General features: G+C 61.7%; 52 protein-coding genes and 1 pseudogene (2 of these 53 running past the window's edge). 25 read left to right on the plus strand and 28 right to left on the minus strand.

The features are described 5' to 3' along the window. The 4 genes from uraD to HZ993_RS08835 all read left to right on the plus strand — a co-directional run. Window positions 1-198, plus strand: partial view of a 2-oxo-4-hydroxy-4-carboxy-5-ureidoimidazoline decarboxylase gene (gene uraD / locus HZ993_RS08820; protein ID WP_209397159.1) — the 3' portion only. It extends 1,614 nt beyond the left edge of the window; 198 of the gene's 1,812 nt are visible here — the last part of the coding sequence; its start codon lies beyond the left edge, outside the window; the stop codon is at window positions 196-198. Window positions 199-230: 32 nt separating this feature from the next. After that, on the plus strand, window positions 231-1,454 hold the full coding sequence (locus tag HZ993_RS08825) for an ArgE/DapE family deacylase (RefSeq protein ID WP_209397161.1): 1,224 nt from the start codon (window positions 231-233) through the stop codon (window positions 1,452-1,454). 60 nt (window positions 1,455-1,514) lie between these two features. Beyond that, window positions 1,515-2,345 carry an urease accessory protein UreD gene (locus HZ993_RS08830; RefSeq protein ID WP_209397163.1) on the plus strand — a complete coding sequence of 277 codons (831 nt, stop codon included), beginning with the start codon at window positions 1,515-1,517 and terminating at the stop codon, window positions 2,343-2,345. Between the two features lie 84 nt (window positions 2,346-2,429). Continuing rightward, window positions 2,430-4,085, plus strand: a complete 1,656-nt coding sequence (locus HZ993_RS08835; RefSeq protein ID WP_209397165.1) for a response regulator — start codon at window positions 2,430-2,432, stop codon at window positions 4,083-4,085. On the opposite strand, the gene urtE is transcribed toward HZ993_RS08835, so the two are convergent. The 6 genes from urtE to HZ993_RS08865 all read right to left on the minus strand — a co-directional run bounded on the left by urtE (window position 4,082) and on the right by HZ993_RS08865 (window position 11,205). Beyond that, window positions 4,082-4,774: an urea ABC transporter ATP-binding subunit UrtE gene (gene urtE / locus HZ993_RS08840; RefSeq protein ID WP_209397167.1), complete on the minus strand. Its 693-nt coding sequence runs from the start codon at window positions 4,772-4,774 to the stop codon at window positions 4,082-4,084. The genes HZ993_RS08835 and urtE overlap by 4 nt on opposite strands. Before the next feature lie 2 nt (window positions 4,775-4,776). Then, window positions 4,777-5,658, minus strand: a complete 882-nt coding sequence (urtD, locus tag HZ993_RS08845) for an urea ABC transporter ATP-binding protein UrtD (protein WP_209397169.1) — start codon at window positions 5,656-5,658, stop codon at window positions 4,777-4,779. After that, window positions 5,655-6,788 (minus strand): urea ABC transporter permease subunit UrtC, encoded by a 1,134-nt coding sequence (gene urtC, locus HZ993_RS08850; protein WP_209397171.1) that lies wholly within the window; start codon window positions 6,786-6,788, stop codon window positions 5,655-5,657. Before urtC ends, urtD begins: the two co-directional genes overlap by 4 nt. Continuing rightward, on the minus strand, window positions 6,785-8,365 hold the full coding sequence (gene urtB / locus HZ993_RS08855) for an urea ABC transporter permease subunit UrtB (RefSeq protein WP_209397173.1): 1,581 nt from the start codon (window positions 8,363-8,365) through the stop codon (window positions 6,785-6,787). The genes urtC and urtB overlap by 4 nt, the downstream gene beginning before the upstream one ends. 99 nt (window positions 8,366-8,464) lie before the next feature. Further along, complete coding sequence (urtA, locus tag HZ993_RS08860; protein WP_209397175.1) at window positions 8,465-9,736, minus strand: urea ABC transporter substrate-binding protein; 1,272 nt, start codon at window positions 9,734-9,736, stop codon at window positions 8,465-8,467. Window positions 9,737-9,972: 236 nt separating this feature from the next. Then, window positions 9,973-11,205, minus strand: a complete 1,233-nt coding sequence (locus HZ993_RS08865; protein ID WP_209397177.1) for a glycerophosphodiester phosphodiesterase family protein — start codon at window positions 11,203-11,205, stop codon at window positions 9,973-9,975. Between the two features lie 260 nt (window positions 11,206-11,465). On the opposite strand from HZ993_RS08865, the gene HZ993_RS08870 reads away from it, so the two are divergent. Then, complete coding sequence (locus HZ993_RS08870; protein ID WP_209397179.1) at window positions 11,466-11,906, plus strand: hypothetical protein; 441 nt, start codon at window positions 11,466-11,468, stop codon at window positions 11,904-11,906. Between the two features lie 12 nt (window positions 11,907-11,918). Here the strand turns inward: HZ993_RS08870 and HZ993_RS08875 are convergent, their stop codons facing one another. Beyond that, window positions 11,919-12,680 (minus strand): SDR family oxidoreductase, encoded by a 762-nt coding sequence (locus tag HZ993_RS08875; RefSeq protein WP_209397181.1) that lies wholly within the window; start codon window positions 12,678-12,680, stop codon window positions 11,919-11,921. 13 nt (window positions 12,681-12,693) lie between these two features. Next, complete coding sequence (locus HZ993_RS08880; RefSeq protein WP_209397183.1) at window positions 12,694-13,926, minus strand: acyl-CoA dehydrogenase family protein; 1,233 nt, start codon at window positions 13,924-13,926, stop codon at window positions 12,694-12,696. A 142-nt stretch (window positions 13,927-14,068) separates the two neighbouring features. Between HZ993_RS08880 and HZ993_RS08885 the strand changes: the two genes are divergently transcribed. Together HZ993_RS08885 and HZ993_RS08890 are read left to right on the plus strand one after the other, a co-directional pair. Next, window positions 14,069-15,034, plus strand: a complete 966-nt coding sequence (locus HZ993_RS08885; RefSeq protein WP_371816975.1) for a LysR family transcriptional regulator — start codon at window positions 14,069-14,071, stop codon at window positions 15,032-15,034. 55 nt (window positions 15,035-15,089) lie between these two features. After that, window positions 15,090-15,698, plus strand: coding sequence for a bifunctional 2-polyprenyl-6-hydroxyphenol methylase/3-demethylubiquinol 3-O-methyltransferase UbiG (locus HZ993_RS08890; protein WP_245213882.1), 609 nt, complete (start codon window positions 15,090-15,092; stop codon window positions 15,696-15,698). Here HZ993_RS08890 and HZ993_RS08895 read toward each other — a convergent pair. Beyond that, a complete protein-coding gene (locus tag HZ993_RS08895) occupies window positions 15,695-17,305 on the minus strand; it encodes a DUF342 domain-containing protein (protein ID WP_209397187.1) in 1,611 nt (536 codons plus the stop codon). The two genes, HZ993_RS08890 and HZ993_RS08895, sit on opposite strands and share 4 nt — an antisense overlap. A gap of 310 nt (window positions 17,306-17,615) precedes the next feature. Between HZ993_RS08895 and HZ993_RS08900 the strand changes: the two genes are divergently transcribed. After that, on the plus strand, window positions 17,616-18,866 hold the full coding sequence (locus HZ993_RS08900; RefSeq protein WP_245213883.1) for an integrase: 1,251 nt from the start codon (window positions 17,616-17,618) through the stop codon (window positions 18,864-18,866). Between the two features lie 194 nt (window positions 18,867-19,060). On the opposite strand, the gene HZ993_RS08905 is transcribed toward HZ993_RS08900, so the two are convergent. The 3 genes from HZ993_RS08905 to HZ993_RS08915 are packed head-to-tail and all read right to left on the minus strand — an operon-like array spanning window position 19,061 to window position 20,651. After that, a complete protein-coding gene (locus HZ993_RS08905) occupies window positions 19,061-19,528 on the minus strand; it encodes a GNAT family N-acetyltransferase (RefSeq protein WP_209397191.1) in 468 nt (155 codons plus the stop codon). Beyond that, window positions 19,525-20,166 (minus strand): FMN-binding negative transcriptional regulator, encoded by a 642-nt coding sequence (locus HZ993_RS08910; protein ID WP_209397193.1) that lies wholly within the window; start codon window positions 20,164-20,166, stop codon window positions 19,525-19,527. The genes HZ993_RS08905 and HZ993_RS08910 overlap by 4 nt, the downstream gene beginning before the upstream one ends. 17 nt (window positions 20,167-20,183) lie before the next feature. Next, window positions 20,184-20,651 carry an OsmC family protein gene (locus tag HZ993_RS08915; protein WP_209397195.1) on the minus strand — a complete coding sequence of 156 codons (468 nt, stop codon included), beginning with the start codon at window positions 20,649-20,651 and terminating at the stop codon, window positions 20,184-20,186. Window positions 20,652-20,728: 77 nt separating this feature from the next. Here HZ993_RS08915 and HZ993_RS08920 point away from each other — a divergent pair, with 77 nt between their 5' ends. Continuing rightward, complete coding sequence (locus HZ993_RS08920; RefSeq protein WP_209397197.1) at window positions 20,729-22,189, plus strand: PLP-dependent aminotransferase family protein; 1,461 nt, start codon at window positions 20,729-20,731, stop codon at window positions 22,187-22,189. Window positions 22,190-22,285: 96 nt separating this feature from the next. Next, a complete protein-coding gene (locus tag HZ993_RS24345; RefSeq protein WP_245213884.1) occupies window positions 22,286-22,993 on the plus strand; it encodes a PEP-CTERM sorting domain-containing protein in 708 nt (235 codons plus the stop codon). Window positions 22,994-23,155: 162 nt separating this feature from the next. On the opposite strand, the gene HZ993_RS08930 is transcribed toward HZ993_RS24345, so the two are convergent. After that, window positions 23,156-23,635, minus strand: a complete 480-nt coding sequence (locus HZ993_RS08930; protein WP_209397206.1) for a pilin — start codon at window positions 23,633-23,635, stop codon at window positions 23,156-23,158. Between the two features lie 169 nt (window positions 23,636-23,804). On the opposite strand from HZ993_RS08930, the gene HZ993_RS08935 reads away from it, so the two are divergent. Together HZ993_RS08935 and HZ993_RS08940 are read left to right on the plus strand one after the other, a co-directional pair. After that, window positions 23,805-24,359, plus strand: a complete 555-nt coding sequence (locus tag HZ993_RS08935; protein WP_209397208.1) for a DUF3617 family protein — start codon at window positions 23,805-23,807, stop codon at window positions 24,357-24,359. A gap of 9 nt (window positions 24,360-24,368) precedes the next feature. Further along, on the plus strand, window positions 24,369-25,586 hold the full coding sequence (locus HZ993_RS08940) for a hypothetical protein (protein ID WP_209397219.1): 1,218 nt from the start codon (window positions 24,369-24,371) through the stop codon (window positions 25,584-25,586). 11 nt (window positions 25,587-25,597) lie between these two features. Here the strand turns inward: HZ993_RS08940 and HZ993_RS08945 are convergent, their stop codons facing one another. Beyond that, window positions 25,598-26,536: a GlxA family transcriptional regulator gene (locus HZ993_RS08945; RefSeq protein ID WP_209397221.1), complete on the minus strand. Its 939-nt coding sequence runs from the start codon at window positions 26,534-26,536 to the stop codon at window positions 25,598-25,600. A gap of 185 nt (window positions 26,537-26,721) precedes the next feature. Between HZ993_RS08945 and HZ993_RS08950 the strand changes: the two genes are divergently transcribed. From HZ993_RS08950 to HZ993_RS08960, 3 genes are all read left to right on the plus strand, one after another. Then, window positions 26,722-27,498, plus strand: a complete 777-nt coding sequence (locus HZ993_RS08950) for an MBL fold metallo-hydrolase (RefSeq protein ID WP_209397223.1) — start codon at window positions 26,722-26,724, stop codon at window positions 27,496-27,498. Window positions 27,499-27,560: 62 nt separating this feature from the next. Beyond that, window positions 27,561-29,675, plus strand: a complete 2,115-nt coding sequence (locus HZ993_RS08955; RefSeq protein ID WP_209397225.1) for a TylF/MycF/NovP-related O-methyltransferase — start codon at window positions 27,561-27,563, stop codon at window positions 29,673-29,675. Between the two features lie 25 nt (window positions 29,676-29,700). Further along, the gene (locus tag HZ993_RS08960; RefSeq protein ID WP_209397227.1) at window positions 29,701-31,563 is read left to right on the plus strand and encodes a M48 family metallopeptidase; all 1,863 of its coding nucleotides are present in this window, start codon (window positions 29,701-29,703) and stop codon (window positions 31,561-31,563) included. A gap of 26 nt (window positions 31,564-31,589) precedes the next feature. Here the strand turns inward: HZ993_RS08960 and HZ993_RS08965 are convergent, their stop codons facing one another. From HZ993_RS08965 to HZ993_RS08975, 3 genes are all read right to left on the minus strand, one after another. After that, a complete protein-coding gene (locus tag HZ993_RS08965) occupies window positions 31,590-32,291 on the minus strand; it encodes a type IV pili methyl-accepting chemotaxis transducer N-terminal domain-containing protein (protein ID WP_209397229.1) in 702 nt (233 codons plus the stop codon). Between the two features lie 16 nt (window positions 32,292-32,307). Continuing rightward, a complete protein-coding gene (locus HZ993_RS08970) occupies window positions 32,308-34,599 on the minus strand; it encodes an EAL domain-containing protein (RefSeq protein ID WP_209397231.1) in 2,292 nt (763 codons plus the stop codon). 151 nt (window positions 34,600-34,750) lie between these two features. Next, window positions 34,751-35,170, minus strand: coding sequence for a BLUF domain-containing protein (locus HZ993_RS08975; RefSeq protein WP_209397233.1), 420 nt, complete (start codon window positions 35,168-35,170; stop codon window positions 34,751-34,753). A gap of 239 nt (window positions 35,171-35,409) precedes the next feature. Between HZ993_RS08975 and HZ993_RS08980 the strand changes: the two genes are divergently transcribed. After that, window positions 35,410-36,993, plus strand: coding sequence for a cryptochrome/photolyase family protein (locus HZ993_RS08980; RefSeq protein WP_245213885.1), 1,584 nt, complete (start codon window positions 35,410-35,412; stop codon window positions 36,991-36,993). Here the strand turns inward: HZ993_RS08980 and HZ993_RS08985 are convergent. From HZ993_RS08985 to HZ993_RS09010, 6 genes are all read right to left on the minus strand, one after another. After that, entirely contained in the window at window positions 36,972-37,583 is a 612-nt protein-coding gene (locus HZ993_RS08985; protein WP_245213886.1) for a histidine phosphatase family protein, read from the minus strand. The two genes, HZ993_RS08980 and HZ993_RS08985, sit on opposite strands and share 22 nt — an antisense overlap. Beyond that, on the minus strand, window positions 37,577-38,293 hold the full coding sequence (locus HZ993_RS08990) for an SDR family NAD(P)-dependent oxidoreductase (protein WP_245213887.1): 717 nt from the start codon (window positions 38,291-38,293) through the stop codon (window positions 37,577-37,579). Before HZ993_RS08990 ends, HZ993_RS08985 begins: the two co-directional genes overlap by 7 nt. Window positions 38,294-38,425: 132 nt before the next feature. Continuing rightward, complete coding sequence (locus HZ993_RS08995; protein WP_209397235.1) at window positions 38,426-38,911, minus strand: hypothetical protein; 486 nt, start codon at window positions 38,909-38,911, stop codon at window positions 38,426-38,428. A 4-nt stretch (window positions 38,912-38,915) separates the two neighbouring features. Continuing rightward, entirely contained in the window at window positions 38,916-39,698 is a 783-nt protein-coding gene (locus HZ993_RS09000) for a 3-hydroxybutyrate dehydrogenase (RefSeq protein WP_209397237.1), read from the minus strand. A gap of 2 nt (window positions 39,699-39,700) precedes the next feature. Further along, window positions 39,701-41,224, minus strand: coding sequence for a class I adenylate-forming enzyme family protein (locus tag HZ993_RS09005; protein WP_209397239.1), 1,524 nt, complete (start codon window positions 41,222-41,224; stop codon window positions 39,701-39,703). After that, window positions 41,221-42,387 carry an acetyl-CoA acetyltransferase gene (locus HZ993_RS09010; protein WP_209397241.1) on the minus strand — a complete coding sequence of 389 codons (1,167 nt, stop codon included), beginning with the start codon at window positions 42,385-42,387 and terminating at the stop codon, window positions 41,221-41,223. Before HZ993_RS09010 ends, HZ993_RS09005 begins: the two co-directional genes overlap by 4 nt. 77 nt (window positions 42,388-42,464) lie before the next feature. On the opposite strand from HZ993_RS09010, the gene HZ993_RS09015 reads away from it, so the two are divergent. Next, a complete protein-coding gene (locus HZ993_RS09015; RefSeq protein WP_209397243.1) occupies window positions 42,465-43,070 on the plus strand; it encodes a PAS and helix-turn-helix domain-containing protein in 606 nt (201 codons plus the stop codon). Window positions 43,071-43,105: 35 nt separating this feature from the next. On the opposite strand, the pseudogene HZ993_RS09020 reads toward HZ993_RS09015, so the two are convergent. From HZ993_RS09020 to HZ993_RS09035, 4 genes and pseudogenes are all read right to left on the minus strand, one after another. Continuing rightward, window positions 43,106-43,303: pseudogene (locus HZ993_RS09020) on the minus strand (helix-turn-helix transcriptional regulator); the annotation flags it as partial. A gap of 146 nt (window positions 43,304-43,449) precedes the next feature. Next, window positions 43,450-45,615 (minus strand): DUF5916 domain-containing protein, encoded by a 2,166-nt coding sequence (locus tag HZ993_RS09025; protein ID WP_209397245.1) that lies wholly within the window; start codon window positions 45,613-45,615, stop codon window positions 43,450-43,452. 540 nt (window positions 45,616-46,155) lie between these two features. Next, window positions 46,156-47,178 carry a response regulator gene (locus HZ993_RS09030; RefSeq protein ID WP_209397247.1) on the minus strand — a complete coding sequence of 341 codons (1,023 nt, stop codon included), beginning with the start codon at window positions 47,176-47,178 and terminating at the stop codon, window positions 46,156-46,158. Then, window positions 47,165-50,671, minus strand: a complete 3,507-nt coding sequence (locus HZ993_RS09035) for an ATP-binding protein (RefSeq protein ID WP_209398366.1) — start codon at window positions 50,669-50,671, stop codon at window positions 47,165-47,167. The genes HZ993_RS09030 and HZ993_RS09035 overlap by 14 nt, the downstream gene beginning before the upstream one ends. 498 nt (window positions 50,672-51,169) lie before the next feature. On the opposite strand from HZ993_RS09035, the gene HZ993_RS09040 reads away from it, so the two are divergent. Genes HZ993_RS09040 through ureC form a run of 4 tightly spaced genes read left to right on the plus strand, consistent with a single transcriptional unit; the run spans window position 51,170 to window position 53,739 of the window. Beyond that, window positions 51,170-51,472, plus strand: coding sequence for an urease subunit gamma (locus tag HZ993_RS09040; RefSeq protein WP_209397249.1), 303 nt, complete (start codon window positions 51,170-51,172; stop codon window positions 51,470-51,472). Window positions 51,473-51,504: 32 nt separating this feature from the next. After that, a complete protein-coding gene (locus HZ993_RS09045; RefSeq protein WP_209397251.1) occupies window positions 51,505-51,699 on the plus strand; it encodes a hypothetical protein in 195 nt (64 codons plus the stop codon). 7 nt (window positions 51,700-51,706) lie between these two features. After that, window positions 51,707-52,018 carry an urease subunit beta gene (locus HZ993_RS09050; RefSeq protein WP_209397253.1) on the plus strand — a complete coding sequence of 104 codons (312 nt, stop codon included), beginning with the start codon at window positions 51,707-51,709 and terminating at the stop codon, window positions 52,016-52,018. Between the two features lie 2 nt (window positions 52,019-52,020). Next, window positions 52,021-53,739: an urease subunit alpha gene (gene ureC, locus HZ993_RS09055; RefSeq protein ID WP_209397255.1), complete on the plus strand. Its 1,719-nt coding sequence runs from the start codon at window positions 52,021-52,023 to the stop codon at window positions 53,737-53,739. Window positions 53,740-53,761: 22 nt separating this feature from the next. Here the strand turns inward: ureC and HZ993_RS09060 are convergent, their stop codons facing one another. Then, on the minus strand, window positions 53,762-53,941 hold the full coding sequence (locus HZ993_RS09060) for a hypothetical protein (protein WP_209397256.1): 180 nt from the start codon (window positions 53,939-53,941) through the stop codon (window positions 53,762-53,764). A 97-nt stretch (window positions 53,942-54,038) separates the two neighbouring features. Between HZ993_RS09060 and ureE the strand changes: the two genes are divergently transcribed. The 4 genes in view from ureE to HZ993_RS09080 are tightly spaced (at most 44 nt apart) and all read left to right on the plus strand, a layout consistent with a single transcriptional unit that may run on beyond the window. After that, window positions 54,039-54,674, plus strand: coding sequence for an urease accessory protein UreE (ureE, locus tag HZ993_RS09065; protein ID WP_209397258.1), 636 nt, complete (start codon window positions 54,039-54,041; stop codon window positions 54,672-54,674). Window positions 54,675-54,692: 18 nt separating this feature from the next. After that, window positions 54,693-55,370, plus strand: coding sequence for an urease accessory protein UreF (locus HZ993_RS09070; protein ID WP_209397260.1), 678 nt, complete (start codon window positions 54,693-54,695; stop codon window positions 55,368-55,370). Between the two features lie 44 nt (window positions 55,371-55,414). Then, window positions 55,415-56,068: an urease accessory protein UreG gene (gene ureG / locus HZ993_RS09075; protein WP_209397262.1), complete on the plus strand. Its 654-nt coding sequence runs from the start codon at window positions 55,415-55,417 to the stop codon at window positions 56,066-56,068. A 3-nt stretch (window positions 56,069-56,071) separates the two neighbouring features. Beyond that, window positions 56,072-57,092: the 5' portion of a serine hydrolase gene (locus tag HZ993_RS09080; RefSeq protein ID WP_209397264.1), read on the plus strand. It continues 227 nt past the right edge of the window; the window shows 1,021 of its 1,248 coding nt (coding positions 1-1,021); the start codon lies at window positions 56,072-56,074; its stop codon lies off the right edge, out of view.

Raw genomic sequence — 57,092 nt, forward strand, 5'->3', positions numbered from 1 at the left:
CACCACATGCCCAGCGGGGCAGGACACGACGCGATGAAGCTGCATGAAATCCTGCCCCAGGCCATGTTGTTTGTGCGTGGGTTGAACTCTGGCATCAGCCACAACCCGCTGGAGTCCACCACCAACGACGACATGCAACTGGCCATCGACGCCTTTGCACATTTGCTGGCCGACATGGCCCAATCGCCTGCGGACTGATCCGCGTACTACCACTCCCATCCGACATTCCAATGAACACCTACGAACAACTCGACGCCTGGATCGACGCCCACTTTGACGAACAGGTGCACTTCTTGCAGGAACTGATCCGCGTCCCTACCGACACGCCGCCGGGCAACAACACACCCCACGCCGAACGCACCGCCGAGCTGCTGCACGGCTTTGGCTTTGATGCCGAAAAACACGCCGTGCCCGAAGCCGAGGTACGCACCGCCGGGCTGGAGACCATCACCAATCTGGTGGTGCGCCGCAAATATGGCGAAGGCACCACGGTGCTGCTCAATGCCCATGGCGACGTGGTACCCCCCGGCGAGGGCTGGACCAAGAATCCCTACGGTGGCGAGATTGAAGACGGCAAAATTTATGGCCGCGCGGCAGCCGTCAGCAAGTGTGATTTTTCCACTTACACATTCGCAGTGCGTGCGCTGGAAGCAGTAGCCAAACCAACCCACGGCAGCGTGGAGTTGTTATTCACCTACGACGAAGAGTTTGGTGGTGAGGTCGGCCCGGCCTGGCTGCTCCAACACAAGATCATCAAGCCCGACCTGATGGTGGCCGCCGGCTTCAGCTACCAGGTCATCACGGCGCACAACGGCTGCCTGCAGATGGAAGTCACCGTGCACGGCAAGATGGCGCATGCGGCCATACCAGCATCCGGCGTCGATGCGCTGCAGGCCGCCAACCACATCCTGACTGCGCTCTATGCGCAGAACACGCTGTACCAGAGCATCACGTCCAAGGTCGAAGGCATCACCCACCCTTACCTGAACATTGGCACGATTGAAGGGGGAACCAACACCAATGTCGTGCCCGGGCGCGTCAGCTTCAAGCTGGACCGCCGCATGATCCCCGAAGAGAATCCCACCGAAGTCGAAGCCACATTGCGCCAACTGATCCAGGACACGGCCGCGGCATTGCCCGGTATCACGGTGGATATCAAACGTATCCTGCTGGCGCGCGCATTACAACCCCTGCCCGGCAACCGTCCGCTGGTGGACGCGATCCAGAAACATGGCGAGCAAGTGTTCGGAGAACCCATCCCCGCTTTGGGCACACCGCTGTACACCGATGTGCGCCTGTTCTGCGAGGCGGGCATCCCCGGTGTGATCTACGGCGCAGGGCCGCGCACCGTGCTGGAGTCCCATGCCAAGCGGGCGGACGAACGCCTGGACCTGGAAGACCTGCGCCGTGCGACCAAGGTCATGGCGCGCACACTCAGCGATTTGTTAATCTGAAACTTTGCGGGACAGACCGCAGCCGCGAAGCGGCAAGCTCTGTCCTCAACACTTCACACCATGCCCTGGCACGCTCAGCTACAACTGGACTACACCCTGGAAGCCGGCCGCACCGTGGCCCGCCACAGCCACAGCGGCCCGCTGCGCATTCTGCAAAGCCTCTACCCCGAGGGCGACAGCATTTGCCACAACGTGCTGGTGCACCCGCCCGGCGGTCTGGTCGGTGGCGACACGCTGGAGATCAACGTGCACGCCCAGGCCGGCAGCCACGCGCTGATCACCACGCCAGGCGCCAGCCGCTTTTACCGGTCCGACGGCCTGACCGCTTTGCAGAAAACCCATTTGCGGGTGGAAGCCGATGCGCGCCTGGAATGGCTGCCGCTGGAGGCGATCTGTTACAGCGCCTGCCTGGCCGAAAACCGTCTGACCATGGAACTGGCGCCGGGCGCCGAACTGATGGGCTGGGATATCACCGCGCTGGGCCTGCCGCTGGCCAACCTGCCTTTTGTGGCTGGCCATTTCCGCCAACATATCGAGGTGCCTGGTGTCTGGCTGGAGCGCGGCGCAATAGAAGCCAGCGACAGCCGCCTGCTGGACAGCCCGGCGGGCATGGCCGGTCACAAATGCGTGGCATCGTTTTTCTTTATCACCGGTCAGCCCATCCCCCGCGAGCGCCGTGAACGCGCGCTGGACAGCGCCCGCGCCGTGATCGCACAACACGCGCTGGCAGGTACGGCGGGCGCCACCAGCCCCCACCCGCAGGTGCTGGTGGTGCGTGTGCTGGCACCGGTGGTGGAGCCTGCCATGGCGCTGCTGCGCACCCTGCGCAACACCTGGCGCCAGGAGCTTTGGGCCAAATCGGCCTCTAGCCCCCGTATTTGGTCCATGTAGTGCTATCCTTTTGATACTGAACTGCAAAAGCCTTCTCGGACCGCTGCACGCCACGTTATTTTTGGAGCACACTGTGCCAATCTGATGGTCACCCAGGAAGACGACTTCTCAAACTGCTCCGCCCTGGTGGTGGACGGTAATCCAACGTCCCGCTCCATCCTGGTCTCACAGCTGCGGGAGTTTGGTGTCGGCGCCGTGGTGCAGTGCGCCCGCGCAGTCGATGCGCGCCGCCAGCTGGAGTTTCGCGCCTTTGATTTTGTGCTGTGCGAGCTGCATTTCGCCGACGAGAACAGCTCTGGCCAGGACCTGCTGGACGACCTGCGGCGCAACCAGTTGCTGCCCTACTCCACCATCTTCATCATGGTCACCGGCGAGGCCACCTACGCCCGCGTGGCCGAGGCGGCCGAGTCCGCGCTGGACGGTTACCTGCTCAAGCCGCACCGGGCCATAGACCTGGGCGAACGCCTGGTGCAGGCCCGCGTGCGCAAGGTCTCGCTGCAGGACATCTTTACCGCGATCGAAAACGAAGCATTCGAAGAAGCGGCCGCGCTGTGCATGGAGCGCTTTGAAAGCAAGGGCAAGTTCTGGCTCTACGCGGCACGTGTCGGCGCCGAGCTGCTGCTGCGCGTGGGGCGACCAAACGACGCGCAAAAGGTCTACCGCGCCGTGGTCGAGGCCAAGACCCTGCCCTGGGCGCGCCTGGGCGTGGCCCGGGCCCAGCTGGACGCCGGCCAGATCAGCCAGGCCACCAGCACGCTGGAGAACCTGATCAGCGCCGAGCCCAGCTTTGTCGATGCCTACGACGTGATGGGCCGTGCCCAGTTTGAGTTGGGCCGGCTGGACAAGGCGCTGGAAACCTACAAGATGGCCGCCACGCTGACGCCGGCGTCCATCACCCGGCTGCAGAACCTGGCCATGATGACCTACTACGCGGGCGACCATGTGGAGGCCGAGAAGCTGCTGGACCGCACAGCGCGCCTGGGCCTGGAATCCAAGATGTTTGACGCCCAGTGTCTGGTACTGCTGGCCTTCGCCCGGCTGGAGAACGGCGACCGCAAAGGGCTGCAGCGCTGCCTGGACGACTTCAACCGCCTGATGGAAAAGAGCCCGGACAGCCCGCGCCTCAAGCGCCTGGCAGATATTGTGGTGGTGCTGAGCCTGATACAGCAACACCAGTTTGCGCAGTCTGTCGAGGCAGTGCGTGGCCTGGCCAAAACCGTGCGCAACAGCGAGTTCGATTTCGAGTCCGCCAGCAACGTGCTGGCCCTGGTCGCCCAGCTGGCCAACAAGGCCATACAGCTCAACGAGGTGGAATCCATCGTGGAGTCCATTGGTCTGCGTTTTTGCAGCAACCGTTCACAAACCGAGCTGCTGGCCGCCTGCGCCCGGGCCCACCCGCCCTATGCGGAGCGCATGCAGGTGTGCCAGGCCCAGGTGCTGGCAATCGCCGAAAACGCCATGGCGTTGAGCCTGTCGGGCGATCCGGCGGCGGCGGTCGGCGCGCTGGTCGAGCATGGCCGGACCACACTCAACGCCCGCCTGATCGACAACGCCCACCAGGTGCTGTTGAAACACGCCGGAAAGATCACCGACGCGGGTGGGCTGTCGGCCGATCTGCAGGAACTGCGGGCCAAGTTCGGCATACAAAGTGTCAAGGCGGCGATGGGTGAACAACGGCGCCAGTCCGGTGGGCTGGTGCTGCGCACCGGTGGGCCTAAACCGGCAGAGCCACCGATCTAGATCGCCACGAGTTTGCGCACGCCGTTGGCTTCCATGTCTTTGCCCAAGCCGCTAGCCACCACGGCTCCACGTTCCATCACCACATAGTGGTCGGCCAGTTCCTGCGCAAAGTCGTAGTACTGCTCCACCAACAATATCGCCATGTCGCCGCGGTCAGCCAGCATGCGGATCACGCGGCCAATGTCCTTGATGATGCTGGGCTGTATGCCCTCGGTAGGCTCGTCCAGAATCAGCACCTTGGGCTTGGCGGCCAGCGCACGGGCGATGGCGAGTTGTTGTTGTTGCCCGCCCGACAAATCACCGCCGCGGCGTCCCAGCATCTGTTTCAGCACGGGGAACAGTTCATACAGCTCCGGCGGTATCGGTGTGCTGGCGCTTTTGTAGGCCAGGCCCATCTGCAAATTTTCTTCCACCGTCAGGCGGCCAAATATCTCGCGGCCTTGGGGAACAAAACCAATGCCGGCACGTGCCCGCTCATAAGGCGTGGCCTTGTGGATGGCTTTACCGCCCAGCTCGATAGAACCGGTCTTGATCGGCACCAGACCCATCAGCGACTTGAGTAGCGTGGTCTTGCCTACGCCGTTGCGGCCCAGGATGACCGTGACCTTGCCGAGCTGGGCTTCGATGCTGACGTCGCGCAGGATATGCGAGCCGCCGTAGTACTGGTTGATGTTTTTTGCGTTCAACATAGTCAGCGCCCCAAATAGACTTCAATCACGCGCTCATCCGCCTGCACCTGGTCCAGTGTGCCCTGGGCCAGCACTGAGCCATCACACAGCACGGTCACGATGTCGCTGATAGTGCGGATAAAACTCATATCGTGCTCCACCACCATCAGTGAGTGTTTGCCCTTGAGTGTCAAAAACAACTCGGCGGTGCGTTCGGTTTCTTCATCCGTCATGCCGGCCACCGGTTCGTCCAGCAACAGCAGCTTGGGCTCCTGCATCAGCAGCATGCCGATCTCCAGCCACTGCTTCTGGCCGTGGCTCAGGTTGCCGGCCTGGCGCCCTACGCTATCCGCCAGGTGGATGGTGTGCAGCACTTCGGCCAGCCGGTCGCCCTGGGCCGAGTCCAGGCGGAAGAACATCGACGACTTGACGCCTTTGTTGGTGTGCAGCGCCAGCTCCAGGTTCTCGAACACGGTGAGTTGTTCAAACACCGTGGGCTTCTGGAACTTGCGACCAATGCCCAGTTGCGCAATCTCGGGCTCGGTGTAGCGCAGCAGGTCTATCGTGCTGCCAAAGAACACCGTACCGCTGTTGGGTCGCGTCTTGCCAGTGATGATGTCCATCATCGTGGTCTTGCCAGCCCCATTGGGGCCGATGATGCAACGCAGTTCACCCGGCGCAATGTCCAGCGACAGGCCGTTGATGGCCTTGAAGCCATCAAAGCTGACGTGTACATCTTCCAGGTACAGGATGCGGCCATGGGTGATGTCGACCTCGCGGTCCTTCACCACGCGCCCAATGCCTGCCGAGCGGCCACCGGATTCGGTTTGCCCGGCGCGCGCCGCCAACGCAGCGGCACGGGCCTCTGCGCGCTTGGCGCCTTGTTCCAACAGTTCGGGCGTCATTTGACTACCCCCTTCATTCCCTTGAGCTTTTTCACCAGGCCCACGACCCCGTCTGGCAAATACAGCGTGACGCCAATGAACAGCGCACCCAGAAAGTACAGCCAGAACTCGGGGTAGGTCACGGTCAACCAGCTCTTGGCACCGTTGACGATAAAGGCACCGACGATAGGCCCGATCAGCGTGGCGCGCCCACCCACCGCCGCCCAGATCGCGATCTCAATCGAATTGGCCGGGCTCATCTCGCTGGGGTTGATGATGCCGACCTGCGGCACATACAAGGCTCCCGCCACACCACACATCATGGCCGAGATGGTCCAGATGGTGAGCTTGTAGCCAATGGGGTTGTAGCCCGAGAACATGACCCGTGTTTCAGCATCACGCACGGCCTGCAACACACGGCCAAACTTGGCATTGACCAGCCAGCGCCCCAGCAGGAAAAAGGACAGCAACGTGAGCGACGTCAACACAAACAGCACCATGCGCATGTTTGGCGTGGCGATGGGGATGTCCAGGATGCGCTTGAAATCAGTGAACCCGTTGTTGCCACCAAAACCGGTCTCGTTGCGAAAGAACAGCAGCATGGCCGCAAAAGTCATGGCCTGGGTAATGATGGAGAAGTACACCCCCTTGATGCGCGAGCGGAAGGCAAAATAACCAAACACAAAGGCCACCAGCCCCGGCACCGCCACCACCAGGAACAGCGTGGCAGCAAAACTATCGCTAAACGTCCAGTGCCAGGGCAGCTCTTTCCAGTCCAGGAACACCATGAAGTCGGGCAGGTTGCTTTTGTAGTTGCCATCGGTACCAATCTGGCGCATCAGGTACATGCCCATGGCATAACCGCCCAACGCAAAGAACAGGCCATGGCCCAGGCTCAGGATGCCGGTGTAGCCCCAGATCAGGTCCATGGCCAGCGCGCAGATGGCATAACACATGATCTTGGCCGCCAGCCCCACGGCAAAGTCACTCAGGTGGAAGACGCTGGTGGCAGGCACCACCAGGTTCAGCACCGGCACCAGCGCACACAAGACGATCAGTGCGACCAGCCACGCGCCCCAGCCGGAGCGCGTCAACAACGGCGCTCGGGACGGCAAAACCAAAGTAGAAGTAGTTGTCGTTGTGGTGCTCATGCTTCTGCACTCCGGCCCTTCATGGCGAAGATGCCTTGTGGACGTTTCTGGATAAAGATGATGATGAAGACCAGCACGGCAATCTTGGCCAGCACCGCACCGGTCCAGCCTTCCAGAAATTTGTTCAGGATGCCCAGGCCCAGCGCCGCATACACAGTGCCCGCCAGTTGGCCCACACCGCCCAGCACCACCACCATGAAGGAATCCACGATGTAGCCCTGGCCCAGGTCCGGCCCCACATTGCCAACCTGGCTCAGCGCACAACCCGCCAGACCGGCGATGCCAGAACCCAGTGCAAAGGCATAGGTGTCGATGCGGGCGGTGTTGACGCCCATGCAGCTGGCAATGGGGCGGTTTTGCGTGACGCCGCGCACAAACAGGCCCAACCGTGTTTTCTCGATCAAAAACCACACACCGGCCAGCACCGCAATCGCAAAGCCCACGATGACCAGCCGGTTGTAGGGAAGGGAGAGGTTGCCCATCAACTGCACACCGCCACTCATCCAGCTCGGGTTTTCCACACCCACGTTTTGCGCGCCAAAGATCGTGCGCACCAGCTGCATCAGCATCAGGCTGATGCCCCAGGTGGCCAGCAGCGTCTCCAACGGGCGGCCGTACAGGAAGCGGATCACGCTGCGCTCCAGCGCCGCGCCCACCAGTGCCGACGCCAGAAAGGCCACCGGCACCGATGCCAGCAGGTACCAGTCAAAGGCGCCGGGCAAATACTTCTGGAACAGGCCTTGCACCACGTAGGTGGCGTAGGCGCCAATCATCATCAGCTCGCCGTGGGCCATGTTGATGACACCCATCAGCCCGTAGGTAATGGCCAGGCCCAGCGCGACCAGCAGCAAGATGGACCCGAGACTGATGCCGCTGAAAATGGCGCCCAGGCGGTCGCCCCACGCCAGGCGTGACTCCACCTTCCCCAGGCTCATCTGCAGAGCGCCTTTAACGCCTGCGTCGGTCTCCACCTGCAGGCGTTCAATCAATAGGGTTTTGATTGCGGCCTGCGAACTGTCGGCCAGCAGCTTGGCCGCCTCCAGGCGTTTGGCCGTATCCGCGCTGCTCAGCAACGCAGCGGCGCGTAACAGGCCCAGGCGTTCTTTCAGCTCCGGCACCGTCTCTTGTGCGAATGCCTTGTCCAGCATGGGCAGCTTGCTTTCGTCCACCTCGCCCTGCAGGGTCTTGATGGCGGCGGTGCGCACCGCCACATCGGGCGACAGCAGCTTGAGTGTCGCCAGTGCGCTGTCAATTTCGCCGCGCATGCGGTTGTTGTTCATCACATCTTCGGCAGTGTCCGGCAGTGCCGACTCTGTCCCAGTTACAGGGTCTACCGCCTTGTCGTCCTTGACGACGACTGGCTTGCCCGCCACCACCTTGACCGCGTCGTCGGATAGGGCCTGGATAAATTGCACGGTCTTCTCATCGGCACCGGCTACCGCTGCGCGCAAGGCTTCGACACGGGTGTCGCTTTCTCCGACGGCAATGGCTTTTGCGGTCTCGGCCGTTAGGGAATATGCATGGCCAGCTATAAAAATAGCAGCAGCTGCAAGCAATCTGGATAGTCGATATGGCATGGCTGAACCTGTTACGTCAAAGGCCATCTCCCTCGAAGTGAGGTGATGGCCGTAGCGAGCGGTCCGATGTGTGATCGGACCGCGCAGAAGGCTAGCGCCTTACTTTGCTACCGGCTCGTCAGGCTTCTTGTCGTTGCCTTCGATGAACGGAGACCATGGCTTGGCTTTCACAGGGCCGGGTGTCTTCCACACCACGTTGAACTGGCCATCAGCCTTGATTTCGCCGATGAACACGCTCTTGTGCAAGTGGTGGTTTTTCTCATCCATCTTGCTCACGATGCCGCTGGGTGCCTTGAAGGTCTGACCAGCCATGGCTGCGATGACCTTGTCGGTATCGGTGGACTTGGCTTTTTCAACAGCCTGTTTCCACATGTTGATACCGATGTAGGTGGCTTCCATCGGGTCATTGGTCAAAGGCTTGTCGGAGCCAGGCAGCTTCTTGGCCTTGGCGTAGTCAGACCACTTCTTGATGAAGGCCGTGTTGTCTGGGTTCTTGATGGACTGGAAGTAGTTCCAGGCTGCCAGGTGGCCGACCAGCGGCTTGGTGTCCACGCCGCGCAGCTCTTCTTCACCCACCGAGAATGCGACCACGGGCACGTCCTTGGCCTTCAGGCCGGCATTGCCCAGCTCTTTGTAGAAGGGAACATTGGAGTCACCGTTGATGGTGGACACCACGGCCGTCTTGCCACCGGCAGCGAATTTCTTCACGTCAGCCACGATGGTCTGGTAATCGGAGTGGCCAAACGGTGTGTATTTTTCGTCGATGTCAGACTCTTTGACACCCTTGGACTTCAGGTAGGCGCGCAGGATCTTGTTGGTGGTGCGGGGGTACACATAGTCGGTACCCAGCAGCACCCAGCGCTTGGCGCCGCCGCCTTCTTTACTCATCAGGTAATCCACCGCGGGGATGGCTTGCTGGTTAGGGGCCGCACCGGTGTAGAACACGTTCTTGGACAACTCTTCACCTTCGTACTGCACGGGGTAAAACAGCAGGCCGTTCATTTCTTCAACGACTGGCAGAACCGACTTGCGCGACACCGATGTCCAGCAACCGAAGATCACGGACACCTTGTCCTGGCCCAGCAACTGCTTGGTCTTTTCGGCGAACAGGGGCCAGTTGGAGGCTGGGTCCACGATCACGGGTTCGAGCTTCTTGCCCAACACACCGCCCTTGGCGTTGATTTCGTCAATCGCCATCAGCACGGTGTCTTTCAACACGGTTTCCGAGATGGCCATGGTGCCCGAAAGGCTGTGCAAAATGCCGACCTTGATGGTGTCAGCGGCAAAGGCTGGCACTGCGGTCAGTGTGGTGAGGGCAACGGCAGCCGTAAGCGCCTTCAGGGTAAACCGGCGTGAGTTCGTAGATTGCATGGGTGTGACCTTCCGAAGTTAAAGAGAAACCAGCTTCGCTGCGCTCGGGCTGTGGCAATAACAGTCCTTGCTCAACGATGGGTTCACTGTAGGGAAGGTCGGGGGAACGCGAAATACGCCGAGTGGCGTATGAACATAGCCCCCACGCTCCACCGCTTCGCGGGTCGCTGCCCCCCGAGGGGGCTAAATCCGCTTGGGGCGGCCCGGCGCGGATTTGCTGCCCCCAGGGGGTCGCCTTATTTCAAGCCCACGCAGTTCGCGTAGTAGGTCACGGTGGCCGGCCAGTCTGAAAAAATGCCGAGGATGCCGACGTCCTTGGCCAACACATCCAATGCCTGCAGGATGTCGCCTTCTCGGTGTATGGCCTGGTTGACCGTCTGGTAGTACCAGCCGCCCTTGCCGGTGGCCATGACACCGGATCGCTCCAGGCTCCAGGTGATGATGCCCAGGCCCGCTTGTTTGGCGTTCTTCGCATAGGTCGATGCCACCAGCTTGCCGTCCTTGGTATCCAGCAAGGCAAAGATCGGTGGCGCCACGATTTGGATGCCGTCCTTCTTGTAGCTGATCAGCTTCTCCAGGTCGGGCAAGTCCGCGGCCTTTTCCGCGCTGTCCAGAAAGACGGCCTGCTTGCCAAAGGCAGGTTCGGCCTTGATCCAGTACAACACATCGTTCTTGTTGAAGGACTGCGCAAAAACCTGGCTCGGTGGCACGTTGGCAGCCTTGTATTCGTCCAGCATTTTTTGCGCGTAGGCCTCTTGGCTGAAACCGTCAAACGGCATCGCCACGCTGGCGGACTTGAGCTCAGGTGTCATCTTCACGCCCATTTTCTTGAACAGGGCGATGCTCTCCTGGTGCGTCATCAACGTACCGCTGGTCGGGCCGCTGTACAAATCGGTGCGCCAGTTGGCCGTACCACCCATGAACTCCTGCACGGTTTTGGCCATGGGGTTGAAGGCGTCCATCTTGCCGCGCAGGGTCTTGAACTCGGCCAGTGTGATGTCGCTGGTGCGGCACTCGGCGCTGGCTGGTATCTTCTTCTCGGCGTCATAGGGTGTGAACGCCTTGGTGCATTTGGCGGCCAGCGGTGTGGCCAGGATATTGGTCGTGGTGTGCAGGTCGTTCTGGGCGTGGCGGCAGACCAGCTCCTTGTCCTTGGTAAAGGTGACGTCGCATTCCACAATGCCGGCACCCATGCGCACAGCAGCTTCATACGATTCCTTGGTGTGCTCGGGGAACTGCATGGCTGCTCCACGGTGGCCTATGGAAAAGTTGGTCTTCTCAAACGGTCCATTGGCACAACTCTGCAGCTTGGCCTTGAGCGGGCTCTCGGCCATGTCCGACACCAGGAAGTAAGGGCGTGGCCCGAGCTGGATATTGGTGATAGCGGCGGGGCTTTGGGCCAGTGCCGAGAACGTGCAGCCCAGAAGCGCCAGGGCAAACGGGAGACGGGTGGAGCGCAGCAGATGCATGGTCATTTCCTCAAGTTCCCCAACATTGGGCAAACGCCCATAGTAATTAACTAGCGTGACCAATCAGTGACGCGGCAAATTCAATTGGAAAACCCTGTGTTTACAAAAGCTTGCATTTCATGCACGGGCCGCACACACAAGCTGGCCTTTTTTGGTTTAACCTCGCCGCTCCATGTGACGTCACGAACCTGCGTGCGCATTTGCGAACCACACGCACTCTCACCTGACCACATGGTGGTTTTCCAAAGGAGAGAAAGAACATGAACCCCGTCCCTACACCCGCCACACCCCCCTTGGCCACGGCCAACTGCACCGCATCGGAAGCCGAGATTGCGCAGCTGGTGGGCCAGGTGTATGCGATTGCACCCCCCACCGTGCGCACACGCTTGCTGGAGCATCTGCTCAAGCCCCTGGGTGTGCTCTCTCTGGTGGCCATTGCCAATGGCATCTTTGCCACGATACGGTTTCGCAGCGGCTCGTCCGACCTCCACGTGCGGGTGGAGGATGCGCAAAACGTGCAGCCTGGTGACGTCATCACACTGGTCAGCCACGTGCAGCAGGTCAGCATCCACGCCGTCGACGGCCTGGCCGACATGCTGGCCACGTCGCCGGTGATGACCGGCTCGGCAGCCGCTGCCTTATTGATGACGCTGCTGATGCAGCGCGCCCGCAACCGCCGCGCAGAGGATCGCGAGGTCTGATTTTTCTTCGGCTTACAGCGCGGTCACACCACCATCCACCGGCAGCGCAACACCCGTCGTAAAGCCCGCCGCATCGCTGCACAGATACAGCACAGCAGCGGCAATTTCTTCTGCCTGGCCGATGCGCCCAATGGGGTGCATGGCCCGTGCAAAGGCGCCCTTCTTGGGGTCTGTGGCCTCGGCGCGGCGGAACATCTCGGTGTCAATCACCGCAGGGCACACCGCATTGACGCGGATGTTTTTCTTGCCATACTCCACCGCGGCCGACTTGGTCAGGCCGATCACCGCATGTTTGGTGGCGCAGTAGATGCCCATCTTGGGCGCTGCAATCAGGCCCGCTATTGAGGCCGTGTTGACAATGGCGCCGCCACCCTGTGCCAACATGATCGGGATCTGGTGCTTCAGGCATAGCCATACACCTTTGACATTGACGTTCATCAGCGCGTCGAACTCCGCCTCGGTGCTGTCGGCCAGCCGGCCTTGTTCAATGTCGATGCCGGCGTTGTTGAAGGCATAGTCGAGGCGGCCATAGGTGGCGACGGTGGCATCCACCAAGGCCTTGACCTCGGCATCACGCGTTACATCGCAGCGCACAAAGCTGGCCGTGCCACCCGCGTCGCGGATCTGGGCCACGGTGCCCTCACCGCCATTGGCGTCCACATCCGACACCACAACCTTGATGCCCTGTGCGGCAAAGGCCAGCGCAGTGGCGCGACCGATGCCGTTGCCGGCGCCCGTGACCAGGGCGACCTGGCCGGAGAATGTTTTGCTCATAAACGTGTTTCTTTCATTTGGCCAAAGCGGCGGGATAGGGTGCGAGTTCTTGCTTGGCAATCGCGTTGTTGTGGACTTCGTCCGGGCCGTCTGCGGTACGCAGGTGGCGGGCGTAGGCGTAATAAGAGGTCAGCAAAAAATCCTGGCTGAAGCCGCCCGCACCATGGGCCTGGATGGCCCAGTCAATCACCTTGCAGCAGTTGTTGGGGGCGGCCACCTTGATCATTGCAATCTCCTTGGCCGCCACTTTATTGCCAACCGTGTCCATACGGTGTGCCGCATGTAACACCAGCAGCCGCGTCTGGTCGATCAGCGTACGGGATTTGGCAATACGCTCGCGCCACACACTCTGGTCCGACAGCGGCTTGTGGAAGGCCACACGCGACACGACACGTTTGCACATCAGCTCCAACGCGGCCTCGGCCATGCCGACCACCCGCATGCAATGGTGGATGCGTCCGGGGCCGAGGCGGCCTTGGGCGATCTCAAAACCGCGGCCTTCGCCCAACAACAGGTTGCTGGCCGGCACACGCACGTTTTCAAACAAGACCTCGGGGTGCCCGGCCGGGGGGTCCATAAAGCCGTACAAGGCCATGTCGCGCACGATGGTCACGCCCGGCGTGTCCTTGGGTACCAGGATCATGGACTGCTGGCGGTGCCGGTTGGAGTTGTCGGGGTCGGTCTTGCCCATCAGGACAAAGACCTTGCAGGCCTCGGCCGCCGCACCGGTGATGTACCACTTGCGGCCATTGATGACGTAGTCGTCGCCATCGCGCGTGATGCGGCATTCGATGTTGGTGGCATCCGACGAGGCCACTGCCGGTTCGGTCATCGCAAACGCGGAACGGATCTCGCCGGCCAGCAGGGGCTTGAGCCAGCGCTCCTTTTGTGCCTCGGTGCCGTAGCGCTCCAGCACCTCCATATTGCCGGTGTCGGGCGCCGAGCAATTGAACACCTCGGCCGACCAGTACTGGTGGCCCATCATTTCGGCGATGGGTGCGTATTCCAGGTTGCTCAAGCCAAAGCCGTGGGCGGATGCGGGCAGGAACAGGTTCCACAACCCCTGGGCCTTGGCCTTGGCTTTGAGTTCCTCCATCAGCGGGTAGTTGACGTAGGCGTTGCCGGCCTTGGCATTGGCGGCGATTTCTTCCTCGCGGCGCTGCCATTGCGGGAAAACCTCGGCGTGCAGGAAGGCCTTGACCTGGGTGTGCAGGTCCCTGACCTTGGGTGAAAAGTCGGTGTACATGGGGATGTCCTTGTGGCGGTGTGGGTGTGTAGGTGTGTCGATCTATGGGCTTGAGATTAGCGGCCCAGCCCCCTGCTGACCAATGCTTTGTTTTCAGCAAAACTATTCATTTGGTGCATGGTCCGGCTATAGTGACCCCGCCATGATCCATATCAGCCGCATCGACCTGAACCTGTTTGTCGTGTTCGACGCCATCTACACCGAAGGCGGCATCACCCGCGCCAGCGAGATCCTGAAACTGACACAACCGGCGGTCAGCCACGCGCTGGCGCGCCTGCGCACACTGGTGGACGACCCGCTGTTTGTGCGCCAGGGTCATACCATGTCACCCACACCCGTGGCGCATGAGCTGATTGGGCCGGTGCGCCGCGCCATTGCAGAAATCGAGGGGTCGCTGAGCCAGTTGTCACGTTTTGACCCACAAACCTCGCAGCGTGAATTCAAGATCGGCATGCATGCCATCGTGGAGCTGGCGACCATTCCGGCGCTGATGGAGCTGATAGGCGCGGCGGCGCCCGGCATACAGATTTCGTCCGTGGTCCATAACCGCAGCGATTTCCAGACCCAGCTAACCAGCGGAAAACTGGCCGCCGCCATCGACGTGCTGGTGCCGGTCACCCACAACATCCACAAACAACGCCTGGCCGGCGGCAAGATGGTGGTGGTCGCCCGCAAGGACCACCCGGTGGTCCAGGGCCGCATCAGCCTGGAGACCTATCTGGCGCACGAGCATGTGTTGTCCAGCACCCGCATGGAAGGCCCGGGCATGGAGGATGTGGAGCTGTCCCGACTGGGCTGGACGCGGCGCATCAAACTGCGCTGCCAGAACTACTGGACGGCCTGCAAAATCGTCAGCACCACCGACCTGCTGCTGACCATGCCTGAGCGTTACGCACGCGCTGCCAATGCACCGCTGGACAACCAGTTGCTGTCCTTCCCCATCCCCATGAACGCACGCGACATTTACCTGTACTGGCACGCCAGCGTAGAAAGCGACCAGGCCAATCGCTGGCTGCGGGACAACCTGATTGCTTCGTTTGATGCGCCCGCAGCAGAGTTGGGGCAAACGCCGACGTTCGTGTCCTCCGCCCTGCGGGCTCCCCCTTGACCTCACTTTGGCGCTTACCCCAACCCTGCTGCTCGTGATATCTATGCCGAAACCTATGAACACCGCAAGCCAACGCACGCTGGCCCATTACAACGAACATGCCCAGGACTTTTTTGCCGGCACGCGCGACCACGACGTGCGACAGAACATGGACGCCCTGCTGCAACACATCGAAGGCACAGCGCCGTTCACGATTCTGGACTTTGGCTGCGGCCCGGGCCGGGATCTGAAAGCCTTCAGCGCGCTGGGCCATACAGCGGTGGGCCTGGAGGGTGCCGAGCGTTTTGCGGAGATGGCACGTGCCTACAGCGGCTGCACGGTGTGGCACCAGGACTTTTTGGCGCTGGACCTGCCAGCCGAACACTTTGATGGCGTGTTTGCCAACGCGTCACTGTTCCATGTGCCCAGTGCGGTGCTACCGCGGGTGCTGCGGGAGGTACATGCCACGCTGAAACCCCGCGGCATTTTGTTCAGCTCCAACCCACGGGGCAACAACGAGGAAGGGTTTAACGGTGAACGGTATGGCGCCTACCACGACATCGCCGCCTGGCGCGCCTATGTGACCGCGGCAGGCTTTGTCGAACTGATGCACTACTACCGGCCACCGGGTTTGCCAATCGAGCAGCAGCCCTGGCTGGCCAGTGTGTGGCGCAAGACCTCTTAGCGGATCGGCTTCACACGCCCCGCGGGGTCGGTCCACACCACACCGGTCTCAGGGTCCAAGGAAAAAACACCCTGGCTGTATTCGGTCCGCAAGTGTGCCGTGGTACTGACCACCGTGAGGTCCACCGGCCCAGCCACACCGCCCGCGCCGACCTGTACTTTGGCCCTCTGCATGACCGCCAATTGTTTTTCCAACTCCGTCCGCTCGGCCAGTGACCGGGACCACACCTGTACCGCCTGTTGCCAAGACGCTTTGACCCGTTCGAGCATACCCTTGGGGTCGCCAGTGGCGGTCAGTTGTTTGGTCAACTTGCTCAGGTTTTCTTCATGGGTCTTTTCGGTTTCCAGGCGCTGTAGCAAGGCCTGCATCTGCGCTTCCAGCTCAGCATTGGCGCCCACGGTCACACGGGTCAACCCGCCTTTGTCGGAACCCAAGAGCGGGCACCGGACCAGCATCATGGCCTTGGCACTGCCGCCCACCAAACGCCCGCGCTTGGGTGCTTTTTCACCAACGATGATCTGGTTGCCGGACTCCAGCGCGCAGTCCAGCGCCATGTCTTCCAGCATGATGGTGGTGCCCGCGTGGATGCTGCAGTTCTCGGCAAAACGGGCAGAGACAGCACCCTCCGCCTGGACCTGGGCCTGCGCAATGATGCCGCCGGCCACACGGATATCGCCACCGGCGTCCAGCAGACCGCCATCCACCGTGCCCCCCACCACAATGTCGCCCTTGGCCTGCACTTTCATGCCGTGGGAGACTTCGCCGTCGATCTGTACCGTGCCGTCAAAGTAGATGTTTCCCACGGCCAGGTTGACCCCGGCCAAGCGCAGTACCGGCTCCACCATCACCCCATGGGTCACCAAAACAGGCTGACCACCCAACGTGGCCTTCAACAGATTGGAGTCTTCCAGGGCGGCCTGCGCACCGACGAGTGACGGTGCAAAGGGCGCATCCCGTCCGGCACGCGCCGGCAGCTCCCGCCCCAGCACGGTGTGGCCCGCAACACCGGGTGTGGGCGGAATGCGGCGCATCAGGGGCTCACCGACCTGGACCACGGTGATGCCGCCGTGCTCGCGGTAATCGATCAATCCATTGGCATCGACTTTGGGTGCACGGTCAGCGGTTTCGGGTATCAGCGCCTGGAAGACGGTGTCGTGGCCGTGTTCGGGTGGGATTGCAAACGCCACTTCCACATGGTCTGCCTGGCCTAGTGCACAGGCTTGCTCCACTGCGGCGGTGTCAATGCCAAATGCCACACTGGCCTCGACCAGGGCCCGCAAGACATCGGCAGCCGTGGCCGGTTTGCCACCCTGTGGCGCTACCAGGCTGATCTGCGCGGTCATCTCATCGGCGGCCATGTGTACCTGCACTTGTGCATCGCGCCGCTCGGCGACCTGGACCACAAACGATACCGGATGGGTGTTGCAGTCGCTCGCGGCCTGGGCAATGGCCGTAACGTCTTTGGCGCACTGCTCGAACCCAGCCTGTGCCAGCGCTGCGGTAAGCATGCTGGGGTCAACTGCAGGACGTCCTGCTACCGGCAGGTTGTGCAAGAACACCTGCCCGTTGACCTCTGTAAAGGAGATGCCCGGCAAGTCCACGTCCATCAGCCCGTCCTTTCTGTGGCCGAACCATGCAAAAAGTGTAGGAGCTCTATACGCAGACGCAAGGGACTATTTTGTAAGCACAGGGCACAGGCCGCTGGTCCACGCAATTAGCTATAGTATTAATAGCATACTCTATTTATTGCACGGGGGCTAGAGGCCAGTTTCTTATAAACCCTCTAGTCTTATCCAATGAGGTTTGATCCTGAACGGCTTTTTTGATTCCAACGAGGTTTGATCCTCAGGCGATTCAGTAAATTGGAACCGGCGGCAGGTGAGCAAGCCAGTCGATCATCAATGAATGGTGATTGACATGAACCTACTGAAGCTCAAGACGATGGCGCAGTTGCGCCAGTTTTTGGACAGTACACAGGCTTTGGAGTTCGCAAGCCTGGCCGACACCACAGCGTGTTATGCCCATGTCGCGCAGACCATCCAACGCTTCGCCCACGCCAGCCTGTGTCGCTCGGATCGTTCCGTGGTGCTGCGCTACCTGGAACGCACCAGCGGCTACTCCAGCGCACAGGTCAAACGCCTGGTATCGCGTGCTCTGGACGGGGAAGTTCTACAGCGTCGCTACGTGGCACCCAACACGGCCTACGCACGACGCTTTACGGACCAGGACATTGCCCTGCTGGCCCAGACCGACCGCGCCTTTGACACCCTCTCCGGGGCGGCCACAACCCATGTGCTGTGGCGCCAGTGGCATGTGTATGGGGACGCCCGCTTCGAGCGCCTGAGTGCTATCAGCGTTTCGCACCTGTACAACCTCAGAAACAGCGTTCGCTACGAGCGCGAGCGTGTGTACCGCAGCAAGACCACCGCGTCGCCGCGCTGCACCCAGATCGGCGAGCGACGAGCGCCAACACCGCAAGGCCATGCTGGTCACATCCGCATCGACAGCGTGCACCAGGGCGACCTTGACGGTCTCAAAGGGGTCTACCACATCAATGCAGTTGATATCGTCACCCAATGGCAGGTGGTGGTGTGCACGGAGTACATCAGCCACAGCTTTATGAGCATCGTCGTTGAGCTGCTGATCGAGCAATTCCCCTTCCAGCTACGCGGCATTCACGCCGACAACGGCGTGGAGTACATCAATGAACGCATGCTGGAGCTGATGGAGAAAGCCCGTATCGAGCTAACCAAATCACGCCCCCGGCGCAGTACCGACAACGCGCTGGTCGAAGGCAAGAATGGCGCGGTGGTGCGCAAGATGTTTGGCTTCAAACACATCGCGCGCAGCAAAGCGGGGCTGATCAATGACTTCAACCGAGAGCACTTCAACCCGCTGAACAATTTGCACAGGCCCAGCCTGTTTGCAAGCCTGAAGGATGACCCCAAGAAGCCTGGTCGCACCCTGAAGCGCTACTACGCCCGGGATGCCCAAACTCCGCTGGAGAAGTTGGCCAGTTTGCCAGCACGCCTGCGTCACCTCAAGGCGGGGGTAACGATCAAAGATTTGTTGGCGCAGGCGAACAAGCAAAGTGACTTGCAAGCCGCTCAGGCTCGTAACGCCGCCTGGGAGGAACTGGCTCCAAAGCTATATGGCAAATGCGCTTGAACGCGGTGTGGCAAGTCTGCAAGAGGGGGGCGGCGCAAGCGCCGCGAGCATCCGATTAAAAGATCAAAGAAGTCAAAAACCAGGCAGTTTCGGTGATCCCGTAAACTGCCCGTACCTTAACCAATCGACTGGACCTGAACACAGCCGCTATGCCCACTGTTCAGGATCAAACCTGATTTGGAAAAGACTCCTCTCTAGCCCAAGGCATAGTCATACCGGATAAAGCCGTGGTGCATGGCAACCCGGTCGTACAGCCCCCGGGCGCGGGTATTGTCGCGGTGGGTCAGCCAGTACAGCTTGGGGGCGCCGCGTGCCCTGGCGGCATTGGCCACCTGTTCAATCAGCGCCTGGGCCAGGCCCTGGCCACGGGCGGCCTCGTCCACAAACAAATCCTGCAGGTAACACACATCGGCCGACCAGATGCTGGGCTGGAACAGGTAGTGGGTGATGCCCAGCAGCTGTCCGTCGACCCGCGCCGCCAAGCCGTGGATGCCGTCGCCCTGCATCAGGCGCTGCCAAGTGCGCGCGTAGGTTGCCTGCGGAAACTCCCGCTCGTAAAAGCGGTTGTAACCCGCGCCCAGGCGTTGCCAGGCAGCGTAGTCGGAAGGCTGCAGCGCGTCGATGGTGACGGCTGCCTTGGGGCTTGTGGTGCGTGTGTTCATGCCTTGATCCTTTGCTGCACCAGCGCAGCCATTTGTGCGGCGGCATCACCGGGCTGTCCGGCCAGGCCGGCAGCCACGCCCTGCTGGTCAGACGCCGGGCGGTTCTGGCTGACCTTCCATTTGCCGACCCAGCGCTGCACGGGTATCTCTATACCCACGATGACACGCAGCAGCTTGTGGATGAAGTCGGCCGGTGCGTCGGACACCTGCCAGGGCAGGGCCTGGTTGGCTTCGTGTACCTGGGTCAGCCGTGTCACCACATCGAGGATGCGCTCGGCATCTTCAAAGGCCTGGGGTACGCCGTGGGCGTGTACGGTGGCGTAGTTCCAGGTGGGCACGGCCATGCCATTGGCGTGTTTGCTGGGGTACCAGTTGGGCGACACATAGGCCTGTGGCCCGGTGAACACTGCCACCGACTGGGCACCCGCTGCCAGCGCCTGCCATACCGGGTTGGCACGCGCCACGTGGCCCACCAGCGTGCCATGTTCACCCCGGTGGGTATCCAGCAGCATGGGGATGTGGTTGACCAGCAGTTCGCCTTCATGCTGCACCACCCAGGTGGCCAGCGGATGGCTGCGCACCAGGGCATGCAGCGTGGCGGTGTCGGTCTCGGCAAAGTGCGGGGGCGAATAGGTCATGGTCGTCGGGGCCTTACTTAGAGAACGGGCTCACACACCACCTCGGTCTTCACCGAGTTGGCAATAAAACAGGAAGCATGGGCGCGGTGGTGCAGGTCCTGCAGCGCCTGTGCCGTGGGGCACTGGCCCGGCGCAAACTGCACGGCCGGGCGCAGCACCACACGTGTCATGGCCTGCTGGCCTTCGGCGTTACGGGCCAGCGTTCCGATCGCCTCGTCACGGTAGCTGTCCACTACCCAGCCGGCGCGCGCGGTGATGTCCAGAAACCACAACATGTGGCAGCTGGACAGGGATGCGACAAAGGCTTCCTCCGGGTCCACCGCCGCCGCGTCGGAATAGGGCAAGGGCACCACGTGTGGTGACGAGGAACCGGGCACCACCGCGCCCCCATCAAAACGCCATGTATGGCGGCGGCTGTAACGGTGGTCGGTGAAGGCGGCGTTGTCGTCCCGCTGCCAGAGGATGGTGCTGCTGTGTTGGGCCATGGTGTGTAGGGAAGGTGAATGCTAAAGTGGCTCTTTAGTTTAAGAATAAATTTCATCTATCAAGGGGCCAATTTTCCATGACCCAAAGAACCAATCCCACCCGCCCTAAGCACCGTGGGGAAACCGTGCGCCAGCAGGTTTACCTGGAGCTGCGCCGTGCCATCGAGCAAGGCACGTTCAAGCCCGGCACACGCTTGCCCGCATCGCGCGAGCAGGCGGTCACGCTGGGTGTGTCACGCAACAGCGTGTTGTGGGCGCTGGAGCGGCTGCAGTCTGAGGGCTATGTGGTGGCGCGTGTGGGTGATGGCAGTTATGTGGCCGACAACCTGGGGGCCTTGGTTTCCTCCAGTCTGGCCACCAAGGGCCTGCGCCCTGCGGTTACCGCAGGCCTGTCACAGCGCGGGCAACTGGTGGCCGACACGGTATCGCGCTGGAACCCGCCACTGGTGGCGGCCCACCCCTTTCGTATTGGCGCGCCGGAGATCGGCACGTTCCCGTTTGCGGTGTGGGACCGGCTGGCGCGCCAAGCCTCCAAAGAGCAGCGCATGGCCCAGGCCCAGTACCTGGACCCTGCCGGTGCACCCGCGCTGCGCGATGCGATTGCACAGTGGTTGTGGGTGTCGCGCGGCATACGCTGCGAGGCGGCGCAGGTAGTGGTGTGCTCGGGTTCGCAGCAGGGCATAGACCTGGTGGGTCGGCTGCTGCTGGACGTGGGTGACGAGGCCTGGGTCGAAGACCCGGGTTACCCCGGCATACGCGCCAGCCTGGTCGGCCACGGTGTAACTGTGCGGCCGGTGCCAGTGGACAGCGAAGGCCTGGTGGTGGACCAGGCCGCAGCACTGTGGCCCGCAGCCCGGCTGGCCGTGGTGACACCCACCTCGCAGTTCCCCACCGGCGTGCGCATGAGCCTGCAGCGCCGCTTGGCCCTGTTGGACTGGGCCAATGCCCAACGCGCCTGGATTGTGGAAGACGACTACGACGGCGAGTTCCAGTACGGCACCCATCGCCTGCCCGCGCTGTGCAGCCTGCCCCATGCACAGCGGGTGCTGTATGTGGGCACCTTTTCCAAAACGCTGCACCCCGGGTTGCGCCTGGGTTTTATCGTGCTGCCCCATGCACTGGCAGGAGCCTTTGCGATGGCCCGCGCACTGACCGACCGCCACGCGCCCGGCGATACGCAGGACGTGCTGGCCCGCTTCATCACCGAAGGCCATTTGCTGCGCCACCTGCGCCGCATGCGTGAGCTGTACCCGCAGCGCCAACAGGTCCTGATTGAGGCTATGGCCAAGGCCAGCCAGGGCCAACTGGTGTTGCAGTCCAGTGAACAGGGCATGCACCTGCTGCACGAACTGCCCGCGGGCCAGGACGACCAGACGCTGTCCGCGCGCGCCCAACAGGCAGGCCTGTTGTTAGCACCGCTGTCGCGCTACACCATTGCGTCCAGGCGGCGGGGGTGGTTGTTTGGGTATGCGGGGTATGACACGGCTGCGCTGCGCAAGGCGGCAACCGTTTTGGGGAAACTGCTGCGCAATGTATAGCGCACAGCCCTCGCAGTTAGTCCATTTGGACTATTGAGGTTTCGCCAGCAAAAGGCAGAATGCACTGCGACATTTTTTTACCTACTGGAGAACACATTGAGATTCAAGACTGCTTTTTCGGCTTCGGCCATTGTTGTAGCCAGTTTGTTTGGCATGACCCAATCTGCCAATGCTGCAGATAGTTACATTTTCGGTTACAGCAATCTGAACGCTGGCAATCGTTTGAATGTCAATGGATCCACTTTCTTGTCGACGATTGATTCGGGCTGGTACAACAACAGTGGTGCCCACGATCCATCCAACACCAACTACATTGTTGGTGCCTGCTGTGGTGCTTCAGAGTTCCGCAATTGGTTTGTGTTTGACATCAGCGGACTCACATCGCCTGTGTCGTCATTGTCTTTTGACTTGTATTCTTACAGCGTGACCCTGACTTCTGGCAACTACTACGTCAACGACGTGAGCACATCTATCTCCAGCCTGGTGGGTGGCACAGGGGGTTTGTCGGCTTTCAACGATTTGGGAACCGGATCTAACTACGGGTTCAACTTCTACCAGAGCGGCACAGACTCCAACCAGTTCCACACCATCAGCCTCAACAGTGCTGCTGTTTCCAGCTTGAATACGTCTATCGCTTCAAATGCTGGCACGTGGGCACTCGGCGGCGCATTTGCTGCTGGCAATGTGCCAGTGCCTCCCATCAGCCCAGTGCCAGAGACTGAAACCTATGCCATGCTGATTGCAGGTTTGGGTTTGATGGGCGCTATTGCCCGTCGCCGCAAACTGAAACGCGCCGCCGTTTAATTTCTACGGTTTGATCGAACAAAACGGGAGCCTAGGCTCCCGTTTTGCATGGTGACGAGCTATGCGTACATCGTTACCGATAGGTGCAAGCGGCGCAAGACGATCACCATTTTCAAAAAACTGCTACGTAATCAATAGCACACCAGGCAATATAAACGGGGGCTAACGGCAGTTTAGAGGCAGATACTCTTTGGAAATGCTGGTCTTGTTCTCACCCATAACCGTCATATTGTCGGGGCCATTGGCAAAACCACACACCCAGGTCACCGGCACCACCTGCGCATCTTCCACCACGGCCGGGCGCAGCGTCAGTATCTTGTCCTTCAGGTGGCCATTGGCACGGTTGCCGTAGGTGATGTGGATGGCACCATCTTGCACGGTGACGGCGCGCACCAGGTTGTTGACGATCTTGTCGGCGGCGGGCAAGGCGATGCTGGCGTTGTCGACCGGCAAGGTTTTGGTCGCGCTCCATTGGGCGGCTATCGGGTCTTTGGCAAGCTTCGCCAGGGCGCTGCCCTCCACAATCTGGTCCCGCACCAGCTTGCCCTGGTAGCTGGGCAGGGCCATCAGCGCCAGAATGGCCAGCACGGCGACCACCATCATCATCTCGATCAGCGTAAAGCCTGGGTTCTGTTTTTTCATGCGGGGACATTCAGCAGCGAGTACGGCCTGATTGTCACCGGTACGCGCCCCTATGCCACCCGGCGGCCGGACCTGTGCGGTGAAACAAAAAAACACAGGTTGAACGGTCTGATTCCGGTTTAATGTTTGAACATCAAACAAAACGAAACAACCCCAAGGAAAACGATCTATGGCATTCCCGCGCAGCACCCCCGGCCCACAGTTCCTGCTGGTCAGCCTCATCATCATGGGCCTTGGGGCACCGGCACACGCCCTGGACATGCCCAAGCGCAAAAGCGGACTGTGGGAGATCACCACCAGCATGGAAGGTATGCCCAAGGGCATGGGGCCCATCCAGCACTGCATCGACCAGAACTCCGACAACCTGATGCAGCAAAGCGCCGAGAAATTCAAGCAGCAGTGCAGCACCAACGACATCAAGCAGCAGGGCGACCGCATCACCGTCCACTCGGTCTGCAAGATGGAGACCACCAAAAACACCACCACCACGACCACCATGAACGCGGTGTTCACCGGTGCTTTTGACTCCGCCTACCGCGGCGACATACAAACCCGGTTCAACCCGCCCCTGCACGGCATGGCGGAATCCAAAATGGCCATCACCGCCAAATGGCTGGGCGCCTGCAAACCCGGTCAAAAGCCAGGCGACATCGTCATGCCGGTCAAAGCCGGCAACTTCAACCTGGATGACGCGATGAAAAAACACAACGCGCAGAAACCTTAAACCCGCACCATGACCCCGCTGATGGAGCTGCTGTCGCAGCGCGAGTCCGTATCCGCCAGCGAACTGTTGGTGCAGTTGAAAGAAGGCCTGCCCCGTGTGTCCGCGCAGTCGGGCACCGGTGCCGCCACGCACCAGTTGCTGCTGGACTTTTTCAAACTCGATGCCAAGGCCAGTTCCAGCAGCTTCGGCGATGCCTTCAAGCGTTACCCACAGACCGCACAAGCGCTGCTGAATCTGTGCCAGGACCAAGGGCTGGTTGAGTTATGCGCCTTGATGCAATCGGTGATAGACGCCAAACCCCGCCCCTCCGGTGTCTTTAAAGAAAGCCTCCAGACCCAGGTTGACGAAGCCAAGCCAGCGCTTGCCAAGGGTATAGCCGCCTTCATCCAAGGTTTCTCCAGCGTCGCCTTTGCCAACCCCGACAGCGAGGCCGACATTGAACTCTCCCTGGCCTGGAGCGCGGTGGAAGACTGCCTGCTGGACCAGGTGGCCGCACATGCCGATGTGATCGCCTTCGACTGGGGGCCCGCGGTGCGCGCGCAACGCCAGCGCGAGCAGACGGTACGCAAGGCGCTGGCCGGTAGAAGCGCCTTGCAGATGCTGCAGTCCTTGTTGAACGACACCGCGCCCCAGGTCATCGCCCAACCCTGCGACTACGACATGGGCCACGCCGGCGCGCCCCGGCAGCCCGTGCACATCGCCGTCCACCACGTGGGACCGCACCAGGCATTGCCGGCCGCGCAAGCCACCAACCTGGCCCGTTACCCGGTTGCAGCGCAGTTGCTGGCCGTGTACCAGACCCTTAACGGAGCCGCCCTGTTTTGCACCGATGCCCATGACCTGTGGTCCGCAGGTTTTGTGTTTCTGCCGGCACAGCAATGGGAGACCGCAAGCGCCGAGGTGGTGAACTGGCTCAGCAGTGTGGACTTTCAGGACGACCCCAACGCCCTGCCCAACTGGGTGCGCAGCGCCATCGCTTTCGGAAAAATACCCGGTGACGCCAGCTACTGGATCCTGCCAGTGGAGGGGCCCTACGCCGGCACGGTGATGTTGTCCAACGACGATGTGAGCGCCGAAGAACCGCGCTACGCCAGTTTTGACACCTTTGTGGCCACGCTGTGCCTGCAACCGGAATTGGTGTTGGGCTGCGGTGGATATGTCAGCTACCCGGCGGCCAGCAACAACTACAACCTGTACCCTGTGGGCTACCGCAGCGGCGACACCTGAACAGTGTCCCTTCAAGCCAGCCTGCGCCGGTAGCGCGCTGGCGTCTCCCCTACCCTGCTGGCAAACAGACGGGAGAACGTGGGCACATCGGCATAACCAACCGCTTCGGTGATCTGCGCAATGCTCCACGCACTGTCGCTGAGCAACTGCTTGGCCTTGTCCACCCGCGCCTGTTGCAACAGGGCCAGCGGTGAATTCCCCGTCTGCGCCTTGACCCGGCGAAGGAGCGTGCGGGTGCTGACATGGAAGGCCTGGGCCAGGCGCTCCAGATCATAGGTTTCGGTCAGGCGTGTGCTCAGCCACTGCGCCACGCCGTGTGCAAACGATGGCAGGTCGGGCGGGCCCAGGAGTGCGCGGTCGACAAACGGCGCCTGGCTGGCCCGGGGTTGGGACAACAAGGCCAGCCGGGCAGTGGCGGTCGCCACCTCGGCGCCCAGCGTCTTCTTCACCAGGTGAATGGCCAGGTCAAACGCCGAGCTGACCGCCCCCGTGGTGGTGACCGCACCGTCTTCCACCAGCACGGCATCGGTACTGAGTGCGGCTGCCGGATAACGCGCGGCCAGCTCGGCCGCGCACAACCAGGCGGTGGTGGCCTTGCGGCCCTCCAGCAGTCCGGCCTCGCCCAACAAAAACGTGCCGATGCATACCGAGGCCACCGGCGTGCCGCTGGAAAAGCTTTTGCGGATAAAGGCCAGCTCGCGGCGCAACGGGGCGAGCTTGGAGTCCCATTCATCCAGGCGGCGGATCTCCAGCCCCGGCACGATGAGCAGGTCGTACACACCCGCGGGCTTTTGCACCCCAACCGAAAAACCACCGGCCACCGTCACCGTGCGCCCACCAACGCCCACCACATGGACCTCAAAAGGTGGTGACGCGGATTTGCGCATCGCACGGGCAACGTGGGTGGCGATCAGCAGCACATCGGCCACGGCAAAAATTTCGGTCGCCATACAGCCTGCATAGGCCAGGATGGCTATGCGTGGGGGTCTGCTTTTTTGGGGGGATGGTGGTTTAACGGGCATATGGCGATAACACCATCAAATATGGCAATACCGCCACTCTATCCGATCACACCGTTTTTGGACAATGGACCGGTACAGCACATTCCCGCACCATCCCCACCGGAGCACACCCCATGCGAATCACCCAACTGCGCAACGCCACCCTCATCGTGCACATCGGCGAACGCCATATCCTGGTCGACCCCATGCTGGCGCCCCAGGGTGCCCTGCCACCGTTGCGCCTGCTCGACGGCAAGCGCCTGCGCAACCCCACGGTGGACCTGCCTAAACAAGCGGTGGCTGCGCTCGGCCAGGTCACCCACTGCCTGATCACCCATTGCCAAAAGGGCCACTTTGACCACCTGGATGGCTTTGGTAAGCAGTGGCTGCGTGAGACCCAGCTGCCCGTCATCTGCACACCGCACGACGCCGTCTATTTGCAAAAACGCGGTCTCAACGTGCAGCCCCTGCCCGAGGGCCACAACCAGCCCCAAGCTTTTTTTGAGGGACACATCCGAACCGTGCGCTGCACCCATGGCGAAGGTGTGGTGGGCCGCATGATGGAGCACGGCGTGGGCTACCTGATCGAGATGCCGGGCGAACCCCGCCTCTACCTGGCGGGCGACACCATCCTCACGCCGCGCGTACGCGACTTTGTCAGTCAGCACCAACCCGGCGTCTGTGTGGTGCCCGCAGGCGGGGCCCGTTTTGACATCGGCGGGGACATCATCATGGGTGTGGACGATGTGATGGCCTTTACACGGCTGGCAACTGGCACCGTGGTGGCCAACCACTTGGAGGCCATCAGCCACTGCCCGGTGACGCGCACCGAGCTGCTGGCCGCCGGCCGCCGCGCCGGTGTCAGCCAGCGCCTGTTGGTGCCGGCCGATGGTCAGACCCTGGAGGTCTAGTCGGCACCCTGTTCCCGGGCTGCAAATGGCAGGCCCTGCCGCGCATCTTTGTAAACTCAGGGATGGCCGATCCACACGACACCGACACCTATCTCGTACAGGCATGGGCACATTACGAAGCCCACGCACTGGACGCCGCTATCCAGGCGGCGCGCAGTGCCTGCGAGGCCAGCCCTGACAGGCCGGACAGTGCTGCGGCGCTCGGATGGTTCCTGCTGGAGAGTGCGCAGCTGCCGCAAGCCACGGAAGTGTTGCGCCATGCGCTGGAGCGGCACCCGGATTTCCCCACCCTCCATTGGTATTGGGGCATGCTGTGCTTTCGTGAACGCAGGCTGGATGCTGCACACCAATCACTACAGCGGGCGCTGCAGCTGGACCCGCAACTCGATGAAGCCGCCTCTGCATTGGCGTGGGTACTGCACGACATGGGTCGGCTGCCCGAAGCGTCGCAGTGGGCACGGACCGCGCTAGATGCCAAGCCAGGGGCGCAGCGCCATGCACAACTGGGATGGCTGCTGTTGGCGCAGGAACGGTGGGACGAAGCACTGGTTCCGTTGCGCGCGGCTTTGGCCCTGGAGCCGGATCTGGCTTCAACGCGCACCCAGCTGATCCAGGCACTGACACAGCTGGATCGTGCCGCGGAAGCCGATACGGTGCGAGCAGCCGGTTTTGTGCGGGAAGATGAAGCCCGGCTCCGACGCGCCGCTTCCCGGCCGGGGCCACAGGGCGCACAGGAATCCATCGTGCTGCCGTTTGGGGACTACGTGTCCCCCGGCCTGAAAGTCGTGCAACCCGACGCGCACTTTCCGCACATGGTGCGGGGCGACACGAGCCGCTGCGATTGGCCGTACTTCCGGCGGGAGATTCCCCACAACTGGTATGTTGATCCGCACGACCCCGAGTGCGGGTTCATCAGCCGTGATGAGGCACTGGTGCTGTACAACACCGCATTGATGTTCAAGGGCAAGCAGGCGCTGGAGATCGGTTGCTGGATGGGCTGGTCGGCCTGCCACATGGCACTGGCTGGCGTCCATCTGACCGTGGTCGATCCGGTGCTGGACAAGTCACCCAATCGGGAGCGTGTAGCGCAGTCTCTGTCGTCCGCCATGCAGGCGTATGGCAGCGTCGGTGATCTGTCGCTGGTCACCGGGCTCAGCCCGCAGGCCGTTGACGCGCTGGCCGCAGGGGAGCGAAAGTGGTCCTTGTTCTTCATTGACGGCAACCACAGTGGTGATAACCCGTTGAATGATGCGATGGTTTGCGAACGGCATGCCGAGGCCGACGCGCTGATCCTGTTCCACGACCTTGCGTCGCCTGATGTGGCGCAGGGTTTGAACTACCTGGCACGCAAGGGATGGCACACCATGGCCTACAACACCATGCAGATCATGGGGGTGGCCTGGCGCGGAAATGTGGAACCGGTTGCGCACATTCCGGACCCCAAGATTCCGTGGACCCTGCCACCGCACCTGCAGCACACCGCAGTCAGCGGCGTATCGCAAACCGAGGACGCCGGTGAGTTCCTGCAACTGCTGGCCAGTATCAGACCCTTTACGCTGCTGAGCACCGAGCGCCTGTTCTCGCTGTACACGCACGCCAAGTTGCTGTGCCAGCGCGATATACCCGGCAATTTTGTGGAATGCGGCAGCTACCAGGGTGGCGCGGCGGCGCTGCTGGCCAGTGTGGTCCAACGCCACAGCCTGCGGCCCCGCAAGGTCTATGCGTTTGACACATTCCAGGGCATGCCAGAGCCTGCCGAGGTGGACCGTCACAACGGCACACCGGCCAACGACACTGCGTTTGGCGCCGGAACACTGGCAGCCCCTGTGGCCGAATACCTCGCCGTGGTCTGTGCGCGTTTGGGCGTTACCTCCATTGTCGAACCGGTTCCAGGGCTGTTTGCCCACACACTGCCTGCGCGCAAGGCAGATGTCGGTCCCATTGCGTTGTTGCATGCCGACGCGGACTGGTATGCATCCACCATGGACATTTTTTCCACCCTCTACGACGCGGTCAGCACGGGTGGTGTGGTACAGATCGATGACTTTGGCTACTGGGAGGGATGCCGCAAGGCGGTCCGCGATTTCGAGCGGATATCCGGCGAGGTGTTTGCTCTGCAAAGGATAGACCACACCGGGGTCTGGTTTCAGAAGAAGTCCTCCACTCCCTGCGGCTAAGATACCGCCTCGAAAAGGGGCCGCCGTGGACAGAGCAGATTTCATTCATTTGGTTCGGTTGAACGAACACGCCAGCGCCGAAGACAGCGCCGCCTACCGCCGCAGCGTGGCGGGGTTTGCGGCCCTGGGCTACTTGTGGGTGGTGGGCTGTTTTGCAGTGGCCGTTGCGCTGCTGGTGTGGACACTCGCCACCATGGCCCACGGGCGTGTCAAGGGCTACCACTTCATACTGCTGATCACCGGCGCCGGTCTGTTGTGGACCAGCTTGCGCGCGCTGTGGCTGCGCCTGGAGGCGCCACACGGTAGCCCTATCACCGCCGCCGACGCCCCCGCGCTGTTTGAGGCCCTGGCCCGCATCCGCAAAAAGACCAAAGGCCCAGCCATAGACCATGTGCTGCTGGACAGCAGCTTCAACGCCAGCATCAGCCAGCTGCCGCGTTATGGCCTGTTTGGCGGCGCCACCAACTACCTGACCATTGGCCTGCCGCTGCTGTTGGCCATAGACAAGCCGCGGTTTCTGGCCGTGATGTCGCACGAATACGGTCACCTGCGGGGTGGACATGGGCAATTCGCCGCGTGGATCTACCGCACACGCCTGAGCTGGATGAAGCTGGAACACGGCATGCGTGACGACTCCGGCGTCATCGCCATGGCCACCCAGGCGTTTTTGCGCTGGTACTTCCCGCGCTTCATGGCCAAGACCTTTGCACTGGCCCGCCAGGACGAATACGAGGCCGACCGTATTGCCGGCAAACTGCTGGGGCGCGATGTGGCTGGCGCGGCACTGACAGAGATTGCCATCAAAGGCAGATGGCTCAACACGGAGTTTTGGCCGCTGCACTGGGGGGCGGCCGCCAAGAGCCCCCAACCCGTGGGCCCGTTTACCGCCATGCGCACCCTGCTGTCACAACCCGTGGTCGACGATTTTGCCCGCGACGCCTTGCGCCAGTCGCTGGTGCAACTCAGTGATGAGGATGACACCCACCCGGTGCTGCGGGACCGGCTGGAAGCCCTCAAGGTGACCAAACAACTGCCGGCCTGGTCCACACGCCCGGCACTCGAACTGTTAGGCCCCAGCGCCACCAAGTGGCTGGCCCACTTTGACAAGGAATGGTGCGTGGAGAACGCCAGCGACTGGAAGCTGCACCACGCCTACCTGCAGCGTGTGCAGGTGCGCATAGACACCCTCACAGCCAGCCTGCAGCGCAACAACGCGGACGAAATGGCACAACTGGGCGACCTGAAGAAGCGCCTGGATGCCAAGGCCGACGTGCGCAGCTGTTATGAACGTGCACTGCAGATAACACCCGGTCACGCCGGCGCCCTGCGCGGTTTGGTGGGTTGTCTGCCAGAAACCGACTTTGCCAACCGCATCCAGTGCCTGACCCAGTTGTTTGAAACCAGTGCCGCCAACAAGTGGTGGGCCTGCCGCACGGCCGTGCGTATGCTGGAGAAAAGTGTGGCCGCAGGCAACCTGGACGACAAGGCGCTCAAGCTGTGGCGTGAACGCCTGAAGCAAGCCGACGAGGCCGAACAACGCGCCTGGAACGAAATGACGGACACCCCGTGTTTCCACTCCATTGCACGCCACGACCTGAATGACTTTGAACGCGGAGAGTTTGAGTCCGACATGGCACGCTGCAAACCCGTGCAACGCGCCTGGCTGGTGCGCAAGGCGCTCAAGGAGTTTGCCTACCGGCGCTGCTACATCCTCTTCATCGAACTACCGGGCATGGCCGACGAAGACCGCTACCACCTGTGCCGCAGCCTGGAGCGCACGCTGGACCTGCCCGGCCCGGTACTGGTGTTGTGGGCGGGCCATTCACCCACCCTGCAAGAGATCCAGAAGTACGCGTTTGACGCGGTCTACGCCAGGGCGCTGCGCTGACGCAGCGGGCGACCGCGGGGGCCCATTCAAGCGGGTTTGGCCATCGCCCGCTGGAGGATGGTGCCAATGTCAGTGGTGATGCTGATCAGCTCGGTGGCCACCACCGCAAACTCATTGCCCACTGCGCCCGCACGGGCCGCCACGATGCGGGCATTCATGGCGACCACCTGCGCCTGTTTGGAAATGGTCTTGATCTCTTCCATAGCGCCGTGCAGCTGGTGCTCCACCCGGTGGGCGTGGTCACGCGCCTCGGTCTCGTACAGCGCGGTCAGGCTGTTGAGCACGCCGAGCAGGGACGACGAACACTCCACCAACTCCTCCAGCAGAGCCGGTACCTGGCGCTGCCAGCCGGAGGCAATGGCAAACAGCACCCTCTCCGCCAGCGCGATAAATCCCAGGATTTTTGCGTTGCCCTGAGCTGACCCGAAATAGGCTTGCTGCAGGGGCTCTCCAAAAACACCGGGCAACACCTTGTTGCCCTTGATCAACGTGGTGTGTGCATCGCGAAACAGGTCCAGCGCCTCGGTGGCAATGCGGCTGGCCTCGGGGTGGTTGCTGGCCGCGAGCACGGTGTACAGCACCACGCGTTGCGAGGTAAAACGCCGGCGGCCCGACAGGTTGATCAGCGTGGCAAACACCTCACCATTGCGTTCGACGGTGTTGGCGGCCGGCGGTGCAAGGGCAACCGCATGGGCAGGTGTGGGGCGTTCGGTGACAGACAGGTACATGGTGGTCCTCCTTTTTTCAATGCTCGGCCGGGTACTTGCCCAACAGGTCTGCCAGCGCCAGGGGGCGCTCCAGCAGATAACCCTGGATCAGGCTGCAGCCGGCCTGGCGCAGGATGTCCAGCTGGGGCTGCGATTCAACCCCTTCGGCAATCACCTCCAGGCCCATCTGGCAACCCAGGTCCACAATGGTTTTGACAATGGCGCGGTCATTGCGCTGGTGCGGCAGGTCACGCACAAAGGAACGGTCGATCTTCAGCGACGAGATGGGCAGGTTCTTCAGCAGGGCCAGCGATGAATGCCCCATGCCAAAGTCATCCAGGCTGATGCCAAAGCCCAGTTGGCGCAGCGCCCGCATGACCGGTATCACCTGGTCGGGCCGCTTCATCAGCATGCCCTCGGTCAGCTCCAGTGACAAGCGGTGCGGCTCCAGTCCAAACGCGCCCACCAGCGCATGCAGTTCCTCCGGCAGGCTTTTGTTGGTGAACTCGGGCGCGGCCATGTTGACGTGCACCTTTAACGCGGTGAAGCCAGCCGCATCCAGTATGGCCAGGTCACGGCAGGCCTGGCCCAGCACCCATTTGCCAATCTGCACAATCAGATGGCTTTGTTCGGCAATGGGGATGAACACGTCGGGCGGCACCATGCTGCCGTCGGGTTTGCGCCAGCGCACGAGCGCCTCGATGGATTCCAACTGCCCCCCGGGAAATATCAAAATCGGCTGGTAGACCAGGCACAGGCCATTGCCATCCAGCGCATGGTGCAGTTCGGTCTCCAAGGCCAGGCGTTGCGCAATGGACGACTGCTGCTCTGCCAGCGCATGGGTGTTGCTGATGGACGAAAAATGGCAACCGTTGCGTCCGTTGTTCTTGATGCGGTACATGGCCGCATCGGCACTTTGCAACAACGCAGCGCAGTTGTCGCCACACTGCGGGAAGGTGCTGACACCCACGCTGGCCGACACCGTCAGTTCGATGCCTTCGTACACAAAAGGCGCGCGGGCAGCCTGCAGAATGCTTTCCAGCAAGTGGGCAGCTTCCGCCAGTGCAGGGGTGGGAATCAGCAGCGCAAATTCATCGCCGCCCAGGCGGCCCACTTTGCTGCCCACGGGTACCAACGCCTGCAGGCGCTGGGCAAACTCCCGCAGCACCGCGTTGCCCGCCTCGTGCCCAAAGGCATCGTTGATGGGTTTGAAGCGATCCAGGTCGATGAAAGCCAGACCAAATGCGCTGCAGTCTTGACTTGCGTCGGCACAGGCCTGGCTGACCAGATCGTGGAAATGGTTGCGGTTGGCCAAGCCCGTCAGTGCATCGACCTGGGCCAGGTACAAAATAGTGGCCTGGTGCTCCATGCGCTGGGCCATCTGCGCAATGAAGGCGCCAATACTGGCCGAGACCTTGGGTAACTGGGCCTCGGGCTGGCGCGACAAACAGCTGTAAAACTCCAGCACACCAGGGCTATGGGTATGCCCATCGGCCGACACATAGGTCACCGGAAACACATAACCCGACCACAGCTTGCACTCGCGGTCATTGGTGCGCTGCGAGAAGCGCAGGTCGTTGACCATGTCTTCCACCCAGTCGGGCCTGCCGCTTTGCCACACCGCGCCCACCAGGCCTTCACCCGGCGCCAGCGACAGCGTGGCGCTCTCGGCACCAAACGAGGCCAGGTCCAGTTCGGGCTGGTGCCAGAAATACTTGCAGGCCAGGCGTGGCGGTGCATCCGCTGACGGTGACTCGGCCGCCCAGTACGCACCCCAGTCCCAACCCAGGTTTTTGCAAATCAGCTGGATCACATTGGTGATGGCATCCCCCAGGGAATGCGTGCCGACCAAAAACTCGGTCAGCTCGAAACCCAGGCGCTCACGCATGGCCGCATGTTTGAGCGGTGTGATATCGGACAGGATGCCGCTGACTAGCCTCGGGTTGGCCGGGTCCTGTGGCAGGTGCGCCAAGCGCAGCCAGCGCATGCCCTCCACCGGGCTGATGACGCGAAAATCGTTTGGAGCCCCGCGCTGCGCGCCGTGCGGCAGCTGTGCAATCAGCCCCAGCATGTCGTCGGACACCACATGGATAAAGCAGCTGTCCAGCCCCGTGTGGTGCAGCGCCTCCACATTGAGGTACCGCGCGGCCAGAGCGGACAACACGATTTGCGACGATGCGGGGTCAAACCACCAGCGGCCAAAACCCGCCGCTTCCTCCAGCGCACTGGGCGATGCGCCTTGGGTCAGCGCCTGGGACAGGTGCTGCGCAAGGCCCACCGTGGTACCTGGCGCTTTGAGCGTGTAGCCTGTGTCGAGCGTCGTGTGCATGGTGTCTGACAGAGTGGCCATGCCAGGCTTGGCAGCACATTCCATGCCACGCTAAATCGGCTGTTCAGACCCATGAATACCCGGGTTTACCCTATATATGGGCAAACCTACCGTTTTTGGTGCGGTGGCACCCGTTCTGGTGCCTGGCCGCTCAGGAGAGCCAGCGCGCGTTTTGGATCACTTCGGAGAAAAACGCCCGCAGCGTGGTGGCGCTCATCTTGTACGGGTCAAAGTCTGCCGCGCTGGAGTACTTGAGGAACAGCTGGCGGTTCTCTTGCGTGGCGGCTATCAGGCCCATGGCCCAGCTACCGAACTGCCGGACCGGGATTTCCGACAGGTCCAACACCGCCGGGTCTTTGTGGCGTGGGTCTTTCAGGATGCGGTGGTACAGCGTGTTGACGGCTTGGCGATCCCCTTCGAGCTGCTGCAAAAAGATGCCATTGGCCAGGCACAACGCCCCGGTCACACCCGCGGCCGTGTTGTTGCGTGCGGAGCTTTGCAGGATGTCTTTGACATCGCCGGGGCCCAAAATGCTTGCCGTCTTGCTGGCATAGGTGAGTTGTACGAGCATGGTGCTACGGTTCCTGTGGAGTGCCGGAATGTGCCGGCATCTGTACTGTTGCGGGATGACCATGGAAGATAACCAAAGCGCAATACCCGTGCACCATGCCCCGTCATGCGGATGCGGCCAGAATTCAGCATGCCTTCACGGTGCCACAAGACCCTTACATGGCTCACGCAGAAGTGGTTTTCCACAAGCCGGGCCAACGCGCAAGTCGGCACCCCCGCGTGCGGTACAAGGTGCACTCTTTGACTGACCACACACCCCAGCTGCCCGGCAGGGTGCGCCATCTGGTCATCGTATTGGGTGACCAGCTCGATGCGCAATCCACGGCGCTGCAGGATTTCGACCGCACACAAGACGTGGTGTGGATGGCCGAGGTGGCCGAAGAATCAACCCACGTGTGGTCGACCAAGCAGCGTATTGCGGTGTTCCTGAGTGCCATGCGCCACTTTGCGCAGGACCTGCGTACACAAGGCCTGCCCATGGTCTACACGCGGCTGGACGCTGCTGACAACCAGGGCACGCTGGCCCTGCAATTGCAACAGGCTGTCACGCAACTGCAACCCGCGACTCTGGTTTTGACCGCCCCCGGTGACTGGCGCGTTCTGCAAGCGCTGCGCACCGTGGCGGCAGAACACCAGCTGCCGCTGGACCTGCGCGACGACACCCATTTTTTCAGCACCGTGCGCGAGTTTGCGGCCCACGCCAAGGGCCGCAAACAGCTTAGGCTGGAATACTGGTACCGCGCACTGCGGCAGAAACACGGCATCCTGATGGACGGCAAAGAACCAGCGGGTGGGCAGTGGAATTTTGATGCCGACAACCGCGAATCCTTTGGCAAGACAGGGCCACACAACGTGCCGCCGCCCACGCGTTTCGCGCCGGACACCATCACGCAGGACGTCATCACACAGGTCAACACGCAGTTCGCCGATCACCCTGGTACCCTGCACACCTTTGGCTGGCCGGTCACACGCACACAAGCGCTGCTGACTCTGCAAGCCTTCATAAACCAACGCCTGCCGCTGTTTGGACAATACGAAGACGCCATGTGGGCCGGTGAGGCCTGGCTCTACCACTCCCACCTGAGCTGCGCACTCAACCTCAAACTGCTGAACCCGCGCGAAGTGGTGCAAGCCGCCGAACAGGCCTACCGCGCAGGCACTGCACCACTGGCTGCGGTGGAAGGCTTCATCCGCCAGATACTGGGCTGGCGTGAATACGTGCGTGGCATCTACTGGACCCAAATGCCGGGCTACCTGGAGCGCAACGCATTGGACGCACAGACCGAGCTGCCCGCCTGGTACTGGACGGGCGAGACCGACATGGCCTGCCTCAAAGACGCTATTCACCAAACCCTGGAACACGGCTACGCCCACCACATCCAGCGCCTGATGGTGACCGGCCTGTATGCCCTGCTGTTGGGGGTAAAACCGCAGGCGGTGCATGCCTGGTACCTGAGCGTATATGTAGACGCGGTGGAGTGGGTGGAGCTGCCCAACACGCTGGGCATGGGCCAGTTTGGCGATGGCGGCCTGATGGCCAGCAAGCCCTATGTGGCCAGCGGCAAATACATCCAGCGCATGAGCAACCACTGCAAGGGCTGCAGGTACGACCCCGCCTTGTCCACAGGTGCCACAGCCTGCCCCTACACCACGCTGTACTGGGATTTCTTGATACGCCACGAGCCGCTGCTGAAGACAAATCCACGCATGGCCATGCAACTTAAAAACCTGGGGCGGCTGGATGGCGCTGCGCGGCTGGCCATCAGCAGCCAGGCAGCAGTGCACCGGCTGGCTACCAGCACTCAGGGCAAAACTCTGCCCTGAACCCGCAACGCGCCAGCCATTTGGTGCAAAACGACACCTTCCCCGGACTGTGGAACCACACCCGTCAATGCAGTGATGTTGACCTGGTGTGTCACCACAACCAACGTGCCAGGCCCACGCCACTCCAAAAGAAGTCGGCGTGCCTGCTCGGACTGTGCAGCCTCAGCCTGGGGGCTTGCAAAAAATGAATTAAAAGCCGGCTGTGCCTGGGGCACCGGCCCGGCCGGGTCAGCAAACGCCAGTTGCGCTGTGTGGTGTGTGCGGCACCACTGGGAGTGCCAGACCGCCCCTACAGCCACGCCGCGCTGCCGCAACACATCGCCCATTCGGCGGGCCTGCTCACGTCCTTCGGTACTCAGGTTGCGCTGCGTGGTGCAGTCCCCCAAGACCAGGCCAGGCGGGTCTCCGCCGCCAGGGGCCAGTGCATGCCGAAACAGCACGATGGCGCCGGGTGCCTTCAGCGCCGCCCAGGCTTCTTGGTTAGCGTCTTGTGCAAACGCAGGACCGGCACACCCAGCGCACAACGTAAAAAGAAGTGCCCAGATAGGCCGCGCCGTGGATAGCCAGTGAAAGGAGGTCGGTCTTACCACGGTATTTGTTCTCCCTGGTAGTCCACGAAGTGGGCCCCTTGCTTGGGCTGCAACCCTTTGAGGGTATTGAGCATGCCAGCCACCGACTCCGCAGGCTCCAGCAGTTTGGCAACACCCGCCGAGAACGGCTGCGACAACGCGGAGCGCACCGTGCCGGGCTGCAGGGCAACCACACGCAAGGCGGGCTGCTTGCGCTGCAGCTCGATGGCGGCGGTTTGCAGCAGCATGTTCAACGCGGCCTTGGAGGCGCGGTAGGCATACCAGCCGCCCTTGCGGTTGTCGGCAATGCTGCCCACCCGTGCGGACAGCTTGGCGTAGATGGACGCGCCGGGCGCCAGCAAGGGCGCAAAATGCCGTAGCACCAGCGCCGGACCAATGGCATTAATCTGGAAGGCGCGGGCCAGATGGTCTGCCTGCAAGGCGGCCAAGGACTTCTCGGGCCCCTGCCCGTCCACCATCAGCGCACCCGTTGCGTCCACCATCAGGTGGTAGGGCCCATGGGGGGCACTGGCCGCGGCCAGTGCCGCAATGCTGGCCGCATCCAGCAGGTCAAACCCCGGGTTGTGCGCGCGTGACACGGTCTCTACATGGCTGCAATACACATCGTCCTGCAAAGCCTTAACAAACGCCGCACCAATGGCGCCGTGGGCGCCGAGCACCAGCGCGCGGTAACTGTGCGCCAGCAAGGCGGCAGGCGCACAGTTACCCACCGGCCATCACCCTGTACACCATGGCATTTACTCCTACTTTAATAGCAAACAAAGCATATTTTACGGGGGCTAGGGGCATAAAACGCTTACAACCCCTCCTCAAACTGGGGGTATGGCTTCCACACCATCCTTTCACTTGCGTGTTTGTATGCGGGAGAGAGCGTTGGCCACCCATCGATGGGCTGTATCCATTTCTGTGAAGAAGCGGAAATCCGTTTGTGTGTGCTCAAACACTTCCGCGAACTTTTGCACCATGATGTACATACCTTCCACATCGGGCTGGGCCACCCAGGCCACGATGGATTTTGGTTGAACATCCTGGATGAACCTGACATAGCCTCCGCGGTAGGCGTCGAATGCCTCTGGAGACATCAGGGCACTTTCATGCCAATGCACTATCGCCGCAAAGGTGCCGTTGGGTTGCCAGCGTTTGTAGGCTTTGCGGCGCGTGACACCCAGTGCCCGGATGGCCTCCACATTGAACGGCCCTGTGGCCTCGTAGCACAGCACTTCACCATCAGAGGTCAACACAAATTCGCCGTGGGGCGCAAATTTACCGGTGCTGAACGCACTGGTATGCAGGTCGGGCGACAGTTCACTAAATCCTGAGTCGAACATGGTGTTACTGCGCCGTCCAACCACCATCAACCGGCAGTGCAACACCGGTAATGCCTGCCGCGGAGTTGCTGCACAGGAACACTGCCACCTCACCAATACGCTCGGGCGGGAGCAGCGTTTGGTTGGGTTGTTTCTCGCTGAGCAGATCCCGAATACCAGCGTTGCGGTCCCCGCCAAACTGGGCCGCACGCAAGTCAATCTGGGGCTGAATGATGGCAGTGTCCGTCCAGCCCGGGCAAATGCAGTTGACGGTTATGCCCTGCGTGGCGGTTTCCAACGCGACCCCTTTGGACAGCCCCACCAAACCGTGTTTGGCTGCCAGATAGGCACCCTTGTTGACCGATGCCACCAAGCCATGTACCGAAGCGATGTTGACAATACGACCCCAGCCGCGTGTACGCATGCCGGGCACCACAGACTTCATGGTGTAAAACGCGGCCGTCAAATTGACGGCCAATATGGCGTCCCACCGCTCGGCCGGAAAACTGTCAATGCCACACGTGTGCTGAATGCCTGCGTTGTTGACCAAAATGCTGGGCGCGGCGAGTGCGCCGGTGGCCGCCGCAACCAGGCCTTCCGCCTGCTCGGCATGGGTCAGGTTGGCACAGACGTATGCCGCACGCACCCCATAAGCCGTGGCCATGCCGGCCGCAATGGCATCACCTTCTTCTTGCGACTCCATGCCATGCAACACAATGTGCGCGCCGGCTTGTGCGAGGGACCGTGCAATGGCCAAACCAATGCCTTGGGTAGAGCCTGTGACCAGGGCAGTTTCATTTTCCAACACAGTTATTTCTCCTGACTAAGGGTTTCACGCAACGCGGTTTTGAGCACTTTGCCGTAGTTGTTCTTGGGCAAGTTGTCGACAAAGATGTAGTGTTTCGGGCGCTTGAAACGCGCAATGTGCTCCAGACACAGTTGGTCGAGGTCCTGGCTGCTCACGTTCTGCGACACCACAAAGGCCACCACCACTTCGCCCCATTCCGGATCCGATTGCCCGATGACGGACACCTCGCGCACGCCGGGATGGCGCAGCAGCACCTCTTCCACTTCACGCGGGTAGATGTTGGAGCCGCCACTGATGATCACGTCTTTCGAACGGTCCTTGAGTGTCAAAAAACCTTGTGCGTTCAGCGAGCCCATATCCCCGGTCCACAACCAGCCATCACGCAAGGCGTTGGCGGTCGCCTGGGGGTTGTTCCAGTAGCCAGCCATGACGGTTTCGCCACGCACCACAATTTCTCCGGTTGCGCCATGGGGCATGTCGACCCCTGCTTCGTCGACCACACGGACCTCCACCAGCATCTGCGCCACACCCACCGAGGCAATGCGGGCGCCCCATTGCGGATGTGTGCTGTCGGCCAGGTGTTCGCGCGATAAGGCGGTAATGGTCATGGGGGACTCCCCCTGCCCATAAATTTGAACAAAGCGCGGGCCCATGGTGGCCAAGGCGCGCTGGATGTCTTCCACATACATCGGGCCACCACCGTACACAATGGTCTTGAAGCCCGCCACATTTGCCTTTTGGGCGTGCACCTGCTCCACAAGCCGCTTGACCATGGTGGGGGCCGCAAACATGCAGATCCGTCCAACACTCTCCGCGAGGTCCAGCAGCTCCGCCGCATCAAATCCGCCGGAGACCGGCACGACATGGCGTGCGGCGTTGGCAACAATCGCAAAGTTGTACATGCCAGCCCCATGGGACATGGGCGCGGCATACACCATGGCGTCCTGGGCGTCCACACCATCCACGTCGCTGAGGTAGCAGGATGTCATGGCATACAGGTTGCGGTGGGTCTGCATCACCCCCTTGGGTCGCCCCGTGGTCCCTGAGGTGTAAAACAGCCAGGCCAGGTCATCGGGCTGCCGGTGTACGGGGGCCATCGGCTCGGTTTGCAAGGCCGCGTCGTAGTCCCTCTGGCCCGGTGTGAGCACCTTGCGCAGTGTTGGCACGTCTGGCAAGACGGGCCCCAAGGTATCCGCCAGGTCGTCCGTCACAAACAGCACACTGGCCTTGGCATCGTCCACAATAAATGCCAGCTCTTTGGGGTGCAGTTTCGCGTTGATGGGAACCACTGCCAGGCCTGCCCACCATGCGGCGTACAAGATTTCCAGATAGGCCACGTGGTTCGTCATGTAAATGGCAACCCGGTCTCCGGCTTGCAGCGCCAGCGTTTGGCGCAGGTAGGCGGCCAGATGGGATGCTCGTGCCGCCAACTGTCCGTAATCCAGCTGTAGCGCACCCCCCAACAACACGGCAGGACGGTCGGCGTGGACCCGCGCCGCACGGACCAGTAGTTGGACAATGTTCACCGCAGTCTCTCCAGGATGCTGACATAACTGGCCACTGCAGACCCGCCCATGTTGAAAACACCGGCCATGGATGCGCCGGGCACCTGCATATCGCCCGCTTCGCCCATGAGCTGCATGGCCGCCAGCACGTGCATGGACACGCCGGTCGCGCCAATGGGGTGGCCTTTGGCTTTGAGTCCGCCGGAAGGATTCACCGGCAAGGAACCCGTGGCGTGCACGACGCCATCGGCCAGCAGGCGCGCACCTTGCCCCGGTGGCGCAAGCCCCATCGCCTCGTAACTCAGCAACTCGGCAATCGTGAAACAGTCGTGCACTTCCGCCAAGGAGAGGTCGGTGATCTTGCAACCGGCCTGCGCCAGCGCCGCACTCCACGCCCGCTGCGGTCCTTCAAACGCCACGGCGTCGCGGCGCGACAGGGGCAGGTAATCATTGACCTGCACCCGGCTGCGCAATGATATGGCGCGTGGAAACTGTGCGGCCAGCTCGGAGCTGGCCACAATCACCGCGGCGGCGCCGTCCGACACCAGGGAACAATCCGTTTTGCGCAGGGGCGCCGCTACCAGCGGGTTCTTGTCTGACACGGTGTTGCAGAACGCAAAACCCAAATCCTTGCGCATCTGCGCCCAGGGGTTGCGGACCCCGTTGGCGTGGTTTTTTGCCGCGATGTGCGCCAGCGTCTCCGAGTGGTCGCCGTAGCGCGCGAAGTAGGCTTGCGCAATCTGTGCAAATATGCCGGGGAAGCTCAAACCCGCGGCAGCCTCTTCCTTCACATACGAAGCGTTGCCCAGAATGCGTGTTGTTTCGGCGCCAGAGACCGCACTCATCTTCTCGGCACCGATGACCAGCGCAATACGCGCCCGGCCCGCCTCGATGGCATCACACGCGGCATACAGTGCGGCAGCACCCGACGCACAGGCGTTTTCAACGCGTGTTGCCGGTTTCCACCGCAGGCCTTCGTCGGCCTGCAAGGCCATGGACGCGGCAAAAATTTCCGGCACAAAGCCACCATTGAGCTGCCCCAGCCAGACCGCATCGACCTCTCTCGCCGAAATGCCCGCATGCTGAATGGACTGCCCGGCCACACCGGTGATCAGGGACTCCAGGTCCAACCCGTCCAGCCGTCCAAAGGGGGTGTGCGCCCAGCCTACGATAGAAACGCCCATAGTTATACACTCCAACTTGCTACAGAACGGCAAATGTAAATAACAACCGCGACCGCTGATAGACGTACAACTACCCGATGAACACCAGGCCCCCATCACAGCAGAACCAACGTGACCCGACAGAAGCAGGACCCGAGGTGACTGACGATCTGGGACTGGTCTTTGATCTGGCACCCGTTGGCCTGTGCATCTCGCGTGATCGCATCTTGCAGCGTTGTAATGCGGCTTTTGGTGCCATGTTTGGTTATGCACCTGGCGAATTGCATGGACTCTCGTTGGAGATGCTCTACCCCTCGCCCCATGAGTTCGAGAACATCGGTGCGCAGGGTTTTTCCGTGATGAAGAAAGACGGTGTTTACAGTGACGAGCGCATCATGCGCCACCGCAATGGCCAGCTTTTTTGGTGCCATGTGGCAGGCCGATCATTACAACGCGACCAACCATTTGCCTGCGCGGTCTGGATGTTTGAAGACATTTCTGCCCGGCGCACCGTGTCACGCGACCTGACTCCGCGCGAGCGGGAGATCGCCCGCCAGTTGGCTGCCGGCCAAAGCACCAAACACATTGCACGCACCCTGGGCGTGAGCCCACGCACCATAGACGGCCACCGCGCCCGCATCCTGCGCAAACTGGGCGCAAAAAGTGCCAGTGAAATGATTGCCAAGGTGGTGGGGCTGGGCTGATTCGGCCACTGCGCAATGCCAGCTGGCAACCCGCACTACCCCTCAAACTGGGGGTGTAGCTGCCGTATGCGTGTCATCGCCATGCCGGCGGCGGCAGTACGGGTCTCCACCCCCATCTTGACGAAGATGCACTCCAGGTGTTTCTTCACCGTCATGGGGCTGCTGCCCAGGATGTCACCAATGTCCTTGTTGGTCTTGCCCTTGACCACCCAGTACAACACCTCGGCCGCTTTGGGCATGTTGACCGCATCAAGGCCGCCGGTATCTCACAGGCGGCTTGGGGAACATTGACGATCGTCAAGTACCAGTCCGGCAAATGGTAAGGCGGGTTCCCACCAGATGACGGGAGGGGCGTACAAGGGTTACCTTTTCGGCGGACTCAATGCCAAGACCAACCCTGCTGAAACTTGACGAACAATTCTTGCTTTGCCGCTTGCGCTGACTCCTGCGCCCATGACGCACCCAGGCTCCAGCCACGCAAGGCACCGCGGCGGGCCAGCCAGGCAAGTGTCGTCACGCGGGTATTGCTTTGAGCGGCGGTCAAATTGGCTTCGCCTGCGCGGTTGAAAGTTTGGTTTTGGTGCACAAGGCGAATGGCTTGCTCTGCACTCAGGTGAAGTATCAATTTGGTTTGCGCACTGCTTTCTTGCAGTGCTGCCGAGCCATTGGGGCCACTGATTCTGCCGACGCTGGCGTGCTGCTCTAGCTCCAGGCCGTACGGACCCCAGGTATCGCGCCAAGTCACTTGGGAGCTGAGGTTGTAACCCTGCCCCACCCGGTCCGCATCCACATCGATACGATCCCCCAGTGTCGCTTCGAGATTGACAAACGTCAGACGGGGCCCGGGATGGATGCCGCCGCCGATCAGCAGGCTGCGTGCTTGATGCACCACGCCGTCAAACCGTGTGCGTGCTCGGTCCAGATTGAGGTGCGCCCACCCTTCGGTCCCCGCAGCGCTCAGAATCCATATGCCGGGCTGCACGAGTTCACCCGCGAGCTGAGGGCTCAAAACACCACTGTTGAGGTCTTGCAGCGCACCGGTGTGCATGCCCCGCATAGTCAACTCCAAGGTTGAGATGGCCTTGTTCTCGGTGGGCACGATGCGTGTCACCTCCAACGAGGTTCGCTGGATGCCCGATTGCGGGACAAACCCGTTGTCATTGACAAAGCGGGGGCTGATGTGTTCGTAATGGGCAACCCAGCGCCAGTCATCCCCACGGTGGCGCCAACTCAGCCAACTGGCTTGGCCCGTTTGCGCGGGACCTTGGGCAATGGGCTGCCCTGCAAGGTCCCCATGGGGCGGTAAGGCGGTGGTGTCTTGGCTCTGCAGAAAGTGGCCACGCACCTGGTTGACATCGTCCAGGTCCACTTGACCATCAAAGCCTGCAAGCTGCGTAGTTACACCCGTGCTCCATTCCCGGGTACTGAGAATGCCCGCAAGTGACGACCTCTCGCTTACTTGTGTGCGGTGCCGCGCGAAGAAAACGTTGGACGGTTGGTCAACGGCATAGCTGGCGGTTCCAAAGGCATTGGGCCGCAGTATCAGACCTCCCCCGGCATCATGCAGTACCAGTGCCGTTCCCTCCGTCTCGTTGCCCCGGTAGGTTGAACGCAAACCCCAGCGCGGGTCGGTGATGGCCCTGCTATAGAACGCCAGCAGGCCACGGGATACGTCCCAGTTGTCCGGCGGAACCTGCCCGACAACATCGCTGCTTTCCAGGAAAAAAGTGCGCTTTTCGGTTTGGAAGAGTGCAAACCGCGTGTTGCCCGCAAGCTGCGGTTCATCCAGTTCTACCTGTGAAAAATCGGGCCTGAAGATGGCATCCACCACCCAGTCGGCGCGCGGCCTCCATTGCAGCTCCAGCCCCAGATTGACCGTGGATTCACGGGTGCCGGCGCCATCGTCCAGCGTTCGTGCGGTGCCTTCGGCGCGTATCCGCAGATGTTGCTCGTCATTGAGCTGCTCGCGCAGCGGGGCATCGACGTCAAAACGCTGAAGCTGCGTCAGCATGTGCGGTTGATTGCGTTCCATCGGTGCACTGGCAAAGGCCATGCTGATGTCGCGTGGCACCCGTCGGGTGACCATCAGCCCCCACGGGAGCTTTCCATTGAGCGGGTAGCGCAGCACCGAAAGAGGCCAGCGAATCTCAACGCTATAGCCATCTGCCAGGCGATGGCTTGCTACCTCTACGTCGTGATAGTCCGCTGATTCGTCCTCTTCGTCATCCGACGCGCGGTACACACCATCGGACATAGAGCCTGCGGCATTGACCCTGACAAACTGCGCCACCTCTGCGCGTCCAGTCGGGTCAAGCCATACCGTGACTGCGTCTTGGTCTGGGTGAATTTTGTCGCGACGCGCCAAAGGAGCACGAACGTCCTGTGGGTTGGGGTCCCAGGCGCGAATACCAAAGACCAACGCGCCACGCTCCATCAGCACGCGCACTTCGGTGCGGTAGGGGCCCACATCAAGTTCCGTGTCAGGCCGAAAGCGCCTAAACGTGGTGTAGGGGCTGGCGGCAGCCCACGCGGCGTCGTTAAGCAAACCATCTATTTGGATGGGCGCTGCATCTACAGGAGCCGCCACCAAAGGTATGGGCAATGGGTCGGCACATGCTAGCGTGAACGGTAGCGCGATAGTGGCCAGAAAAGTAGAACGATATACAGAAAACATCGGCCGATTATCGAGTGAGGCCACGTATCTAACCTTGACAGACCTGAAGGCGATGCGCCGCATCGACCCACCGCCCACTGTGAGCGCGATGGTGCGTGTTTGGATGGCACAGGCTCGGGTTGGCGTGGGGTGGTACCCCAGGCAGGTCCCAGCCCTTGCCGGGCTACCCGGCTTGAGCGTCGGCATCTGCCGTGACCTGATGCGCCGGTGCTGCCAGTGCTGCCAGTGCCGTCACTGCATGGTGTACGGCGACGGTCTTGTAGAGCAGCGTGCGCTCAGGATGACACGGGTTACGAAGCTTGGGCGTGCTACGACGGGCATCGTGCAGTGCCAACGTGAAGGACATGCACTTCAAAATTGCTAGCTGCATATGTATATTTCACGGGGGCTCAAGGCTTATTTTGCCAACAACTATCCCTCAAACTGCGGATGCAACTGCCGTATGCGTGTCATCGCCATGCCGGCGGCGGCAGTACGGGTCTCCACCCCCATCTTGACAAAGATGCGCTCCAGGTGTTTCTTCACCGTCATGGGGCTGCTACCCAGGATGTCACCAATGTCCTTGTTGGTCTTGCCCTTGACCACCCAATACAACACCTCGGCCTCTTTGGCGGTGAGTTTGAACGACAGGCTCATGGCCTCGATGACGGCGGTGTCGGACACCTCGCGCATCACGATCAGCCAGTCGCCATCTTCCACGCTGCCGTCGCTGTCACCAATCTGCTGGTGCAGCCTAAAGGTCAGGCGCCGGGCCCCTTGTTCGATGGCGAAGCGGGGTGGCTCTGCGCCCGGTGGCTGGGGTTGTGCCAGCAGGGCCAGGCAGCTGCGCAGCCAGGCCAGCACCGGCTTGGGCGTCAGCGGCGCCTGGGTGCCACAGTAACGCTCCAGCAGCTCACGGGCCAAGGGCGTTTGCCACATCAGCGCGCCGTCGCTGGCACGCACGGTGATGGTGGCGTAACCAAAGGCATCCAGCGCGTTGCGGGTCTGGCGCCGTTCACGTGCGCCCTTCAGGTGCACCTGCATGCGGGCCAGCACCTCTTTGGGTTTGATGGGTTTGGTGACATAGTCCACACCGCCCGATTCCAGCGCGGCCACCAGATACTCCGTCTCGGTCAGGCCCGTCATAAAGACGATGGGAATGTGCGCCGTGGCCGCCAGGGCCTTGAGGCGGCGCGCCACTTCAAAACCGTCCATGCCAGGCATCATGGCGTCCAGCAAGATGATGTCGGGCACGGCCTGTGTGGCGCGCTGCAACGCGGCCTCGCCCGAGGTGGCGACCAGTACGGTGTAACCGGATTCGTCCAGCGCGTCGTGCAACACCGACAGGTTGTCGGGCACGTCATCCACGATAAGCACCACATCGCTGTTGGCACGGTCCAGTGTGCCGTGCAAGGCACTGCTGGCCGATGGAGTAGCGGGTTCAAAAGGCGTCATGGTCTTCGCTGTCCAAGTCTTTCAGATCGTTCAGGTCTTTTTGCAGTTGGGCCAGCATGGCCTCAAACTGGAACTGCCGGGCCATGTCCCCCATCACCTGGGCAAAGCCGGCGCAGGCCGGATGTTCAGCGACGATGCTGGCCAGCTTGTTGGTGATGCCGCGGTAAAAGCCCAGGCGCACCAGCTCCTGCAGGGCCAATACATCGGCCCGTGGCGGCAGCGCCATGGCGGTGACTTCCGTGGCAGGGGTTGGTGTTGCGGGAGCGTCCTCCACACGGTCGGCCGTCTCCTGCCAGGTCAGGGCCAGCTTGCGCTCCAGCCAGTCCAGCAGCTCCGAATGGCGCACGGGTTTGACGATAAAGTCATCCGGCTCTATGCCCAGCACATTGTTGACACCGCGGTCAAAGGCATTGGCCGACACAATGGCCACCTGCGGCTGGTGGCCGTCCAACGCGCGGATGCGGCGCAGCGTCTCCCAGCCGTCAATGCCAGGCATGGCCAGGTCCATGAACACCACATCGGGGTCATAGCCCGCGGCCAGCAGGTCCAAACAATCATGCCCGCTGGCGGCCACCCGCAGTACAAAACCCAAAGGCTCCAGCAGGCTGACCAGCAGGTCGCGGTCGGCCTCTTCGTTGTCCACCACCAGGATCTTGCGGCGCACACCGGCGTAACCTTTGCGCGGCTGGCGCACGGCTTGGCTCAGGCGCTCCAGGCTGTGGCCAGATTGCACATGCAGCTCGGGCAGGAACAGGCGCACCTTGAAAACCGAGCCCTGGCCCAGCACACTACTGGCGGTCAGCTCACCACCCATCAGATCGGTCAGCATCTTGGCAATGGTCAGGCCCAGGCCCGAACCCGTGGCACCCACGGCCACGCTGGTGGCGCGGGCAAAGGGGTCGAAGATGTATTCCAGCTCCTGCGGGTGCATGCCGGGGCCGGTGTCATGCACCTCCACCTGCGCCATCTCGCGCGCGTAACGCAAGCGGAAGGTGACACTGCCCTGTTGTGTGAACTTGATGGCATTGCCCAGCAGGTTGATGATGATTTGGCGCACGCGCTTTTCATCGGCCTTGACCCACTCGGGTATGGCGCCTTGCACTTCGAAGCGGAAGGCCAGTCCCCGGGCCGCCGCCTGCAGTTCAAACAGGCTGGCGATCTCGTGCATGCCATTGGCAAACTGCATGGGCTTGGCACTGAGTGTCAACTTGCCGGCCTCGATCTGCGCCATGTCCAGCGTGCCTTCGATCAGCGAGAGCAAATGTTCTCCGCCGCGCTTGATAACGCTGACCGCCTGCATGCGGTGCGGCGGTATGGACGCGTCTTCGCCCATCAGCTGCGCGTAACCCAGGATGCTGTTGAGCGGCGTGCGCAGCTCGTGGCTGATGGCGCTGATGTAGCGGCTCTTGGCCTGGTTGGCCTGCTGGGCCTGTTGCTTGGCCCGCTCGGCCAGCGCCGTGGCGGCCTGCAGGGCCTCGTCGGTCTGGCGGTGGGACTCTATCTCTTGCATCAGCAAGTGGGTCTGGCGGTTGGACTCTTCCTGTGCCACCTGGCGGCTCTTGTGCGCCAGCACCAGCCACCAGGCCACGATGCCGCCCATCAGCAGCAGTGCCATATAGGCCTTGAAGAAGCCGGATCGCAGGGCATCTTGCAAGGCAGCGTTGACACCCGTTGCCTCGTTGAGGCTGGACAACTCTTGGCGGTAGAACATGCCAAACACCGTGGCCAGTAGTGGAACGATGATGAGCATCAGCAATATGAAGTGCCCCACGCCGGTATCCAGATATGGCCAGGCCCGTTTGGGCAACAGCCAGCGCAAGGCCGCAGACCATTGCGCGGACAGACTGGCGTGTGGTTTGCACAGATCACCACAGCGTGCATCCAGGGTGCAGCACAGGGAGCAGATGGCGCCGCGGTAGGCGGGACAGTGGGCCATGTCCGGGCTTTCGTATTCACGCTCGCAGATGACGCAGCGTTGCATGCGTGTCTTATCTTCTTTCGCTGGAGCCTGGGCGCCCACACGTTTTGCTCCGTGTCCCCCGACCGCTGCGCGGTCTCCTCCTTTACCTGCGCAAAACGCATGGTCGCCCAGGCTCCCGGTGCTCGTTCTGGCTATGTAATAACGGCCCTTCGTAGCCCACGCTAAGACAGGCGCGGTCACGAATGCCGTCACCAGCGCCACTACCGCAGAGAACGCCTTGGCATCGGCCCCAAACAGACCCAAATACGCCATCACCGACAAGGCTGAAGCCAGCGCCATCGACCCCACGCCCACCGGGTTGATGTCATACAAATGCGCGCGTTTGAATTCGATGCCCTTAGGGCTCAGGCCCAGCGGCTTGTTGATAACCAGATCGGCCACCACGGTCATGATCCAGGCGATGGCGATGTTGGAATACAGCCCCAGCACATCGCCCAGCGCGTGGAACACGTTCATCTCCATCAGCATGAAGGCGATCAGTGTGTTGAACACCACCCACACCACGCGCCCCGGGTGGCTGTGGGTCAGGCGCGAGAAAAAGTTACTCCAAGCCAGTGAACCCGCATAGGCATTGGTGACATTGATCTTGAGCTGCGACACGACGACAAACACCGCAGTGGCCGCCACCGCCCATTGCAGCGAGGTAAACACATACTCATAGGCCGCCAGGTACATCTGGTTGGGGTCAACTGCGCGGTCGGTCGGCACGCTATGTGTGATGGCCAGGTAGGCCAGGCAGGCACCGCCCAGCATCTTGGCCACACCCAACACCACCCATCCCGGCCCGCCCAACATCACACACAACCACCAGCGCCTACGGTTTTGTGCGGTCTGCGCCGGCATAAAGCGCAGGTAGTCGGCCTGCTCGCCCATCTGCGTGATCAGCGCAATGCCTACGGTCAATGCAGCACCAAACAAGTGCAGATTAAAAACCCCACCCACGCCAAAATCACCACCATAGTGCGTAATGCCCTCAAATGCAGCGGGATTTCGCACCAACACAAAGCCAAACGGCAAGAACAGCATCAAGAGCCACAGCGGCTGCGTCCAGACCTGCAGCCGGCTGATGACCGACACGCCGTGTGTCACGAGCGGAATCACGACCAGGGAGCAGATCAAATAGCCCCAACTGGGCGGAATGTCCAGCGCCAGTTCCAGCGCATAGGCCATGATGGCCGCCTCCAGCGCGAAGAAGATGAAGGTGAAGGTGGCGTAGATCAGCGAGGTGATGGTGGAGCCGATGTAGCCAAAACCGGCGCCGCGGGTGAGCAAATCCATGTCCACGCCGTACCGCGAGGCGTAGACGCTGATGGGCAGCCCGGCCAGGAAGATCACGATACCGGTCACCAGGATGGCCCAGAAGGCGTTCACAAACCCGTATTGCACCAGCAGCGTGGCGCCAACCGCTTCCAGCACCAGGAAGGATGCAGCGCCAAAGGCGGTGTTGGCCACCCGCCACTCGGACCATTTGCGAAATCGCTGCGGCGTGAAGCGCAGTGCGTAGTCTTCCATGGTCTCGCTAGCGACCCAGTTGTTGTAGTCGCGGCGGATCTTGACGACCCGCTGCAACGGGGCAGTGGGTGCTGGGGGCAGATCGGGTACGGGTTGCACGCAGGCATGGTGCAGATTTCATGCCACGGTAGTTGTGTATCAGTTGGGCAGCGGGTTTTGCTCCGTGTCCCCCGGCCTTCGGCCTCCTCCTTTACCTGCGCAAAACCCACTACCCGACTGATACCGCGCGACTGGTTGGGCACGCATCGGACGCAAAACTCCCTAGGTATTTACTGTTGCGAGCAAAGACTCCAGCGGCGGGCATTGGGTGGCTGTTCTGCGCAGGTAAAAGGAGGAGCCCGCACAGCGGGCGGGGGACACGGAGCAGAACAGCCACCCAATGCCCACTGCGGGCGCATACCAACAGGCATCCGGCATTTGGCGTACACGGCCAACTTGCAGGGCACGGATATTGCCTAATAATCCCAAAGACCTCTGCCAACCAACTGAGAGCGAGACATGGAACTCACCCCCCGCGAGAAAGACAAACTGCTGCTCTTCACCGCCGCCCTGCTGGCCGAACGGCGTAAGGCGCGCGGGCTCAAGCTCAACTACCCCGAAGCCATGGCCCTGATCAGCGCCGCCGTCATGGAAGGCGCCCGCGACGGCAAGACCGTCGCCCAGCTGATGAGCGAAGGCCGCACCGTACTGACCCGCGACGACGTCATGGAAGGCATTGCCGAGATGATCCCCGACATTCAGGTCGAAGCCAGCTTCCCCGACGGCACGAAACTGGTCACTGTGCACCAGCCCATTGTTTAAGACCTGCTCCCTTCCCTCTGGAGAAAACTCTCATGCGAAACCCAGTTTTAAACGCTACGCTTTCCATAGCTGTGTATGCAGTATCCGCGGGGGCTAGCGCCGTATTTGCCCATGATGGTCATGGTCTGGGCGGTGGTGCCCACTGGCATGCCACTGATGTGTGGGGCTTTGTGGTGGTGAGCGCCTTGTCTGCACTGGCGGTGTGGATCTCGCGCAAAGGAAAGTGAGCAAGCCATGATCCCCGGTGAAATCCTTTGTGACGACAACAGCCCCGAACACGTGCTCAACGCAGGCCGGCGCACCGCCACATTGGTTGTGCAGAACACAGCCGACCGCCCCATACAGGTGGGCTCGCACTACCACTTTGCCGAGACCAATGGCGCCCTGGGCTTTGACCGGGCTGCAGCGCAGGGCATGCGCCTGAACATCGCGTCGGGTTCGGCTGTGCGCTTTGAGCCCGGTCAGCAACGCACCGTGGAACTGGTGGACTTCGGCGGAGATCGCATCGTCTACGGCTTTCGTGGCTTAACGCAAGGAAAACTCTGACTATGGCAACGATTGGACGCCGCGCCTATGCGGAGATTTTCGGCCCCACGGTGGGTGACCGCGTGCGGTTGGCCGACACCGGACTGCTGATCGAGGTGGAGAAGGACTACACACTGGCCGCGGGCAGCTACGGCGAAGAAGTCAAATTCGGCGGTGGCAAGACCATACGCGATGGCATGGCGCAATCGCAGCGCACCCGTGCCGAGGGTGCCGTGGACTGCGTGATGACCAATGCGCTGATCCTGGACCACTGGGGCATCGTCAAGGCCGACATTGGCCTAAAGGGCGGGCGCATTGTCGCCATCGGCAAGGCTGGTAATCCGGACACGCAGCCGGGCGTGGACATCATCATCGGGCCTGGCACCGAGATCATCAGTTGCGAAGGTAACATCGTCACCGCGGGCGGCATCGACAGCCACATACACTTCATCTGCCCCCAGCAGATCGAAGAAGCCGCAGCCAGCGGTGTGACCACCATGCTGGGCGGCGGCACCGGCCCTGCCACTGGCACGTTTGCCACCACGTGCACGCCCGGTCCTTGGAATATTGAGCGCATGCTGCAGGCAGCCGATGCCTTCGCCATGAACCTTGGATTTCTGGGCAAGGGCAACGCCAGCCTGCCGGCGGCGCTGCATGAGCAGATCAGCGCCGGAGTCATCGGCCTCAAGCTGCACGAAGACTGGGGCACCACACCCAGCGCCATCAGCAACTGCCTGGACGTGGCCGATGCAACGGACACGCAGGTCGCCATCCACTCTGACACGCTGAACGAATCCGGCTTTGTGGAAGACACCATTGCCGCCACCAAGGGTAGAGGCCTGTGCGCCTTCCACACCGAAGGTGCGGGCGGTGGCCACGCGCCCGACATCCTGCGCGTCGTGGGGCACGACAATTTTTTGCCCAGCTCCACCAACCCCACCATGCCCTACACGGTGAACACGCTGGACGAGCATGTGGACATGCTGATGGTCTGCCACCACCTGGACGCGGGCATTGCCGAAGACCTGGCCTTTGCCGAAAGCCGCATCCGCAAGGAGACCATTGCCGCCGAAGACATCCTGCACGACCTGGGCGCCATCAGCATGATGAGCAGCGACAGCCAGGCCATGGGCCGCGTGGGTGAGGTCATCATCCGCACCTGGCAGACGGCGCACAAGATGAAGGCTCAGCGCGGGCCGCTGCCCGAAGACAACGCCCGCAACGACAACTTCCGCGCCAAACGGTATATCGCCAAGTACACGATCAACCCCGCCATTGCGCATGGCATCAGCCACGAGGTGGGCAGTATCGAAGTGGGCAAGTGGGCCGATCTGGTGGTGTGGAAGCCCGCCTTCTTCGGCGTCAAGCCCGCGCTGATTCTCAAGGGCGGCTTCATCTCCATGGCGGCTATGGGCGACCCCAATGCATCCATTCCCACCCCGCAGCCGGTGCACTACCGTCCCATGTTTGGTTCTTTTGGCGGCGCGTTGTCGCGCGGCTCGTTGACCTTTGTGTCGCAGGCGGGATTACACGCCGGCATCAAGGAGAACTTTGGCTTGGCCAAGACACTGAGCGCGGTGAAAAATATCCGCGGCGTACGTAAGCAGCACATGGTGCACAACAGCTATCTGCCAGTGATGGAGATCGATGCGCAGACCTACAGCGTGCGGGCGGATGGGCAGTTACTGACGTGTGAGCCTGCGGTCAGCTTGCCGATGGCGCAGCGATACTTTTTGTTTTGAACGGGTTCCCGCTGGCGCAGAACTATTGCGAAGATGAATCCGTCGTAGCAGTATTCGGATCAACCGTTGTCAGCGTGAAGCCGTTGGTCGTTTCCATCAAAAACACGGTGCCGTCTTTCGCATCCTTGAAAATGGGAAGAATGTCATTGGGGAGGATGACGCCCAAGCCGTCGCCGATCTCGACTATCTCTAAACTTCTCATGGTGAACTTTCAAGGTGCCCAGGAAGAGTATTCTCAGTCCTTATCCCTTCGATGACAACAAGCGAAACCCGCTCCTGCCCTCACTACTTACTAGAAGATGCTGACTGTCAACAAACTCTTGCCCCAAGCCCAAGGGCTCGCCCCCGTCCTGCTGAAACGCGCCGCCACCGTCGAACTGGACTGGGACGTCCGCCAGAAAAGCCGCTTTGACGCCACCGATTCCACCGGTCGCCAGATCGGCGTGTTTCTGCCGCGCGGCACCGCCGTGCGGGGCGGTGATGTGCTGGTGGCGGAGGATGGTTCGTTGATCAAGGTGATCGCTGCGCCCCAGGCGGTGCTGAAGATCACGCATTGCACGGAGCACGGCTCGCCCTACGACCTGATCCGCGCGGCCTACCACCTGGGCAACCGGCATGTGCCGATTGAGCTCAAGCCCGACCACCTGAAGATTGAACCGGACCACGTGCTGGCCGACATGCTGCGCGCCATGCACCTGATCGTGCACGCGGTGGACGAAGCCTTCGAGCCGGAAAATGGCGCATATGCTGCAGGAGGACACGCTCACACGGGCCACAGCCATGGCCACCATGGGCATGAACATGGGCACGACCACGCCCACGCAGAAGCGGACAAACCCACGGCCAGCAAAAAGCTCGCATCGATCCCGATTGCAACGGCTGCGGCCAAGCCCCACGTGCACGGCCCGGGCTGCGGCCACGATCACAACCACTAGCCAGGGCGCGCGCAGTACATGCTCGACTCCAGCCTGATGCAGCTGATGTGGCTGGCCTCACCGGCCCTGCCCATTGGCGGCTTCTCGTATTCGGAATGCCTGGAAGCTGCAGTAGACACGGCGCGCGCCGCTACGGAAGCTGATGCATCAGTCTGGCTGGTCGACCAATTGCACCTGAGCCTGAGCCGCTCCGACCTGCCCGCCGTAGCGCAGGCTATCAGCGCCTGGCGTGCCGACGACTATACCCGCATAGCCACGCTGAATGCCTGGGTGCTGCAAACCCGTGAGAGCAGCGAGCTGCGCCAGCAGACGGAGCAAATGGGCCGCAGTCTGCTGGATTGGCTGCGCAACCACACCACCGCCACACCGGACCAGATTGCTGTGTTGGCCACGCAGCAACCCACCTACCCCGTGGCCTTCGCACTCGCAGCCAGCGCCACACAAGCACCGCTACGCAACTGCCTGCTGGCCTATGCCTTTGGCTGGGCGGAGAACATGACACAGGCCGCGATCAAGTCCGTGCCGCTGGGCCAGAGCGCCGGTCAACGCATCCTCTCCGCGCTCACCGCCGAGATACCCGCTGCGATTGACCACGCACTCACCGTCACCGATGACACCCGCCAGGCCTTCTCCCCCATGCTGGCCATACTGAGCAGCCAGCACGAGATACAGTACTCAAGGCTTTTCAGGTCCTAGCCCCCGTGAAATATAGCGATAACGCTTCACTTTTTATAGCATTTATGTCCACACTGCACCACATCGCCAACCGCACCAAAACCCTGCCACCCCTGCGTGTGGGCATAGGCGGCCCCGTGGGCTCGGGCAAAACCACGCTGCTGGAAATGTTGTGCAAGGCCATGCGCGAACAGTACGACCTGGTCGCCATCACCAACGACATCTACACCAAGGAAGACCAGCGCATCCTGACCGTCAGCGGCGCGCTGCCGGCCGAGCGCATCATGGGGGTGGAGACCGGTGGCTGCCCGCACACCGCCATCCGCGAAGACGCGTCCATCAACCTGGAGGCCATTGACCGCATGCTGGTGGAGTTCCCCAATGCCGACATCGTCTTTATTGAAAGCGGTGGCGACAACCTAGCCGCCACCTTCAGCCCCGAACTCTCAGACCTGACGATCTACGTCATCGACGTGGCGGCCGGCGAAAAGATCCCGCGCAAGGGTGGCCCCGGCATCACCAAGAGTGATATGTTTGTCATCAACAAGACCGACCTGGCCCCCCACGTGGGCGCCGATCTGGCGGTAATGGAGGCCGACACCATCCGCATGCGCACCACACCCAAAGGACTCAAGCCTTTTGTGATGACCAACCTGAAGACGCAGACGGGATTGAAAGAGGTGATTGCCTTTATTGAAACCAAAGGCATGTTGGCTTAGGCGATGCACAACCACGTCACGATCCCGCTGTGTCTTGCCATGGCGCTGGGCCAGGCACCCAGTTGGGCCGCCCCCGACGAAGACCTGCTGGGCAAGGCGGCTGGCTATCCGGTAGCCCCCAAGCTGGCGCAGGCATACCAAGAACCCTATCGCGTGGGCTCGTTCAGTGCCATGGACAGCCTGTCGCCCCATTGCACACTGGCGCCGTCCGCCCAACCCCAGGCATTGCCCAAAGCGGCGCGGGAACCCGCCTTGCGCTACCGGTTTGACGGCCAGACCCTGTCGCTGGACGATTACATGCAGCGCCAACGCGCCACTGCCGTACTGGTGCTCAAGGACGGGCAGATCGTGGCCGAGCGCAGCAACTACGACCGCAAGCCCGAGCACCGGCTACTGTCCAACTCCATGGCCAAGACCATCGTGGCGCTTGGCATCGGCAAGGCACTCGAAGAGGGCCTGATTCGATCGCTGGACGACACGGCCGCTACCTACGAGCCCAAACTGGTCGGCACCCTGTATGGCGAAACCAAACTCATCAACCTGCTGCGCATGGCCTCGGGTGCCAAATATGTAGAAGACTATTCGGGCAAGGACGACCTGGCCCGCTTCAACCAGACCACGCGCACGCAAGGCAATGCCGCTGGCGCCAAGGTGATCGCCGAGCGCCTGGCGCCCGAGGGTGTTCAGTTCAACTACGCCAGCGCCGAGACACAGATGCTGGGCCTGGCGCTGCGCGGCGCCACCGGCACCAGCCTGTGCAAATACATCGGCGAAAAAATCTGGCGACCGCTGGGTGCCGAAGCCGCCGCCACCTGGCTCACCAACCCGGTAGACCAGACCGAGCTGGCAGCGGGCAACTTCAACGCCACCGTGCACGACTTTGGCCGGCTGGGCCTGCTGCTGGCCAACGATGGCCTGCGCGATGGCAAAGCCGTGATTGCCCGTGACTACCTGTTGCAGATGACCGATGCCAACCGACAACCACCGGCCTTCAGACCCGGCACGCTGCAGTACAAGGGCAGCA

Source organism: Rhodoferax sp. AJA081-3, from assembly GCF_017798165.1.
GTDB lineage: Bacteria > Pseudomonadota > Gammaproteobacteria > Burkholderiales > Burkholderiaceae_C > Allorhodoferax.

Bases quoted from the DNA above. Each gene is read 5' to 3' on its own strand.
- HZ993_RS08825 (WP_209397161.1), top strand. From the start codon at position 231: ATGAACACCTACGAACAACTCGACGCCTGGATCGACGCCCACTTTGAC.
- HZ993_RS08830 (WP_209397163.1), top strand. From the start codon at position 1,515: ATGCCCTGGCACGCTCAGCTACAACTGGACTACACCCTGGAAGCCGGC.
- HZ993_RS08835 (WP_209397165.1), top strand. From the start codon at position 2,430: ATGGTCACCCAGGAAGACGACTTCTCAAACTGCTCCGCCCTGGTGGTG.
- urtE (WP_209397167.1), bottom strand. From the start codon at position 4,774: ATGTTGAACGCAAAAAACATCAACCAGTACTACGGCGGCTCGCATATC.
- urtD (WP_209397169.1), bottom strand. From the start codon at position 5,658: ATGACGCCCGAACTGTTGGAACAAGGCGCCAAGCGCGCAGAGGCCCGT.
- urtC (WP_209397171.1), bottom strand. From the start codon at position 6,788: ATGAGCACCACAACGACAACTACTTCTACTTTGGTTTTGCCGTCCCGA.
- urtB (WP_209397173.1), bottom strand. From the start codon at position 8,365: ATGCCATATCGACTATCCAGATTGCTTGCAGCTGCTGCTATTTTTATA.
- urtA (WP_209397175.1), bottom strand. From the start codon at position 9,736: ATGCAATCTACGAACTCACGCCGGTTTACCCTGAAGGCGCTTACGGCT.
- HZ993_RS08865 (WP_209397177.1), bottom strand. From the start codon at position 11,205: ATGCATCTGCTGCGCTCCACCCGTCTCCCGTTTGCCCTGGCGCTTCTG.
- HZ993_RS08870 (WP_209397179.1), top strand. From the start codon at position 11,466: ATGAACCCCGTCCCTACACCCGCCACACCCCCCTTGGCCACGGCCAAC.
- HZ993_RS08875 (WP_209397181.1), bottom strand. From the start codon at position 12,680: ATGAGCAAAACATTCTCCGGCCAGGTCGCCCTGGTCACGGGCGCCGGC.
- HZ993_RS08880 (WP_209397183.1), bottom strand. From the start codon at position 13,926: ATGTACACCGACTTTTCACCCAAGGTCAGGGACCTGCACACCCAGGTC.
- HZ993_RS08885 (WP_371816975.1), top strand. From the start codon at position 14,069: ATGATCCATATCAGCCGCATCGACCTGAACCTGTTTGTCGTGTTCGAC.
- HZ993_RS08890 (WP_245213882.1), top strand. From the start codon at position 15,090: ATGAACACCGCAAGCCAACGCACGCTGGCCCATTACAACGAACATGCC.
- HZ993_RS08895 (WP_209397187.1), bottom strand. From the start codon at position 17,305: ATGGACGTGGACTTGCCGGGCATCTCCTTTACAGAGGTCAACGGGCAG.
- HZ993_RS08900 (WP_245213883.1), top strand. From the start codon at position 17,616: ATGAACCTACTGAAGCTCAAGACGATGGCGCAGTTGCGCCAGTTTTTG.
- HZ993_RS08905 (WP_209397191.1), bottom strand. From the start codon at position 19,528: ATGAACACACGCACCACAAGCCCCAAGGCAGCCGTCACCATCGACGCG.
- HZ993_RS08910 (WP_209397193.1), bottom strand. From the start codon at position 20,166: ATGACCTATTCGCCCCCGCACTTTGCCGAGACCGACACCGCCACGCTG.
- HZ993_RS08915 (WP_209397195.1), bottom strand. From the start codon at position 20,651: ATGGCCCAACACAGCAGCACCATCCTCTGGCAGCGGGACGACAACGCC.
- HZ993_RS08920 (WP_209397197.1), top strand. From the start codon at position 20,729: ATGACCCAAAGAACCAATCCCACCCGCCCTAAGCACCGTGGGGAAACC.
- HZ993_RS08930 (WP_209397206.1), bottom strand. From the start codon at position 23,635: ATGAAAAAACAGAACCCAGGCTTTACGCTGATCGAGATGATGATGGTG.
- HZ993_RS08935 (WP_209397208.1), top strand. From the start codon at position 23,805: ATGGCATTCCCGCGCAGCACCCCCGGCCCACAGTTCCTGCTGGTCAGC.
- HZ993_RS08940 (WP_209397219.1), top strand. From the start codon at position 24,369: ATGACCCCGCTGATGGAGCTGCTGTCGCAGCGCGAGTCCGTATCCGCC.
- HZ993_RS08945 (WP_209397221.1), bottom strand. From the start codon at position 26,536: ATGGCGACCGAAATTTTTGCCGTGGCCGATGTGCTGCTGATCGCCACC.
- HZ993_RS08950 (WP_209397223.1), top strand. From the start codon at position 26,722: ATGCGAATCACCCAACTGCGCAACGCCACCCTCATCGTGCACATCGGC.
- HZ993_RS08955 (WP_209397225.1), top strand. From the start codon at position 27,561: ATGGCCGATCCACACGACACCGACACCTATCTCGTACAGGCATGGGCA.
- HZ993_RS08965 (WP_209397229.1), bottom strand. From the start codon at position 32,291: ATGTACCTGTCTGTCACCGAACGCCCCACACCTGCCCATGCGGTTGCC.
- HZ993_RS08970 (WP_209397231.1), bottom strand. From the start codon at position 34,599: ATGCACACGACGCTCGACACAGGCTACACGCTCAAAGCGCCAGGTACC.
- HZ993_RS08975 (WP_209397233.1), bottom strand. From the start codon at position 35,170: ATGCTCGTACAACTCACCTATGCCAGCAAGACGGCAAGCATTTTGGGC.
- HZ993_RS08995 (WP_209397235.1), bottom strand. From the start codon at position 38,911: ATGTTCGACTCAGGATTTAGTGAACTGTCGCCCGACCTGCATACCAGT.
- HZ993_RS09010 (WP_209397241.1), bottom strand. From the start codon at position 42,387: ATGGGCGTTTCTATCGTAGGCTGGGCGCACACCCCCTTTGGACGGCTG.
- HZ993_RS09015 (WP_209397243.1), top strand. From the start codon at position 42,465: ATGAACACCAGGCCCCCATCACAGCAGAACCAACGTGACCCGACAGAA.
- HZ993_RS09030 (WP_209397247.1), bottom strand. From the start codon at position 47,178: ATGACGCCTTTTGAACCCGCTACTCCATCGGCCAGCAGTGCCTTGCAC.
- HZ993_RS09035 (WP_209398366.1), bottom strand. From the start codon at position 50,671: ATGGAAGACTACGCACTGCGCTTCACGCCGCAGCGATTTCGCAAATGG.
- HZ993_RS09040 (WP_209397249.1), top strand. From the start codon at position 51,170: ATGGAACTCACCCCCCGCGAGAAAGACAAACTGCTGCTCTTCACCGCC.
- HZ993_RS09045 (WP_209397251.1), top strand. From the start codon at position 51,505: ATGCGAAACCCAGTTTTAAACGCTACGCTTTCCATAGCTGTGTATGCA.
- HZ993_RS09050 (WP_209397253.1), top strand. From the start codon at position 51,707: ATGATCCCCGGTGAAATCCTTTGTGACGACAACAGCCCCGAACACGTG.
- ureC (WP_209397255.1), top strand. From the start codon at position 52,021: ATGGCAACGATTGGACGCCGCGCCTATGCGGAGATTTTCGGCCCCACG.
- HZ993_RS09060 (WP_209397256.1), bottom strand. From the start codon at position 53,941: ATGAGAAGTTTAGAGATAGTCGAGATCGGCGACGGCTTGGGCGTCATC.
- ureE (WP_209397258.1), top strand. From the start codon at position 54,039: ATGCTGACTGTCAACAAACTCTTGCCCCAAGCCCAAGGGCTCGCCCCC.
- HZ993_RS09070 (WP_209397260.1), top strand. From the start codon at position 54,693: ATGCTCGACTCCAGCCTGATGCAGCTGATGTGGCTGGCCTCACCGGCC.
- ureG (WP_209397262.1), top strand. From the start codon at position 55,415: ATGTCCACACTGCACCACATCGCCAACCGCACCAAAACCCTGCCACCC.